Here is a 57,671-nt window from a genome sequence, read left to right as displayed (position 1 = left end):
TGGCGCTCACCGGCGCCGAGCACGTCGAGACGGTCGAATTCGTGCACAACGAATTGGTCGATGACGGCGGCCAATTGGTGGCGCGGGCGACCGAGCGCACCGACAGTGTCGAGGCCTCGCTGGTGCTGCGGTCCATCGGCTACAAGGGCGAACCGATCAAGGACCTGCCCTTCGACGAGCGGCGCGCGGTGGTGCCCAACGAGCACGGACGAGTGCTCGGCGACGACGGCATCCCGATCCCGGGCGTGTACGTCAGCGGCTGGATCAAGCGCGGTCCGCGCGGCGTGATCGGCTCCAACCGCATCGACTCCGAGGAGACCGTCGAGCAGCTGATCGCCGACTTCACCACTGGCAAACTCGGTGTGCCGCAGGCCGATCGGGCCGCACTGAAGGCGCTGCTCGGCGAGCGCCAGGCCGACCTGGTCGACCGGCAGGGCTGGAAGGCGATCGATCTGGCGGAGAAGTCGGCGGGCAAGGCTTCCGGCCGCCCTCGGGTCAAGTTCACCAGCCGCGAGGATCTGATCAAGGCCGCACGCGGCTGAGGAAAACAATGCCGGTCGGGTTCGCCACGATCCGACCGGCGTTCTCGTCTTCGCAACAGCGGCGCCGGGGGGAGCCTCAGGCGGGCAACGGAATGATGCGGACCACCGTGGTGGTGGTGCCGCCGACGACGAACCACAGCCGCAGCACCGGATGACCGGACCGGTCACCCGGCTCATAGCGGCTGCGCACCGTCACATGCTGGCGCGCGAGTACCGGCGCCACGTACTCGATCACCGCGCGGTGTGGTGCGGCGACCAGCTTGGGGTACTCGGCGAGGTACTGCTCCACCGCCTGCCAATAACAGGCGTTGTTGACGTGGTTGTACTGGTCGATGTCGGTGGCGCGCACCGGGAACGGCATGTCCGTGTCCGACTCCGCCGGTGTGGTGTCGGTGAGATACGGCCGCCAGCGCAGCCGATGCTCGGTGGTGGTCTGCGCCAGGTAGGCCAGGCCGTCATCGCTGATCCGCGCGGGCATGTTGTTCGACTCGCTGATATTGATCCAGAAGCCCTCGGTCTCGATCAACCCACCGTTCGAGCTGGTCACCCGCACCCGCATGTTCGTCCACCTGGTCGACATGCTCGAGCACCACCGCAGCAGCTGCACCTTGTCCGGCCAGAGAATCGGCCGGATCACATCGATCACGGTGCGTCGGACGATCCAGTTCGGATCGGTCCGGTTGAGGAAGGTCTGCTCCAGCTGTTCACCCGCAATGTCCTGCAGATAGCGGGCGACCGTATCGAATCGCAAGCGGTTGTACGGATCTACATCGCCAGCCCGGATGGGCCACGCCGAAGCAAACCCCATGCCCTCCTGGGGAAGCGGGGCGAGTGGCTGTTCGAGTGACACTGGTGCTCCTCGCGCTGCACGTTGTGCCGCGTTCTCGTGCGTTGCTTGTTCTGAGATGACTTTACGGGTCGTACGTCACACCCTCTCGGCGAGTCGCCCGTACTCCCGCATATGACGTCTCATCAGGCAAAATAGGCGCTATGACGGACTCCGACCTCCCCGGGGAACTCGGCAGACCCGCCGAACGCGCCCTCGCCGCAGCCGGAATTCAGCGTCTCTGCGACCTCACCTCGTGGACCGAACGCGAGGTGGCCGCGTTGCACGGTGTCGGGCCGACCGCCATCACCAAGCTCCGCGCCGCCCTCGCCGCGCACAATCTGACCTTCGGCCGACCAGATGGCGCGACAGGTCAGTAGCCCTGATACGCCCCACCGCTATTGACGGCTGCCACACCGGGAACATTGGACAGCGAGCCGTACCGGTCGATCGCGTATCGCGTACCGGCGATGATGTTGTCGACCGGGTCGTAGATATCGTCGTGGCCGGGCGCTTTGTATGCGTTGAACGTGCTGTCGATCGTCTGCATCAACCCCTTCGAGGGGTGACCGGCCGCCGCATTGCTGTCCCAGTTGTTGACGATCTGCGGATTGCCGCCGGACTCGTGCTCGATCATCATCGCGAGCGCGCGCTCATCGATCTGATCGGGGCTGTAGCCCATCGCGATCAGTTTCTCTTTGGCCTTCTTGATCCATTCGGCGACATCGCCGGATGGCATCGGCCCGGTCGGGGAGCCGGAACTGGTCGGGTAGCCGGAACTCGGGCTGCCGGTGGACGGCGTTCCCGAGGACGAATGGGAGTTGCCGCTGCTGTTGTGATTGCCGCCGGTCGCATAGTTGGGCTTGTTCGAGGCGACGGGCGTCGCGGTATTGGTCGCGGCCGGTGTGGTCGGCGTCGGCGCGGGTGCGGTGCCGGATTTCGGTTCGCCGAGGGCGTCGTAGGCGGCCTGGAGATTCCCCACAGCCTGGGCGACCTGCGTTTTCGCCTGTTCCGCAACGCTTTCCGCCTGCTGCAGTGCGTTGGTGATATCGACCTGCCAGGTTGCCGCATCCCGCAGAATTCGCAAGGACTCGTCCACCCGCTGCTGGCCGTTCATCAGTGCGCAGACCTTGGCGATCCGGTCGTCGGCCGTGACGGTTCCATTGGGCTCGACCTTGAAACCGGGTATGGGTTCCACACCGTCGGTGGTGGCACTCGGCGTGGTGGCGAGGTCACGCAGCTGCAGCACCTTGGTCTTGGCGTTCTTCAGGTTGTCCACCTGCGAGGTGAACGCGGTATGCAGGCCCTGCAGCGCGGTGCTGACGGTGCCTGCGCGTGTCTGTTCGATATCCATCCGCGCATTCGCCGCGGTGGCGGCGGCGCCGGACCAGGTCAGCGCACGGGTCTTGTCGGAGCCGTCCTTGACCGCGGCGTCGAGCTTGGTCGCCATTCCATCGGCGTGATTGCCCGCGGTGGTCAGCTGGTCGGGCTCCCACTTCTCTACATCAGGAATGGTCAGCGTCATGACACCTGCAGTCCGATCGTGCGGAGTTTCGCAGCGAAGTCGTCTTCGGTCAGCTCGTACGCGCCCGCCGCATTGTGCATATCGCCCGCGACGGTCGTGAGACGTTCACCGATTCGCTGCAGGCAACGGTTGACCACATCGGTTGTCTGCTGCACAGTGCCGCCGAATTCGGTGCCCGGCAGTGCATTGCTCGCGACGCCGAAGCCCGCCCCCTCGTTGAACTTCTGAATGGCGCCCGCTTCGGTGCTGAGGTTCGTCGCGAACGATTTCAGCGTTTCCGGATTGACCTGCATAGGAATCCCCCTTCCCGCCCGACCATAAGTCGCGGCCAGCATAGCAAAATGCGTTCGTCCGGACAGATGCACCGAAGCGGGCATCGGGTGCTGCGCATTATGTTGGTCACAGCGTCGCCGGCGAGTTCCGCGTCGGCGAGTGGACAGAGAGGTCGGCACATGCGCGCAGCCCAGGTCAGCAAGTTGGAGGGGCCCGAAGCGATCGAGATCGTGGATATCCCGGAGCCCGCGGGATATCCGGGAGGCGTGGTCATCGATGTGCACGCGGCCGGGGTGGCTTTCCCCGATGTCCTGATGACCCGTGGGCTGTACCAGATGAAGCCGGAGTTGCCGTTCGTCGTCGGTGGCGAGGTGGCGGGCATCGTTCGTGAGGCGCCGCAGGACGCGCACGTCAAGGCCGGCGATCGGGTGGTGGCGCTGACGTTGCTCGGCAATGCCATGGCCCAAGTCGCTGTCGCGCCCACGCAGATGGTGTTCCGCCTGCCCGACAATGTGTCGCTGGAGGCTGGGGCCGGCATCCTGTTCAACGACCTGACCGTGCATTTCTGCCTGCGTAACCGCGGCAGGCTCGCCGAAGGCGAGACCGTGCTCGTGCACGGTGCCGCGGGTGGCATCGGCACCTCGACGCTGCGCATGGCGGTCGCGCTCGGCGCGGGCCGGGTGATCGCGGTGGTCAGCACCGAGGAGAAGGCAGCGGTGGCCCGCGCCAACGGCGCCACCGATGTGGTGCTGACCGAGGGCTGGCTCGCCGCGGTCAAGGAACTGACCGGCGGCCGCGGTGTGGACATCGTGCTCGACCCGGTGGGCGGTGACCGTTTCACCGACAGCATCCGATCGCTGGCCTCGGCAGGCCGTCTGCTGGTTGTCGGCTTCACGGCCGGGGAAATCCCGACGGTCAAGGTGAATCGGCTGCTGCTCAAGAACGTCGAGGTGACCGGCGCGGCCTGGGGTGAATGGGTGATGACGCATCCCGGTTACCTCACCGAGCAGTGGGCCGAGGTCGAGCCGCTGCTCGCCTCCGGCAAGATCGCGCCGCCGGACCCGGTGCGCTACCCGCTCGAGCAGGCCGCCGCGGCGGTCGCGTCACTGGACAACCGCACCGCCACCGGCAAAGTCGTCGTCACGCTGCGCTGAGACTGTCGGTGCGGCGACGTACTCTGAGCGAATCATGAAGCCGGCGCACCCGCCGCTCGACCCCCACTCCTAGAGGAATCGCGGCACGATGCTGTCCAATCGGGTATTGAACCGGACCCTGCTCGCCCGCCAGCATCTGCTGGAGCGCTCGTCGCTGAGCGTGCCCGAGATGTGCGATCATCTCGTCGGGCTGCAGGCCCAGGACTCGACGCCGCCGTTCGTCGGATTGTGGAGCCGCACAGCAGATTTCGATCCGGCGACGGTGTCGGCAGGGCTCGAGGATCGCGCGCTGGTTCGCATCACGTTGATGCGCGGCACGATTCACCTGGTCACGCCGCCGGATGCCTTGCGTATCGCACCGCACGTGCAGCCCGAGCTCGAAAAGATCCCGTTCCGTAAGGGGTTCAACTACGGCGCGATGGTCGGACTCGATCCCGAGGAAGTCCGCGCGCGTGGCGAGCGGTTGCTCGGGGACGAGCCGATGTCGGCGGCGGATATGCGCGCACATGCGGCCGAGCTGTGGCCCGATCGGGACGCGGGCGCCGTCGTGCAGACCTGGCTCTATCAGCTGCCGGTGCTGCAGACTCCGCCGCGTGGGAAGTGGAAGGACAACAGCAGACCGGTCTGGTCCCGGGTCGAGCCGTGGCTCGGCGCGCCACTGGATCCGACATATCCGTTGGCGGAGTTGGTTTTCCGGTACCTGCGTGCTTTCGGTCCCGCCAGCACCATGGACATGCAGACCTGGTCGAAGCTGACCGGCATGAAGAAAGCGGTCGAGCAGCTGGGCGACAGGTTGCGCACCTACACCGACGAGCGCGGCCGCACCCTCTACGACGTCGCCGACGGTGTCCTGGCCGACGCCGAGCTGCCCGCCCCGGTGCGCCTGCTCGGGTGGTACGACAATGCGATTCTCTCGCACCAGGATCGGAGCCGGATCGCGCCCGACCGCCAGCCGGTGCCATTGCGCGCGTTTGCCGCCGCGGTTTCGCCCGTGCTGCTCGACGGCTACCTTTCCGGGTTCTACAAGATCTTCCCGGAGAAGGGTGTCGCCCGCCTGCGCATCACCCCGACCAGGAAGTGGTCGGCGGCGGAGAGTCGGGCTGTCGAGGCCGAATCGCATGCGCTGCTCGCGTTCCTGGAGGCCGACAAACAGCCGCGCGTCGAAATCCTCGAGGTAGCTGCCGACCTGCGCCCCTGATCGGCACTGTCCCGGAGGCGCGCGACTCGGCAGGCCGTGCGCGGTCGGCTATCGCCCGTGGGCGTCGCGGTAGGCGGGGGCCTTGGTGGTTCCGGTGGGGGTCAGGGTGCGCAGCAGCGGCAGTGTGCGGCGCTGGATCACCGTCGACAACACGATGACGCTGTGTGAGCGCACCACCGCGCTGGTCCGATCGATGCTCAGCAACACCGATTGCAGGCCGGCGTGCGAGTCGGCGCCGATCCGGCACAGCACATCGCCGGATCCGGTGGTCGCATAGGCCTCGAGCACGCCGGGAATCGCGTCGAGCTCGGCGGCGACGGTGTCGAGCGCACCCTGCGCGATCTCCAGCGTGACGAAGGCCTGGACATCGAAACCCGCAGCGGTGACGTCGATTTGCGGGTCGTAGGAGGCGATGACCCCGGATTCCTCCATGCGGCCGATCCTGGATTGGACGGTGGCCCGTGCAACCTTGGTGCGGCGCGACAGTTCGAGGACTCCCGCCTTCTGGTACTCGTGCATCGCGGCCAGGATGGCGAGATCGAGTTCGTCGAGTTTTGCCGGCGTGTGCGACATGTCGGCCTCCGTTCGTGGCGCGGGCTGTGCTCGGTGATGCTATTCAAATTGTCCAGCATCTTGTGGGTCTTGCTAGCCGAATTCGCCAGAGTGTCTATCGGAATCCACCGCTATTGCCTACCGGCATAGGTGGCGATTTCCTTGGATCATGACGATCGAGAACCTGCCGAATTCCCGGCCGACGGCCCTACCCACCGACGGTGAGCTGCGCAGGCTCGTCGGACTGGTCGAGCACGACGACAGCGTCGATCCGTTCCCCGTCATCGGTTGGGACGCCCTGGTCTGGGTGGTCGGCAACGCGACGCAGACCGCGCACTTCCTGGAGTCCGCCTTCGGTATGCGGCTGGAGGCCTACGCGGGACCGGAGACCGGCAATCGTGACCACAAGGCGTTCGTGCTGCGCAGCGGCGGCGCACGGTTCGTGATCACCGGTGCGGTCGATCCGGACAGCCCGCTGGTCGGCCATCACGACCGGCACGGCGACGGCATCACCGATATCGCACTCGAGGTTCCGGACGTGGACCGCTGCATCGACTGGGCGCGTACCCACGGCGCGACGATTCTGGTCGAACCGCACGACGAGACAGACGAATTCGGCACGGTCCGCTCGGCGGCCATCGCCACCTACGGCGAGACACGGCATACGCTGGTCGACCGTTCCAAGTATTACGGGCCTTATCTGCCCGGCTATATCACCCGCCGCTCCATCTATCGACCGCGCGCGGGCACACCGGTCCGGCTGTTCCAGGCGATCGACCATGTCGTCGGCAACGTCGAGCTCGGCATGATGGACGAGTGGGTCGAGTTCTACCGCCGCGTCATGGGTTTCACGAATATGGCCGAATTCGTCGGTGACGACATCGCGACCGAGTACTCCGCGTTGATGAGCAAGGTCGTCGCCAACGGCAATCACCGGGTGAAGTTCCCGCTGAACGAGCCCGCGGTGGGCAAGAAGCGTTCGCAGATCGACGAATATCTCGAGTTCTACCGCGGGCCCGGCGTGCAGCACATCGCCCTGGCCACCAGCGACATCCTCACCTGCGTCGACACGCTGCGCCGTGAGGGCGTCGAATTCCTGGAAACGCCGGACACCTACTATTCCGACCCCGAATTGCGCGCCCGCATCGGCCACGTCCGGGTGCCGGTCGACCAGTTGCAGCGGCGCGGCATCCTGGTCGACCGGGACGAAGACGGCTACCTGCTGCAGATCTTCTGCAAGCCGCTCACCGATCGCCCGACCGTCTTCTTCGAACTGATCGAGCGACACGGTTCGCTCGGCTTCGGCAAGGGCAACTTCAAGGCCCTGTTCCAGGCGATCGAACGCGAACAGGAAGCCAGAGGCAACCTCTGACGTGCCGCCGAGTCAGGACGCCAAGAGGTCGTAGACCTCTTGGCCATTGATCACGATCGGCTGGCAACGAGCATGCGGATTCCCATTGTTGTGATACCAATTCGCGTGATCGAGGCAGTCGCTCAGCCAGTAGTAGCGGCCGAGGAAGTTGCCTCCCGCGGCGGCTGTTCCCGCGAGGCCGCCCCACAGCCCCGCAATGATCAAGACAGCAACGGCCAATTTCTTCAGCATTGGTTTCCCCTCCCAATTGCTCACGTAGTGAAGCGTTTTCATCATAGCGAGCGCGGTCGCGCCGCGGAACCCACCGCGGCCCCGCAGTCGTATCCGGCTGTGTCGGGTGCCGATGGGTAGAGTTCACGGCATGCGGATTCCGTCGGCAATCGTCATCGGTGCGACCTTGGCGTTGGCGCTGTCGGCATGCGGTTCGGGCGGCGACTCCGATTCGTCGAATACGCCGCTGCGTCCGCCGCCGAAGGTCGCCACTCTGGGTCCGTTCGCCGGTGAGTGCGGTCATGTCACCGACGACGAGGTCCGCGAAATCGCGGGTTTGGCGCAGCTCTCGCGGGTGTTCAAGAACTCGGTCGGCTGCAATTGGCAATCCGCGGGGCAGGGTTCGCCCAGCGTCACCTTCGCCGCGTATCGGGGCAGCCCCATCGATCGGGAACGGGCGTGGGTGACCACCCAGGGGCGTGGCGTGGAGAAGGTCGAAGTCGGTGGCCGCGTCGGATTTCAGGCGCTGGAGACCAATAGCGCGGTGTGTGATCTCGCCGTGCAGCTCGACGACGATTTCTTCGAGTGGTCGATGTCGTTCGGTCTCTTCGCGGCGACCGGCAATCCATGCGACCGGATGCACAAGCTCGCCGAGTTGACCGTGCAGCGGCTGCAGTGAGGGAGTTCGCCATGAATCTTCGTGCCCGTTCGACGACTCGCGGCCTGATCGCCGCGCTGGCCGTGCTCGGCATCGCCGTTTCGGTCGCCGGCTGCGGGCGCACGGTGCCGGGGTCCGCGCATCCCGCGGGGTCGGGCACCGGATCGTCGGTCAACACGAACTTCGACAAGCTGTTACGCGAGTGCGATGTCGTCTCGATGGACCAGATCGGCAAGGCGGTGGGCGAGGGCGCCTACGCCCAGCCGTCCTTCTACGGTGCGGTGTGCATGTGGGACGTGGACAATGCGCCCGGCGGCACCGCCATGGTGACCCTGAACTGGTACGAGGTCGGCTCGCTGAACAACGAAAAGACCAACAACGACAAACTCGGCTACCTCACCAACAACATCACCGTGCAGGGCCAGCGGGCGCTGCAGACGCACCGCCCCAACGATCCCGACTCCTGCGGGGTCAGCGCCAGCGCGGCCGACAACGGCGTGATCGGCTGGTGGATCAATTACCGTCCCGGCTCCGGACATCCCGATCCGTGCGTCGGTGCGCAGAAACTCGTCGAATTGACCCTGAATCTCGCGAGGTAGGTACGCTGGAATCGAACTGCCGGTCGTGGTGGTTACCCACCCCACTTTGACCCTGTGTCGCGACCACGAGTATCGTGGATCGCTGTGCCCGGAAGCATGCGGGCAAGTTCGTGCGTGGACGTAAGCCAGCGAAAGCGGCTGACCTTCCTGGCGTGCCCAGAAAACCGGTCTTGCTTCGCGCGCGACACGCCCGACCTCGGGACGCGAGAAACGCGGCTGGGCGTGCGGGTGAAAGCTCGATGACAGCGGCGTGAACGACGGGCCCGGAGGCGGTAGCTTGCGTGACCACGGAGGGCGCCGAGAACGCCGCCAACTGAACACCGACATGAAGTTCCAGACACCGCGTTAACTAATTAAGGAAAGCCGGTCTATGCCAACCATCAACCAGCTGGTCCGCAAGGGTCGTCGCGACAAGGTCTCCAAGACCAAGACCGCGGCCCTCAAGGGGAGCCCGCAGCGCCGTGGCGTGTGCACTCGCGTGTACACCACGACCCCGAAGAAGCCGAACTCCGCGCTGCGTAAGGTCGCGCGTGTTCGCCTGACCAGCGCGGTCGAGGTCACGGCTTACATCCCGGGCGAGGGCCACAACCTGCAGGAGCACTCGATGGTGCTCGTGCGTGGCGGTCGTGTGAAGGACCTTCCCGGTGTCCGCTACAAGATCATCCGTGGCTCGCTCGACACCCAGGGTGTGAAGAACCGCAAGCAGGCCCGCAGCCGTTACGGCGCCAAGAAGGAGAAGAGCTGATATGCCACGCAAGGGCCCCGCACCCAAGCGTCCGCTGATCAACGACCCGGTCTACGGGTCGCCGCTGGTCACTCAGCTGGTCAACAAGATCCTGCTGGACGGCAAGAAGTCCACCGCCGAGCGCATCGTCTACGGCGCTCTGGAGCAGGCGCGCGAGAAGACCGGCACCGATCCGGTCGTCACCCTCAAGCGCGCGCTGGACAACGTCAAGCCCGCACTCGAGGTGAAGCCCCGTCGTGTCGGTGGCGCCACCTACCAGGTGCCGGTCGAGGTTCGTCCCGGCCGCTCCAACACCCTGGCGCTGCGCTGGCTGGTCAACTACTCGCGGGCTCGCCGTGAGAAGACCATGGTCGAGCGTCTTGCCAACGAGCTGCTCGATGCCAGCAACGGCCTCGGCGCTTCGGTGAAGCGTCGCGAGGACACCCACAAGATGGCCGAGTCCAACCGGGCCTTCGCGCACTACCGCTGGTGACGTCTGCCCGGCCCGTCGTTATTGGGTCGGGAGGCACAGCCGGATGCGGTACTTACCCACCGCTTCCGGCGTTGACATAGTGACGACCACAGGGTCGTCCCCGAAAATCCCAACTAGCTACGAGCGGGGAAGATTTCCGTGGCACAGGACGTGCTCACCGACCTGAACAAGGTCCGCAACATCGGCATCATGGCCCACATTGATGCGGGCAAGACGACCACAACTGAACGCATCCTCTTCTACACCGGCATCACCTACAAGATCGGTGAAGTCCACGATGGCGCGGCCACCATGGACTGGATGGAGCAGGAGCAGGAGCGTGGTATCACCATCACCTCCGCGGCTACCACGTGCTTCTGGAACGACAACCAGATCAACATCATCGACACCCCTGGGCACGTCGACTTCACCGTCGAGGTGGAGCGGTCGCTGCGCGTGCTCGACGGTGCTGTCGCGGTGTTCGACGGCAAGGAAGGTGTCGAGCCGCAGTCCGAGCAGGTGTGGCGTCAGGCCGATAAGTACGACGTGCCGCGTATCTGCTTCGTCAACAAGATGGACAAGCTCGGTGCGGACTTCTACTTCACTGTGCAGACCATCAAGGATCGTCTCGGTGCCAAGCCGTTGGTGATCCAGCTGCCGATCGGCGCTGAGGACACCTTCGAGGGCATTGTCGACCTGGTCGAGATGAACGCCAAGGTCTGGAAGGGCGAGACCAAGCTCGGCGAGGAGTACCAGGTCGTCGAGATCCCGGCCGACCTCGCGGACCAGGCGGAGATCTACCGCCAGGAACTGCTGGAGACTGTCGCGGAGTCGGACGAGGCGCTGCTGGAGAAGCACTTCAGCGGCGATGAGCTCACGATCGATGAGATCAAGGGCGCCATCCGCAAGATGACGGTCAACTCCGAGCTCTACCCGGTGCTGTGTGGTTCGGCGTTCAAGAACAAGGGCGTTCAGCCCATGCTCGACGCCGTGATCGACTACTTGCCGACCCCGCTGGACGATGGTGGCACCGATGGCCACGTCCCGGGCAAGGAAGAGGAGATCATCCACCGCGACGCGAACAGCAGTGAGCCGTTCTCGGCGCTGGCGTTCAAGATCGCCGTGCACCCGTTCTTCGGCAAGCTGACCTACGTGCGCGTGTACTCGGGCAAGGTCGACTCCGGCGCCCAGGTCATCAACTCGACCAAGGGCAAGAAGGAGCGTCTGGGCAAGCTGTTCCAGATGCACTCCAACAAGGAGAACCCGGTCGGCGAGGCCGTGGCAGGCCACATCTACGCGGTCATCGGCCTGAAGGACACCACCACCGGTGACACCCTGTGCGATCCGCAGAACCAGATCGTGCTCGAGTCCATGACCTTCCCGGACCCGGTCATCCAGGTCTCCATCGAGCCGAAGACCAAGTCCGACCAGGAGAAGCTGGGCACCGCGATCCAGCGTCTCTCGGAAGAGGACCCGACCTTCTCGGTCAAGCTCGACCAGGAGACCGGCCAGACCGTCATCGGCGGCATGGGCGAGCTCCACCTCGACATCCTCGTCGACCGTATGCGTCGCGAGTTCAAGGTCGAGGCGAACGTCGGCAAGCCGCAGGTGGCCTACCGCGAGACCATCACCAAGAAGGTCGAGAAGCTCGAGTTCACCCACAAGAAGCAGACGGGTGGCTCCGGCCAGTTCGCGAAGGTCATCATCGCCCTCGAGCCGTTCGTCGGCGAGGACGGCGCGACCTACGAGTTCGAGAACAAGGTCTCCGGTGGTCGCGTTCCGCGCGAGTACATCCCTTCGGTGGACGCCGGTGCGCAGGATGCCATGCAGTACGGTGTGCTCGCGGGCTACCCGCTGGTGAACCTGAAGGTCATCCTGCTCGACGGCGCATACCACGACGTCGACTCCTCGGAAATGGCGTTCAAGATCGCCGGCTCCCAGGCACTGAAGGAAGCGGCTCGTAAGGCCGGTCCGGTGATCCTCGAGCCGCTCATGGCGGTCGAGGTCATCACGCCCGAGGACTACATGGGTGATGTGATCGGCGACCTGAACTCCCGCCGTGGCCAGATTCAGGCCATGGAGGAACGCAGTGGTGCCCGTGTCGTCAAGGCGCTGGTTCCGCTCTCGGAGATGTTCGGTTATATCGGTGATCTGCGGTCGAAGACCCAGGGCCGGGCGAACTACTCCATGGTGTTCGATTCGTATGCGGAGGTTCCGGCCAACGTGTCGAAGGAGATCATCGCCAAGGCGACCGGCGAGTAATCCGACGGGGCAGGCCGCACGGCCTGCCCCATCAGCCGGGAGTCAGTACGACCCCCCAGTAATAACCGCACTGCTGCAACTGCACGCACCAACAAGTCCAGGAGGACACCACAGTGGCGAAGGCGAAGTTCGAGCGGACGAAGCCGCACGTCAACATCGGCACCATCGGTCACGTCGACCACGGCAAGACCACGCTGACTGCAGCGATCACCAAGGTGCTGGCTGACAAGTACCCGGATCTGAACGCCGCGTTCGCGTTCGATCAGATCGACAAGGCGCCGGAGGAGAAGGCTCGTGGTATCACGATCAACATCTCCCACGTCGAGTACCAGACGGACAAGCGCCACTACGCGCACGTCGACGCCCCGGGTCACGCTGACTACATCAAGAACATGATCACCGGTGCGGCGCAGATGGACGGCGCCATCCTGGTGGTCGCCGCCACCGACGGCCCGATGCCGCAGACCCGCGAGCACGTGCTGCTCGCTCGTCAGGTCGGTGTTCCTTACATCCTGGTCGCGCTGAACAAGTCCGACATGGTCGACGACGAGGAAATCCTCGAGCTCGTCGAGATGGAGGTCCGCGAACTGCTGGCCGCCCAGGAGTTCGACGAGGAAGCGCCGGTCGTGCGTGTTTCCGGTCTGAAGGCGCTCGAGGGCGACCCGAAGTGGACCGAGTCGATCGTCGAGCTGATGAACGCGGTCGACGAGTCGATCCCGACTCCCGTCCGTGAGACCGACAAGCCGTTCCTGATGCCGGTCGAGGATGTCTTCACGATCACCGGTCGTGGCACCGTCGTCACCGGTCGTATCGAGCGCGGCATCATCAACGTGAACGAGGAAGTCGAGATCGTCGGCATCCGCGAGAAGGTCACCAAGACCACCATCACGGGCATCGAGATGTTCCGCAAGCTGCTCGACAACGGCCAGGCGGGCGACAACGTCGGTCTGCTGGTTCGTGGCATCAAGCGTGAAGATGTCGAGCGTGGCCAGGTCGTCGTGAAGCCGGGCACCACCACCCCGCACACCGAGTTCGAGGGCCAGGCCTACATCCTGTCCAAGGACGAGGGTGGCCGCCACACGCCGTTCTTCAACAACTACCGTCCCCAGTTCTACTTCCGTACGACTGACGTGACGGGCGTTGTGACCCTGCCCGAGGGCACCGAGATGGTCATGCCCGGTGACAACACCGAGATGTCCGTCAAGCTGATCCAGCCGGTCGCCATGGACGAGGGTCTGCGCTTCGCGATCCGCGAGGGTGGCCGCACCGTCGGCGCCGGTCGCGTCACGAAGATCGTCAAGTGATTCTCTGACTCACTGACCAGACGGCGTCGCCCCGAAAGGGGCGGCGCCGTCTGCGTTTTCGTGGATGCGTGCCGGTCAGGCGTTATCGCGAGCCTGGGCCAGCCGGTGCTCGAGTTCGGCGATCCGCTGTCGGTAGGTGTCCAATTCGCTGAGCCTGCCCGCCATCTCGTCGGTCAGTTGCGCGATCCGGCCGAGGTACCGGTGCGCGGGCCGGTCGATCCAATACGCGCCAGCCCGGCCCTGCTCGACGGCGAGCTGAATGTCCGAGGCGGCGATCCCCGCGGCCGCGGCATCCGTCATCGTGGCATCCAGGGCGGACTCCAGCTGCCGCACGCGCAGCTGGTCGGTCTGATTATGACCTCGGACCGCGGCGAAGGCCGCCACGCGCGCGAGTTCGGCCGCCAGATCCTGGATCTCCCTGAGGTATCCGGCGTTCTGCGCGTCCTGGACGGCGAGCAACTCGTAATCGTGATTGATCGGCGCGGCGCGGATCCGGTCGGGAATGAGCGCGGTGCGCAGCTGCATGTCGTTGCCGAACACCGGAACTCGGTCGGGCGAAGGCGGATTGCGCCGCAGCCGCTGTGTCGGCATGGTGTATTCGGCGCCTTCGGCGAAGGTGTTCGTCATCGTGAGTCGACCTCACATTCCGTGGCCGCGTGGGTCACTGCCGCGGCCGGACCATGGGCCGCATCCTTGCTTGGCGAATATCGTGGCTCCTCCGGTCCGTGATTGTCGCCCAGCGCTATCCCCAGCGCCGAGAAGATCATCTCGACCATCGGTTATCCGGCGAGATATTCGATGGACGCGGGCGGGGGCGGGCGGTACATATGAGGCATGTTTCCCTCGGGTCCGCGTTCGTGGTAGTTGTCGGCAGAGCCCCTTCGGCGTGCCGCCCGCGCCGCGTGGACGATGCTCGCGCCGTTGCCGGAACGCACCAACTAGGCGAGCGTCTTTCTGACGAAACTAGTTGAGGGAGTGGGGATTACCGTGACACGCGGTGTGCTCGGCGATCTGAGTATGGTTCGGAATATCGGCATCATGGCCCATATCGATGCCGGAAAGACTACGACCACCGAACGGATCCTTTTCTATACCGGCGTCACCTACAAACTGGGCGAGGTGCACGACGGCGCTTCGACGATGGATCGGATGGTGCAGGAGCAGGAGCACGGAATAACGATCGCCTCGGCGGCTACCACGTGCTTCTGGAACGACAACCAGATCAACATCATCGACACCCCTGGGCACGTCGACTTCACCGTCGAGGTGGAGCGGTCGCTGCGCGTGCTCGACGGTGCTGTCGCGGTGTTCGACGGCAAGGAAGGTGTCGAGCCGCAGTCCGAGCAGGTGTGGCGTCAGGCCGATAAGTACGACGTGCCGCGTATCTGCTTCGTCAACAAGATGGACAAGCTCGGTGCGGACTTCTACTTCACTGTGCAGACCATCAAGGATCGTCTCGGTGCCAAGCCGTTGGTGATCCAGCTGCCGATCGGCGCTGAGGACACCTTCGAGGGCATTGTCGACCTGGTCGAGATGAACGCCAAGATGTGGCGTGGTGATACGGAACTCGGTGAGCGGTACGAGGTCGTCCAGATTCCGGCCGAGCTTCGCGAGCGTGCCGAGCGCTATCGCGCCGAGCTGGTGGAGGCTGTTGCCGAGTCGGATGAGGCGCTGCTGGAGAAGTATCTCGGTGGTGTGGAATTGTCCGTCGTGGAGATCAAGGGGGCGATCCGTCACCTGACGGTGAATTCCCTTGCCTACCCGGTGCTGTGCGGTTCGGCGTTCAAGAACAAGGGCGTGCAGCCGATGCTCGACGCAGTGCTCGACTACCTGCCGACACCGCTCGACGGCGGCGGCATCGACGGTCACGCGCCGGGCAACGAGGGACAGATCATCCACCGCGCTGCCGATGCGGACGCGCCGTTCGCGGCGCTGGTGTTCAAGATTGCCGCGCACCCGTTCTTCGGCGAGCTCACCTACATCCGGGTGTACTCGGGCCGGGTCGAGGCGGGCGCGGTGGTGATCAATCCAGGCAAGGGACGGAAGGAACGGTTGGGCAGGCTTTTCCAGATGCACTCGAACAAGGAGACACCGGTCGACGTGGCCGCTGCGGGACACATTTACGCCGTGATCGGGCTGAAGGACGTCACTACCGGTGACACCCTGTGCGATCCGGACCACCAGCTCGTGCTGGAGTCGATGACGTTCCCCGATCCGGTCATCCAGGTTTCGATCGAGCCGAAAAGCACCTCGGATCAGGAGCAGCTCGGTGTCGCGATCCAGAAGCTGGCCAGGGAAGACCCCACCTTCTCGGTGACGCTGGATAAGGAGACCGGCCAGACCGTCATCGGCGGCATGGGCGAGCTCCACCTCGACATCCTCGTCGACCGCATGAAGCGGGAGTTCAACGTCGAGGCGAACATCGGCAAGCCGCAGGTGGCCTATCGCGAGACGATCACCACCGCGGTGGCTCGTCTCGAACACACCCACCGCAAGCAATCCGGTGGCAAGGGTCAGTTCGCGAAGGTCGTCGTCGCGGTGGCGCCGTTCGCCGGCGTGGGCGGCGCGATCTACGAGTTCGAGAGTCGGGTGACCGGTGGTCGAGTGCCGAAGGAATTCATTCCGTCGGTCGATGTCGGTGCGCAGGATGCCATGCAGTCGGGGGTGCTCGCGGGCTATCCGTTGGTGAACATGCGGGTGGTGCTGCTCGATGGTGCCGTACACGAGAAGGATTCCTCCGACTTCGCCTTCCGGACGGCGGCTGCTCAGGCGGTGCGAGAGGCGGTCGGTAAGGCTCGCCCGGTGCTCCTCGAACCCGTCATGGCCGTCGAGGTCGTGACACCGGAGGACTACATGGGTGATGTGATCGGCGACCTGAACTCCCGCCGTGGCCAGATTCAGGCCATGGAGGAACGCAGTGGTGCCCGTGTCGTCAAGGCGCTGGTTCCGCTCTCGGGGATGTTCGGTTATATCGGTGATCTGCGGTCGAAGACCCAGGGCCGGGCGAACTACTCCATGGTGTTCGATTCGTATGCGGAGGTTCCGGCCAACGTGTCGAAGGAGATCATCGCCAAGGCGACCAGCGAGTAGTACGCGGATGGCGCCGTCTCGATTGGGGGCGGCGCCGTTTCGCCGGCCATGTCATTGACGACATCACCTCGGAGGTCATGGACTTCATCGGTAATCCGACGCACTGTCGTAGTGAGAGATCGCAACGATTCGGAGGATGCATGGCCAAGAACGCGCAGCTGGACGTCACCGAGGGCACGCTCGAGCACAAGCTGCCCTATCTGGCGCTCGGCTCCGGGCGGCCGCTGGTGTTTCTGCGGTGGTTCACCCTCGACCACGCCAACCCGCGCGGGTGGATGCGTGACTCGGAGATCACCACGCTCGCGCCGCTGGCGAGGCGCTACCGGGTCTACGCGGTGAACCGTGCGCCGGACATGCCCGCAGGCACGACCATGGCCGATATCGCTGCCCAGCACGCGGCGGCGCTGCGTGCCGAATTCGGTGGTCCGGTAGACGTGCTCGGGGTTTCCTCGGGAGGTTCGCTCGCGCTGCAACTGGCGGCGGACCATCCCGCGGCGGTGCGCAGGTTGGTGATCGCCTCCTCGGGCTACCGATTGGAGGACCATGCGCGCGAATCCCAGCTGCGCTACGCGGTAGCGGCGGCCGAGGGACACCGCGCGTTGCACCACATGGCTCCCATCTTCGCCTCCTCGCCGATCCTCGGACGTCTCGCCGCGGCGGCAATGTGGTTGGCCGACCCGTTGGCGCGCCCGAAGAATCCCGCGGACACCCTTGCCTTCGCGCTGGCAGAAGACGTCTTCGACCTCTCCGGCCGCCTCGGCGACATCACGGCCCCGACCCTGGTGATCGGCGGCGAGCGCGACAGCGCCTACAGCACGGCAACATTCCGCCACACCGCCGATGGCATCCCGAATTCCCGCTTGATCATCTACCCCGGCGCCGACCACCTGGGTGCGATCAAGCACCCACGCTTCGCCCCCGATATCACCGACTTTCTCGAAGCGGCCTGAGCGGCGGTCCTGCGGGCCGCGCCGCGCCGGCGCCGTTCAGCAATTCGTCGGCGCGGGCTCGCCGCGGAAGCGGGCCTCCAGCCAGGCGAGCGCCGCGGGGATGCCCAGGACAGCGGCTGTGAGGTGTTCGGGGGAGGCGGTGAGTTCGGTCTGTAACCGAACGCCCGCCCGGCAATAGCGGCGGTTGATATTGTCGGTCGCCTCGATCGGAATGAGCGGGTCCGTCGGCGAATGCCATTCGAATATCGGCATTTTCGGCACGCCGTCGAACAGTTCCAGACTGTTTTCCTCGACGACGCTTCGCGCGTTTCGATTTTCGGTGAGTGACATGTTGCTTGCGAAATCGCGCGCGCTGCGCCACGCTCCGGCGGCCAGAATTTCATTGGTGCAGCTGTTGGCAATGCGGTCGCGGGCTGCCATCCCCTGGGAATTGAGGTAGTCGCTGATCGGGAATCGGTCCGGGTATTCGCGTTCCAGCCCGATGGCCGCCGCCATCAACAGCCCGAAGGCCGGATGTGGTTCGAACCTGATGCCTTCCAGCATTTTCACCATGTTCGTCGGCACACCGCCGGCTGCGGCGCCCGCGATGTCGAGCTCGGGTGCATAGCGCGGTGCGAGTGCGGCGGCCCACGCGGTGGCCATGCCACCGCCGGAATAACCTGCCATCGCGATCGGGCTGTGCTGCACACCGAGCTCGGGAACCTGACGCACCGCGCGGATTCCATCGAGAGTGATCTGGCCGCCGAGCCGGGCCGCACCGTAGGCGAAGGTCGGACCGAGGTGATCGGGCAGGGCGACGCTCCAGCCATGCAGCAGCGCCGCGTTCAGCGCCACCGCTTCCTTGATCTGCAGATTGAAATCGTCGGAGTAGAGCTCCCTGGAGACTGCGCACTTGGTTCCGAGCGCGTTGATGATGTGCTGGTAGGACAGCAGCGGCCCGTCGGGAGGACGGCCGTGCGGTGTCAGCACGGTGGTTGTCGCCGCGATGGGCAGTCCGCGTGAGTTCGTCGAGCGGAATTTGATCAGGGTCACGTCGGTATCCGGGAAGATCAGCAGCGGCGGCAGCGGCCGGGTCGCGATCACCTGACCCGGCCGTTTTGCCGCGATATCGGCCGGCGCGGCATAGAAAGGATCGGGATCCACGACCGGGTAAATCGGTGTTGCCGGCGCGGTGCCGGTACCGATCAACATCGTCGCTAGAACCCCGGCCAACAGCCCGGTTGTCAGTGTGCCTCGCGTGGTTATACCAATGTGCACATAATTACAACTATCACGGCCCAGCTGCACAATTGCGAAGGCGCGGCATTTCAGAATTTTGTCAGCCGAGCTGCGTCATGCCCGCGGCGACGACCTGAGCCACATTCAACAACTCGTCTGTTGTCGGCAGCGGCAGGCCGTCGAGCGCATGTAGGCGGTCGGTGCTCGCGATCGCGAACATGGCCGAAACCCAGGCGGCCGCGCAGGCGCGCAGGGTGCCTTGCTGAACCGGCGTCGGCGTGCTCGCCTGGAGGACTCGGGCGGTGATATCGAGCATTTGGTCACGCAGGTGGCGCAATTGGCGCCGCACGTCCGGGTGGGTGTCGGCTTCGCGCCACATGATGACGCGCAGCACCGAGGAATGGTTGTCGCGCAGATTGAGCGCCGCATCGAGATTGACCAAGCTGGCGGCCGGATCGCCGGGCGTGACCACCGTGCCGATGTCGTCGATCGGATGGTTGGGCACCCGTTCGGCCATCAGCGCGGAAAGAATCGAATCCTTGGTCGGGAAGTAATAGAAGACCAGGCCCTTGGGGACGCCTGCCGCGCCGGCGATGGCCGCGGTCGCAGTCGCATCGAATCCTTGTGCCGCGAAAAGCTTTTCGGCGGCATCCAGGATGAGCTGCCGGGCGTCGCCGTCCACCTTGGCGCTACGGCGACGCCCGGCTCGATGCGGTTTGGGCATCTGCATCAGTGGTGCGGAACCATGTCGTGCAGACGCGCCGACATTGCCGGCAGCGCCGCGATCGCGACCGCTACCGTCACTACCCCGACTACCCATGCGGTCCAGGATGCGCCGCGGTACTCGGTGAAGTCCATTGCCCACGGGGAAATGAACAGCAATGCGCCGAACAGGCCCATCGCGTAGTCGGTGGCCTGCATGGCGGGCCGGTAGATCTGCGCGAGTCCGGTGAGAGCAATGAGAACGCCCAAGACGATCAGTGACCACTGGCCGTTGTCGTTCGTCTCTACCCAGAGGGGTGACAGCGCGGCAAAGACTCCCAGCACGATGGCCAGGTAGTCCTGTGTGCGACTTTCGGTGAACATGAAGTGCCTCCTCGGGCTATGGAATGTTCTCCTGCCTCCGATTCAACTCTGATTGACCGCCCGATCAATATCGATTCAGACACGATTGGGCACCAATAGGCGGTGGTCTCGGCCCGGTCGTCACAGTGACGGCCCTCACTGTGAGCTGTGACCAAGCGGAAGTTAGGGTGAGCTGCGTGTCACCTTCAGTTACGCATGCCCACTCGACCCGGCGACTGTCCGGCTGCACCGAAGGAGAGGCTGCATGAACGGGCCGATCGTGATCGTCGGCGCTGGGCTGGCCGGCCTGCGCACCGCCGAGGAACTGCGCCGCGCAGGATACGAGGGTGACCTCATCCTCGTCGGCGAGGAGTCGCGGCTGCCCTACGACCGCCCGCCGCTGTCCAAGCAGTTCGTGCGCGGCGAGACCGACGACACCACACTCCGACCGGAGGAATTCTTTGCCGAAAAGCAGATCGATCTGCGCCTGAACACCGCGGCGGTCGGCGTCGACACCGCGGCGCGGCAGGTGGCTCTTGCCGACGGCAGCACGCTGGACTACGCCCAGCTGATCATCGCGACCGGCCTGCAGCCGCGCCGGCTGCCGGGCCTGCCCGACCTGAAGGGTGTGCACGTGCTGCGCGGGCACGCCGACGCCGCCGCGCTGCGGGCCGAATTATCCAGTGCGAGTAAGGCGCTGGTGGTCGGTGCGGGGTTCATCGGATGTGAACTCGCGGCCAGCTTCCGTGCGGGCGGGGTGCAGGTGGTGCTGATCGAACCCCAGCCGACGCCGCTGGCCTCGGTGCTCGGCGAGCAGGTCGGTGCGCTGGTCGCCAGGATGCATCGCGCCGAGGGCGTGGATCTGCGCTGCGGCACCGGACTGGACACCTTCCTCGCCGACGACGCCGACCGGGTGCGCGGTGCGCGGCTGTCGGACGGCAGTGAGGTGTACGCCGACCTGGTGGTCATCGGGGTCGGCTCGCGCCCGGTGACCGAATGGCTCGCCGATTCCGGCATCGCGCTCGCCGAGCCGACCGCGGGCGGTGGCGTCCTCGCCGACGAGGTGGGCCGTACGTCCGTCGCGGGTGTGTGGGCGGTCGGCGACGTCGCCGCGTGGCTGCACGAGACCGGTCAGCGCAAGCGGGTCGAGCACTGGACCAACGCGGGCGAGCAGGCAAAACTACTGGCCTGCGCGCTGCTGGGCGCACAGCCGCCGACCGCGGCACGGGTGCCGTACTTCTGGAGCGACCAGTACAACGTGAAAATCCAGGCCCTCGGCACCCCGAACGCGACCGACGAGGTCCACATCGTCTCCGACGACGGCCGCAAGTTCCTTGCCTACTACGCCCAGGACGGCAACCTCACCGGCGTGGTCGGCGCGGGCATGACCGCACAGGTGATGAAAGTCCGCGCGAAAATCGCCGCGGGCGCCCCGGTGGCGGAGCTGCTCGGCACGGCTCGATAGGCGGCTGCCTCGCCTGCGCTCGGCCCGGCGCGGCGATCGTCGGACGGTGTCCGGCTACGTTCTCCAGGCGGCCTACTAAGGTTGGACCACGTGATCGTCGCGCTCATCGATTCCGGCCTCGGGTTGCTGACCACAGCTGCGTGGCTGCGCAAGCTTCGACCGGATGTGGACCTGCTGCTGCAACTGGATCCGGATGGTGCGCCGTGGGGGCCGAAGCCGGAGGAGTGGACGATCGATCGGGTGGTCGGCGCCGCGCGCACCTCGGTCGAGCTCGGTGCGGAGGTGATCGTGCTGCCGTGCAATACCGCAAGCGTCACCGCGCTGGATCATGTGCGCGCCGAGGTCGGTCCCGAGGTGCCGGTGATCGGCACCGTGCCCGCGATCAAGCCCGCGGCTGCCGTCTGCTCGTCGGTGGCGGTGTGGGCCACCGCAGCGACGACGGCCAGCCGCTACCAGGCGGACCTGATCGCCCGGTTCGGCGGCGCGGCCGACGTAGTCGGCGTCGCCTGCCACGGCTTGGCCGATGCCATCGACGCGGGCGATCTCGCCGGAGCCAAGGAGTCGATCGCGCGGGCCGCCGAGCAGACCCCCGCCGACGTCCAGGGCGTGGTCCTCGGCTGCACGCACTACCCGCTGGTGATCGATGCCATCCTCGCCGCGCTGCCCGATGGTGTTCGCCTCTTCGACAGCGCGCAAGCCGTTGCCACGCAGACGATTCGGCGCATGGACGCGCTCGGCAGGCCCAGCACCGGAAACGGCGCGGTCCGGGTGCTCAACAGCGGTCGTCCCGGTGATCTGCCGGCCAGCGCCGCCGCCTTCGAGTCGGGCCGAATCCTCGGCGCGCAGAGCTGATTTCCGCAGATCTCCGCCACCGCGCCTTTCGACTGGGCAAGTCGAGCGGCTGATATGGAAGGTTCGCTGATGACGGCAGTTACCGAGACCGCTGCACAGCTGCGGGCGGCGCTGGCGGAGGTCGCCGACCCCGCCGATGCGTTCCAGCTACAGCGGTTCTTCAAAACCGGCCCCGGTGAGTACGGCGCGGGCGACGTCTTCATCGGCGTCCGGGTGCCGGTGACCCGCTCGATCGCGAAACGCTTTGCGACACTGCCGCTCACCGAAATCGACGCCCTGCTCGACAGCCCCGTGCACGAGCACCGGCTCGCGGCGCTGGTCATCCTCAATGGCAGGTTCGCCGCGGCATCCAAGCCGCGCACCTTCGACGACAAAGCCCGCGCGGCCATGGTCGAGCTGTATCTCGCCGCCGTGCGCCGCGGCCGCGTGAACAACTGGGACCTCGTCGACGTGTCGGCGGAGAACATCATTGGCCCGTGGCTGCTGGACAAGCCACGCGACCTGCTTTTCGAGCTGGCCGATGCCGAGTCGCTGTGGGAGCGTCGAGTCGCCCTGCTTTCGAGTTTCGCATTCATCAAAGCGGGCGATGCCACCACGACTTTCGAACTATCCGAGCGATTGTTCGCCGACCGCCGCGACCTCATCCAGAAGGCGCTCGGCTGGATGCTCCGCGAGGTCGGCAAGCGCATCGATGAGCAGCTGCTGACCGACTTCCTGGACAAGCACGCGCCCGAGATGGGCCGCACCGCACTGAGTTACGCCACCGAACGCCTCGCCCCCGCGCAACGCGTCGCCTACCGCGCAGCACGCTGAAACAAAAGAAGCCGCAACCCACACCCACCACGCAGCGAGTTTTACGAGCGACTGCTCGCAGCCAGCACCTACGCAACCGATACAGCGCGCCACAGTCGCGAGCTTCCCACCAAAGCACGCACCACGGAGCGAGTTTTACGAGCGACTGCTCGCAGCTAGCACCTACGCAACCGATACAGCGCGCCACAGTCGCGAGCTTCCCACCAAAGCACGCACCACGGAGCGAGTTTTACGAGCGACTGCTCGCAGCTAGCACCTACGCAACCGATACAGCGCGCCACAGTCGCGAGCTTCCCACCAAAGCACGCACCACGGAGCGAGTTTTACGAGCGACCGTTCGCAGCTAGCACCTACGCAACCGATACAGCGCGCCACAGTCGCGAGCTTCCCACCAAAGCACGCACCACGGAGCGAGTTTTACGAGCGACCGTTCGCAGCTAGCACCTACGCAACCGATACAGCGCGCCACAGTCGCGAGCTTCCCACCAAAGCACGCACCACGGAGCGAGTTTTACGAGCGACCGTTCGCAGCTAGCACCTACGCAACCGATACAGCGCGCCACAGTCGCGAGCTTCCCACCAAAGCACGCACCACGGAGCGAGTTTTACGAGCGACCGTTCGCAGCTAGCACCTACGCAACCGATACAGCGCGCCACAGTCGCGAGCTTCCCACCAAAGCACGCACCACGGAGCGAGTTTTACGAGCGACCGTTCGCGGCCGGCTCGCGTCCGAGTGGCCGAAGCGCATGCGACGAAGTCGCGAGTCTCGGCCGCTCGGACGCGAGCCTTGGGGGCCGCGAACACGCAGCGCCGCAGGCGCTGCAAAACAAACACAGCCGCGAACACGCAGCGCCGCAGGCGCTGCAAATCAGACTCAGAACTGGATCTTCAGGTGGTCGGTGACCGGCCTGGCCTGGCAGCCGAGGATGTAGCCGTTGGCGATGTCCTCGGGGTCGAGGATTTCGGCGTTCTCCATCTCGACCTTGCCCTCCAGCACCGTGCAGGCGCAGGAACCACATTCGCCTTCCTGGCAGGAGTAGGGCACGTCGAGTCCCTTGGCCAGCATGATGTCGACCAGGGTCTGCTTGCGCGGCCAGGACAGCTCGTGCACTTCGCCGTCGAGTTCGACCTCGACGGTGGCGGCAGCAGCGGCCTCCTCATCACTGACCTCGACCGGTGCCTGGTCGGCGAACGGGTCTCCGGCAAGGGAATTGAACGCCTCGGCGTGGGTGCGCGAGCGCGGCACATCGAGCTGTGCGAGCGCGTCGTGCACACGGTCCATGAACGGTTTCGGCCCGCACATGAAGGCGTTGTAGGTGGCGTAGGGCGACACCAGGGTGGCCAGCGCGTCCGGCGTGGGCAGGCCCTGCAGGTACTCCAGCCAGTGGATCACGGTGAGCCGTTGCGCATGCTTGTCGGCCAGCTCCCGCAATTCGGCCGCGAAGATCACCGATTCGTGGTCGCGGTTGGCGTATATCAGAACGACCTTGCCGTTGCCCCTGGCCAGCGCCGATTTCAGGATGGACATCACCGGGGTGATGCCGCTGCCCGCGCCGAAGAGCAGCAGGTCCTCGTCGAGGTCCTTGGGTGTGAAAACGCCCGAGGGTGGCAGCACCTCGATGTGGTCGCCCGCTTTGACGTTGTCGCACACCCAGTTCGATCCGTAGCCGCCGACGGTGCGTTTGATGGTGACTTTCGGTAGATCGTCGGTGTAGGGCGAGCTGGCAAGGGAATAGCAGCGCGCCACCGAGCCGGTCAGGTCGCTCGGAATGCGCAGTGTCAGGAATTGGCCGGGCTGGTAGCTGAAGCGCTCACGCGATTCCTCGGGCACGTCGAAGACCAGCGAGCAGGTGTCGACGGTCTCGGTGATGACAGCGGCTACCCGCAGCACGACCGAGCGCGAGCCGTGTGGAACTTCAACGGTGGTCATGGCGTCCTCTCGAACGTGGCGCAGCCGGCGGGTACCGACAAAACTAGAACGTGTTTCAGTTTCATCGTACGTCGGTATTCGGCTGCCGGACAAGCTGGGCCTCCAGACCGGCTACCAACACCTCCATGCCGAAGTCGTACGCGTACTTCCCACGCAGGTCTGCCATGTACTTGGTGGCGCGCTCCACGACGTCGGGCAGCGCCACATCCGACAGCGGTGAGCGATCCCGCGGATTCACCCGGCTGCGGCCGAACAGGTAGGTGTGGATCGTCGCGTAGGCGGCGAGCACATTGCGGTCGGTGAAGCCCGCTTCGAACAGGATCTCCATCAGTGCGGCGATCAGATCGAGCTGTTTGCCGAGCATCTGCTCGATCAGTACATCGCCGAGGCCGGGATGCTTGCGCAGCTTCTCGTCGATCTGGTCGATGAGGTCGCGCAGCCGCTGCTGCCACGGCCCGGATTCGGGCGGTGGCTTGCGAACTCCGGTCAATGCCGCGGTGGCGACCAGGTCGAGCAGTTCCCGTTTATCGGCCACGTAGTAGTACGGCGCCATCGGTGAAACTCCGAGTTCGCGGGAAAGTCGCCGCATGGACAATTTCTCGACGCCGTCTTCCCGAACCACTCGCAGCGCGGCCTCGACGATCTCGGACTCCGACAGAGTATTGCCGCCCCCGCTCGCCTGCATTCGTCCGACTCCCATGCCACCTCTACCACCGCGGGCATCGATCGCCCGTCACGTCCTGTTCAGCTGCTTGCCACCGAAAGTCTAGAGCGCCCGCCGCCGAACCGGTCGGTGTGCGTGCGACTCGGCCCGCAGGTCGGACGGCCCGGGGTGACGCGTCCACTGAGTGGGACGCTGCACGCCGACCTCGATCGATCGAGTGGAACCTGTTCCATTTTGTCAGTGCATGACGTTATCGTGTGAGCGCGGCTACATCGGGTGGCCGTGGACACCGATCGTCATCTCGGAGGTAGCCATGCCGGAATACGGATCGCTCGGAAAGACCGACGCCGACAGCACCGGGCCGATCAGCACGGTCGATGTGCGTTCGGCCGAGGAAGCGCCGCTGGTGGAGGAAACCCTCATCGAAGAGGTCTCCATCGACGGTATGTGCGGCGTCTACTGAACGGCGGAGCGACCATGCTCGATCTCGATACTCGTTGGGAGCTGCACCCGAGGGTGGCGCTGCGGCCGGAGTCGTTCGGCGCGCTGCTCTACCACTTCGGCACGCGCAAGCTCTCGTTCCTGAAGAACCCGCAGATCCTCGAGATCGTGCGGTCGCTGCCCTCGCACGCCTCGGTGCGTACCGCGCTGCGGGCGGCCGGCCTGTCGGACGATGTCGCGGGCCCGTATGTGCGTGCACTGGAACAGCTGGCCGACTCGAGCATGATCACCCCAGCGGCACCGGGCAGTGCCCCGGAGGCATTGCGGCACAGCGAATTCGCCGCACCCGCCGCCCGACCGGACGCGGGGGCGGCTCCGGCATCGGCCGGTGCGGTGCGCCTGATCGACCGCTTCGAAACCGGTCTCGCGGCACCGATCTGCCTCACCTGGGAGCTCACCTACGCTTGCAATCTGTCCTGCGTGCACTGCCTGTCCTCCTCGGGCAGGCGCGATCCGCGCGAGCTGAGCACCGAGCAGTGCAAGGCGCTGATCGACGAGTTCGAACGCATGCAGATCTTCTACGTGAATATCGGCGGCGGCGAACCCACTGTGCGCCCGGACTTCTGGGAGCTGGTCGACTACGCGACCGCGCATCATGTCGGAGTGAAGTTCTCCACCAACGGAGTTCGTATCACGCCGGAGGTCGCCGCGCGCCTTGCCGCCAGTGACTATGTGGACGTTCAGATTTCGTTGGACGGCGCCGATGCCGAGGTCAACGACGCCGTGCGCGGGCCCGGCTCCTACGACATGGCGATCCGGGCATTGGACAACCTGGCCGCGGCCGGGTTCTCCGACGCAAAGCTGTCGGTGGTCGCGACCCGCCACAACATTGCCCAGCTCGACGAGTTCAAGGCGATCGCCGACAAGTACGGCGCCACACTGCGTTTGACCCGACTGCGGCCTTCGGGGCGCGGCGCGGACGTCTGGGACGAACTGCACCCGCTGCCCGAACAACAACGGGTGCTCTACGACTGGCTGGTGCGCAACGGTGACGGTGTACTCACCGGCGACTCGTTCTTCCACCTGTCCGCGTTCGGCGAGGCACTGCCGGGGCTGAACATGTGCGGTGCGGGCCGGGTTGTCTGCCTCGTCGATCCGCTCGGCGATGTGTACGCCTGCCCGTTCGCCATCCACGAACGGTTCATGGCCGGAAATGTAGTGGTGGACGGCGGTTTTCGTGCCGTCTGGCAGGAATCGGAGCTCTTCGCGGAGCTGCGCGAGCCCAGCGGTGGCGGCGCCTGCTCCGGGTGCGCCCACTACGACTCCTGCCGCGGCGGCTGCATGGCGGCGAAGTTCTTCACCGGCCTGCCCGCCGACGGACCGGACCCGGAGTGTGTGCAGGGCTACGGCGAGGCGGCACTGGCCGACACGGGGCGGATGATCCCGCGCTCGTCGGTCGACCACTCGCGGCGGGCGGCGCCGCGCAAGTCGGGTCCGCGGAAGTCGGGTCCGATTCCGCTCACGTTGTCGGTGTCCCGGCCCGTCGTCACACCCGAACGACGCCCGTCGCGCGCCTGCGACGAGAGTCCGCTGACATGATGCCGGGTCGGTAGCCAGTGATGTGCTGCCATATCGCTCGAAGGTCGCCGTCGATCGGACGGCCGGAGGATTGCCCTGCAGTTGCCGAGCGTCCGAGTTCGGTAGCCAGCGACCACTCGGCAACGCTCGGTGTCGGGAGTTGCCGGTCCGTTCGGGCCAATTCGCACGGAATTCTGTCCTTTTTTCCGGGTGGATGATGCTCGTGCACGAATCTCCGCCTAGCATGCCAAGAATGCGCAATGATCGCCTGCCCGACGGGTTCGGGGTACGGATCGATCCACGGGTACGCGCATACTCCGGGGGACGCATACTGATCGGCGGTTCGCCCGCTCGGTTGCTGCGGCTTGCCCCGGAGGCCGCCGAGATGATCGGCGACGGGTACCTGGAGGTCACCGACCCCAAGTCTGCTGTTGTTGCCAGACGGCTGCTCGATTCCGGTGTCGGCAATCCGCGTCCCCGGCTGCTGCCCTCGCCGGAAGACGTCACCGTGATCGTTCCGCTGTACAACAACGCCGACGGTCTGGTCCGACTGCTCGCGGCGCTGCGCGGGCACAACGTGATCGTCGTCGACGACGGTTCCGATCAACCGGTGCGCATCCCGAGCAATCGGGGCACCCGGTGCCGGGTGACCGTGCTGCGCCACGATCGCAAGCAGGGGCCCGCCGCGGCGCGCAATGCCGGATTGCGGGCCGCGACAACCGACTTCGTCGCCTTCCTCGACTCCGATGTCGTCCCGCGCAGCGGCTGGCTCGAGGTGATGCTCGGGCACTTCAGCGACCCGGAGGTCGCGCTCGTCGCGCCGCGTATCGTCGCGCTCGATCCGGAGTCGAACGCGCTGGCCCGCTATGAGCACACCCGTTCCTCGCTCGACCTCGGCAGGCGCGAGTCGGCGGTGCAGTCGCGCGGCCTGGTGTCCTATGTGCCGAGCGCGGCACTGCTGGTCCGGCGCCGGGCCCTGCTCGCCCAGGGCGGCTTCGACGAGACGATGCAGGTGGCCGAGGACGTCGACCTGTGCTGGCGGCTGGAGCAGGCGGGCTGGCGGCTGCGCTACGAGCCCGCGGCGCACGTGGCGCACGACCATCGGATCTCCTTCCGCGACTGGTTCGGCCGAAAGCTGTTCTACGGCACCGGGGCCGCACCGCTCGGCGACCGGCATGCCGGCATGGTGTCGCCGCTGTCGGTGCCGTCCTGGACGGTGGTTGCCGCCCTGCTGTTCGCGACGCTGTCGAAGTGGGGCCTGTTCGGTGGACTGATCACCCTCGTCACTGCGCTGATCCGACTACGAAGGGTCTTCGCGGAGCTGGACAACCCGACCAGGATCGCGGCCATCTACCTCTCGCGCGGATTCTTCGCGGGCCTTTGGCGTTTGGCATCGGCGATGTGCAGGCACTATTGGCCGGTCACCATGCTGGCCATGCTGGCGTCGCGGCGCATCCGGCGCATCGCGGTGACCATGGCCGTTGCCGACGGCCTCGCGGACTGGTTCACCCACCGCGATTCGGGCGGGCTCGATCCGTTCCGCTACGTGGCCTACAAGCGGATGGACGACATCGCCTACGGCAGCGGGCTGTGGCTCGGCGCGTTTCGCGCGCGCAGCCTCGAGTCACTCAAACCCACCACGCCGTCCAGCTGATTCGGACCGCTGATGCTGTGATGTTGATGTAGATGGCAGACACTCTGATCGTCGGTGGCGGCACGGCGGGCTGTGTACTCGCGGCCCGGCTGAGCGAAAACCCGGACCACACCGTGCGCCTGCTCGAGGCGGGCCCGGTGTGGGCGACGGCGGCAGAGATGCCCACCGACCTGCTCGACGCCACCCGGCTGCCGGTCGGCCAAGGGTCGCCATGGCTGTGGACCTACCCGGTCACCCTCGCGACGGACGATACGGGCAACGAGATCGCGGGAAATATTGTGCGCGGCAGGGTGATCGGTGGCTCCGGTGCGATCAACGGCAGCTACTTCGTGCGCGCCACGGCGGCCGACTTCGCCGCGTGGAGCAGCGAGATCACCTCGACCACCTGGTCCTTCGACGCGCTGCTGCCGTTCTATCGGCGACTCGAGCACGACCACGATTTCGGTGACCGCCCATGGCACGGCCGGACCGGACCCGTGCCGGTGCGCCGGATAGCCACACCCGTACCACTGAGTGCCGAGTTCGCCGCGGCCTGCGCCGCGGCCGGCGTTCCCGAGATCGCCGATCTGAACGCCCCGCCCGGCACCGGCCCCGCCGACGGCATCGGCCGCGTGCCGTGCAGTATCGAGAACGGCAGGCGGGTCAGCACCGGATGGGCGTATCTGCTGCCCGCATCGGCGCGGCCCAATCTGACCGTCGTCGGTGGAATACAGGTCACCCGCATCGAATTCCGGGGCACTCGCGCCATCGGCGTGGAATTCCTGCGCGACGGTGTGGTCGGCACGATGTCGGCCGATCGGATCGTGCTGTGCGCGGGGGCGATCGAATCGGCGGCCCTGTTACTGCGTTCCGGCATCGGCGGCGTCGAGCAGCTTCGAACACTGGATATTCCGGTGCGCCATCCCGCACCGGTCGGAATCGGATTCAGTGACCATCCCGAGATCGGTATCGAATACCGGCTCGATCCACCGCTTCGAACGCCGGAGACGGTGCCGCTGGAATATGTGCTGAGTCTGGACGATATCGAAATCCGGCCCTACACCGTCGCGTTCACACCGGGGGTGCAGCGGCTCGGGGTGGCTTTGATGCGACCACATGCCGAAGGCGTCATGCGACTGCGTTCGCCCGATCCTGTCGTGTCGCCACATATCGACCACCGTTATCTGTCGGCGGCACACGATCGGAACCGTTTGCGGGAAGCTGTCGGCACTGCCACCGAATTGTTGCGCCGGATATCGGCGGCGCGGGTATCGAACCCGATCCCGGAATCATCCGGCGCTGCGGCCGATAGGTGGCTGTGGGCGAATCTGGCTACCTCGCAACATCTGTCCGGTACGTGTCGGATGGGGCGTGCGGATGACGAACGTGCGGTGGTGGACGAGCTGTGCAGAGTGCACGGAGTGACCGGATTGTCGGTGGTTGATCTTTCGATTGTCCCGGTGCCGTTGAGTCGCGGTCCGCAAGCTACGACGGTGCTGATCGCCGAGCGCGCCGCCGATTACCTCTCTCGGTGATGTGAAAGATGAGTAGGTCACATTTGTACGAGGAATGAACTGGGTGTGACCTGGCGGACAAAAAATGCATCCGCCCTTCCACCGGAATACGCGCCGGTACAGTTTGGGGCGGAAAGAAAGGCAAATGGTCAGCAATCTTGCAGGTGGGCGGCCCCCACGGCATGGCGTCGAACCCGGCACTCGACTCGGCGCCCTTGAAGCCTATGCCGCACAAGCGCACGGATATCTTAGCGCGGGTGGCGAGCAGCTTTCGCAGCTTGCCGGTCTGCTGCGTCCGGTCGTGCTCGAATCATGGCTGCGCAGTGTGCGCGGCGGCGTCGATCCCATGGATGTGCTCGACGGTCGGGGTCTGCGCGGCGCGGATTTACAGCGCTACCGCGATGCACATCCGATCGCCGCATTGATGCCGCTGATCGACAAGCTTCTCGTACAGGACACGGCCAGAACGGGTTTGATTGTCGCGGTCTCCGATCAATTCGGTCGCGTGCTCTCGATTCACGGCAATGCCGACCACGTCACCGCGGCGGCCGAGATCGGTGTGCGGGCCGGCGACGATCTGAGTGAGCGGCGCATCGGCACCAATGCGGTCGGTCTTGTGGTGCGCACCGGAAGGGCCGCATGGATTCACGGCCCCGAGCATTTCCTGCATCGCATGCATCAGATCACCGGCGCGGCGGCGCCCGTGCACGATCCCGACGGCAGGCTGGTCGGGGTGCTGATGATCGCCGGTGGCGTCCGTGCCGCAAAGCCGGAGATTCTGGCGTTGGTCAAGGCGGCGTCGACCGCCGCGGAAATGGATCTGCTGCTCAGCGCGATGCGAGCGGGACAGCACGGTGCGGTGCATCGGCCCGGCAGTCAGGAGGCGGCCGATGCCGCCGCGGCGGGCCGGTTGGGTCTCGACGTGCTCGGGCTCGGGCAGCCGTTGCTGACTGTCGCGGGCGATCGAGTTCCGTTGTCGCAGCGGCACGCCGAGATTCTGCTGCTGCTCGCCGAGCACCCGGAAGGGCTGGGCGCCGACCATCTCGCGCTGCTGCTCGACGATACCGATCTGGACAACGGCACCATCCGCGCCGCCATGTCGCGACTGCGTTCGGTGGTCGGTCCGACCGTATTCGGTTCGCGCCCATACCGCTTGCGCGTGCATGTCGCAACCGATGTGGAGGCATTGCGCGCCGCACTCGACTCCGGTGATGTCGATGCTGCATTACGGCTTTATGCGGGCCCGGTGCTGCCGCGCTCGACCGCTCCGGGGATTGTCGACCTTCGCGACGAGCTCCGGGTCCGGCTGCGCGCCGCGGTACTGAGTTCCGGTGACGCCGCTGTCCTGCGTCGGTGGACGGCGGCCGCCGAGGGGCGCGACGATGCCGCGGCGTGGGCCGTCTACCGCTCGGCGGTCGATCGAGATTCGCCGCTGTACGCGCAGATCGAAGCCAAGATTCGGGTCCTCGACCGGCGCTTGGGCGCCGATGCAACGCGGATGCAACGTTCCGGCTCATAGTCTGCACATCTGAAAGTGTGGTAACTCACATGCGCGGCCCAACTGTGGTCGCGAACACAGCTCTGTCCAGGGTTTTCTGCCCGCTCAACCCCGCTGGACGATCGTCCAGAAGTTTTTAGGGGAAAGCATTCCTTTTTATTAACGAACCGCCTAATGTTCGCAATGCATGGATCACATCCATGTGATGTAGCTGACACGGCCGCGGTGCCCGCCCGCATCGCGGCGGCGGAGTTGGAGGAACGATCAAGAGCTAGGCGCAACCGTGGCGATCTGCGTTCGCCACGGCGGTGACGCGAAGTCGCCGAATCTCGGTTCCCGCAAATCTGTTCGGACCCCGCGCGAGCGATGCTGCCGCGTCCCGCGCTTTCGTCGAATCGCCCCAAAGGCTGGCATTCATGCCATGCGCCGGAGCTCGAAGGCTCTGGTGCAGAGGCTTATTCGTGCTGCCCAAAAGCATTCGGCCAGCTGTTGTTTCGCAAAACGAGGAGGCTCTGGTGCACGGTACGGAGTTGGGTGAGTTCGGTGCACGGCCGGATCAGACCGCCCATACCGGGGCGGTGCCACCCGCGCCGACGCCGTTTCCGCTCGCGCCCGCGCAGCTGGGGGTGTGGTACGCGCAGCTGATCGATCCCGATGTGCCGATCAATATCGCGCAGTACGTGGATGTGCACGGTGAACTGGATATTGCGATCCTGCAAGAGGAATCGATCGAGGCGGCCTACGAATGCCAATCGATCCTGGTGCGGCTCGGCGAATCCGACGGCGTGCCCTATCAGTGCGTCGACCCGGAACTTTCCAAAGACATCAAAGTGATCGATCTGCGTACACACGCCGATCCGATTGCCGCCGCACAGGAATGGATGCGGACGGATATGAGCGCACCGGTCGATCTGATCGCCGATCGCCTCGCCGAATGCGCTGTATTGCGGGTCGCCGACCAGCGGTACTTCTGGTATCTGCGGGCCCACCATCTCGTCTTCGACGGATACGGCGCACTGACCAGCACCAACCGTGTCGCCGAGCGCTACACCGCGCGGGTGCTCGGCACCGAGCTCGCCGCGGCGACGCCCGGCAAGCTGGCCGCGCTGGTCGAAGGCGAGCTCGCCTACCGCGACAGCACGCGATACGCCACCGACCGGGCGCACTGGGCGCAGCGGGTCGCCGGACTCGACAGCGCGACCAGCCTCGACGGCCGCACCGCGCCACGGGCCGCGATGAATCTGATTGCGGGCCGTGCGCTGCCGGAGCGCCTGGTCGAACAAATGAATGTCCTTGCCTCGACCCAGGATTCGACCTTCGCGGTGGTCTTGCTCGCGGCCTTCGCCTGCTACCTCGGACGGCTCACCGATCGGGACGAAGTGGTGCTCAGCCTGCCGGTGACCGCGCGCACTACGGCGATGATGCGGCGTTCGGCAGGGATGCTGTCGAATATCGTGCCGCTGCGGCTGCCGGTCGGTGGCGCACGGTCCGGCGCCCCGGTCACCTGGGGTGCGCTATTGCGGGCGACCAGGGTCGAGGTGGCAGGCGCACTGCGTCATCAGCGATACCGGCACGAAGACATCCGCCGCGACGCCGAACACGATGGGCAGCCTGCGCGACGTGCGCTGTTCGGTCCGCTGGCCAACATCATGCTGTTCGGCAACGACCTGACCCTCGGCGACACCGTGGCCAGATATCACGTGCTCTCGACCGGGCCGGTGGAAGACCTCAGCTTCAACGTCTACTACGGCGAGCGCGACAGCGTGCACGTGGATTTCGAGGCGAATCCGAATCTGTACGGCGTCGACGAAATCGCCCGCCACCACGCGCGATTCCTGCAATACCTGGAGCGGCTGCTGGCCACCGATCTCGACGCACCGGTGGACGCGGTGCGGGTCGCGACCGAGTTGGAGCTCGAGGTCAGCACCAGGATCTGGAATGCGACCGGCTACGACGTCGATGCGGTACTGCCCGGTCGGTCGGCAGACCGGGCTCCTGTCGCGACGCTTGTCTCTCTGTTCGAGGCGCAGGTCGCCCGCACGCCGGATGCGGTAGCGGTGCGATACGCCGACGGGTCCGGGCCGGCCATGACCTACCGCGAGGTGGCGGCCCGCAGCAACCGGCTGGCACGGCAGCTGATCGGGCTCGGGGTCGGGCCCGAGACCGCGGTCGCGCTGAACCTCCGGCGCTCACCTGAGCTGCTCGTCGCGATCTACGCGGTGCTCGCGGCCGGTGCGGCTTACGTTCCGCTCGACCCCGACCATCCCGCCGAGCGCACCGCGCACATCCTGGCCACCGCCCACCCGGCCTGCGTGCTGACCACCGAACGCGATGGTGCGCCTGCTGTTTCCGGACTTCCTGTCGTGTATGTCGACCGGTCGGATCCCCGCTGTTCCGATGGGCCGGTCTGGGATCGGGAACGCACCGCGGCATTGCGGCCCGGTCATCCCGCGTACGTGATCTTCACGTCGGGTTCGACCGGGCTGCCGAAGGGCGTGGCGGTCACCCATGAGGCGATCGTCAACCGGTTGGTGTGGATGCAGTCGATGTACCGGCTCGGCGTCGACGACGTAGTGTTGCAGAAGACTCCCGCCACTTTCGATGTGTCGGTGTGGGAGTTCTTCTGGCCGCTGCAGGTCGGTGCGACCCTGGTGCTCGCGCAGCACGACGGGCACCGCGATCCGGCCTATTTGCGCGCTGTCATCGCCGAATACGGCGTGACGGCAGCACATTTCGTGCCCTCGATGCTGGAAGCGTTTCTGGCGCATCACGAATTCACGACGCGGACCACACTGCGGATGGTGTTCGCCTCCGGCGAGGCGCTGCCCGCAGCACTGGCCCAGCGGCTGCGCGTGTTGACGGGCGCGCGGCTGCACAACCTGTACGGCCCGACCGAGGCTGCCGTCGACGTGACCTTCCATGAAGTGACCGACGCCGATACCCTCTCGGTGCCGATCGGTGGGCCGGTGTTCAACACCCGGCTCTATGTACTCGATTCGCGGCTACGGCCGGTACCGGTCGGGGCGCCGGGTGAGCTGTATCTGTCGGGGGTACAGCTCGCCCGGGGTTACCTCGACCGGCCGGGATTGTCGGCGGGCAGGTTCGTTGCCGATCCGTTCGGCGGGCCGGACGGCCCCTCCGCACCGGGTGATCGGATGTACCGCACCGGTGATCTGGTGCGCTGGACCACCGCCGGTGAGCTCGAATATCTCGGCCGCACCGACTTTCAGGTCAAGCTGCGCGGGTTGCGCATCGAGCTCGGCGAAATCGAATCGGTGCTCGGCACGGTCAATTCGGTGGTGCGTGCCGTGGTCGTGGTGCGTGATGATGCCGGGGTCGGCGAGCAGTTGGTCGCCTATGCCGTGGAGTCCGAGCCGGGATCGGTGCTGCCGCGGCAGTTGCGTGCTGCGGCGATCAGGGCGCTGCCCGGATACATGGTGCCCGCGGCCTTCGTGGTGCTGGACGAGCTGCCGGTCAATGCCTCCGGCAAGCTGGATCGTGCGGCATTGCCCGCGCCGGAGCGGACCACCACGGAGTATGCCGCCGCGGTGACGCCGGTGGAGCAGACCATCGCGCGGGTGTTCGGCGAGGTGCTCGGTTGCGAGCGCGTCGGCCGCAATGACGACTTCTTCGCACTCGGCGGAAACAGCTTGGTGGCCACGCAGGTGGCGGCCCGGCTCGCCGCCGATTTGGGCTGCCGGCTCGGAGTTCGCGAATTGTTCACCGCCACCACGGTGTCCGAACTCGCCGAACTGATCGAGCGGGCGGGAGGAACCGGCGGCGTACCCGCTGTTGCGCTGCTGCGGGCGCGGCCGCGGCCGCAGCTGGTTCCGCTTTCTCCCGCACAGCAGCGGATCTGGTTCCTGAACCGGTTCGACAGTTCCGGCGCGGGGTACAACATGCCGTTCGTGGTGCGACTACGCGGCGCGGTCGATCTCGCCGCGCTGCGGTCGGCGCTCGATGACGTCCTCGCCAGGCACGAGGTGCTGCGCACTATTTTCCCCGCGGTGCTCGCGGAAGCGGCCGAAGGTGTTGCGGCGCAGCAGCTTGTCCTTCCGAGGTCCGAGGCCCTCGGCGTTGCCGAACCGATCGGCGCACGCGAGCTCGATGCGGAACTGCTCCGCTTCGCTGCTCGGGGTTTCGATCTGGAACACGAGATTCCTTTTCGTGCCCGCGTTTTTACAGTGGACGACGGCAGTCACGCGGTTGTTCTGGTACTGCATCACATCGCCGCCGACGGCCTTTCGCTGCGGGTGCTGGCGCGCGATGTGATGACCGCCTACGGTGCGCGACGCGTCGGTGCCGAACCGGGCTGGTCGCCGCTGAGCGTGCAGTACGCGGACTACAGCCTCTGGCAGCGTGCGCGGGGTTTGCCTGCCGGGCACCTGGAATTCTGGACCGCAACCCTTGCCGGGGCGCCCGACCAACTCGAGCTGCCGACCGACCGGCCGCGGCCACCGGTGTCCTCCGGTGCGGGCGCGGTGTTCGGTTTCGTGCTGCCGCAGGACCTCCATGCCGATATCACCGATCTGGCTCGCGCCGACGGTGTCTCGACCTTCATGGTTGTGCACGGTGCGCTGGCTGTGCTGCTGTCGCGGTTGTCGGGCACTGCCGACATCGTGATCGGCACCCCGGTCGCCGGTCGCGGCGAGCGCGCACTCGACGATCTCATCGGGATGTTCGTGAACACCCTGGTGTTGCGCACCGAGGTCGACGCCGCGGCCTCGTTCGCCACCCTGCTCGCCCGGGTTCGCGAGGTCGACCTCGCCGCCTTCGGTCATGCCGAGCTGCCATTCGAGCAGCTAGTCGAGGCCATCAACCCGACACGCTCGCAGGCGCGCCACCCGCTGTTCCAAGTCATGCTCGCCTTCGACAACGCACAGGAAATCACCCTCGAATTACCCGACATGTCGGTTGCCACCAGTACTCTGGACACTGGAGTGACCAAGTTCGATCTCCAGCTCACGGTCACCGAAAGCTTCGTCGGTGCCGGACTCGAGGAAGGTTCGGCACCGACGGGGGTCCGTGCGGAATTCACGTACGCGACCGATCTTTTCGACGAAGCCACCATCGCGGACTATGCGCGGTGGCTGGTGCGGCTACTGCGGGCGATCACGGCCGATGCCGATCTACCGGTCGGTGACCTGCCTTTACTCGACGCCGCAGGGCAGCGGCGGGCGATCGAGCGGGGTCGGGCCTCGCGCGCGACCCCTGCCACGGGCACCGTGCTCTCCGCGTTCGAGGAGCAGGTGCGCCGGACTCCCGATGCGGTGGCGTTGCTGGACGGCGATCGGACGTTCACCTACGCGGAATTGTCGTCCCGGGTCAATCGTCTCGCGCGGGTGCTGATCGATGCGGGCGTCGAACCCGAATCGCTGGTGGTGCTCGGGATGCGCCGCTCGGCCGAGCTGGTGGTCGGCGCATACGCGGTGCTGACCGCAGGCGGCGCGTATGTGCCCATCGACCCCGACCAGCCTGCCGCCCGGATCGCACACATCATCGCCTCGGCACAGTCTGTGTGCGTATTGACCACCTCCGCCGACGGTTGGCAGGGCGGATCCGATGTCCCGGTCATCGCGCTCGATGCGCTCGATGGCGCGCGATACTCGGACGCACCGGTCGGCGACGCGGAGCGCGCGCGACCGTTGCGTGCGCTGAATACCGCCTACGTCATCTTCACCTCCGGCTCCACTGGGCGGCCGAAAGGCGTTGCCGTCCAGCATGCCTCGATGGTCAATCAGATCGAGTGGATCGCCGACGAATACGGCATCGGCCGCGACGACGTCGTGCTGTTCAAGACGCCCGCGACCTTCGATGTGTCGGTGTGGGAGCTGTTCGCGCCGCTGGCCAGGGGCGCTCGGGTAGTGGTGGCCGAGCATGACGGGCATCGCGACAGCGGCTATCTCGCAGCCCTTATCGCGGCGCACTCGGTGACCATGACCTCGTTCGTGCCGTCGATGCTGACGGTGTTCGCCGATGCGGCTCCCGGTGCGGCGATCGCGTCGTTGCGCACCGTCTTCGTCGCGGGTGAGGCGATGACCGGCGAAGCCGCGGCGGACTTCGCCGCGGCGAGCTCGGCCCAACTGCACAATCTGTACGGGCCGACGGAATTCACGGTGCACGCCACGCACGCACCGGTCGCCGCGGCGAGCTCCGGTCGGGTGCCGATCGGGCGTCCGGTGCGCGCGAGTCAGGTGCTCGTGCTCGATGCGCGGCTGCGTCCGGTGCCGGAAACAGTGGTCGGCGAGCTGTACCTGTCCGGCGTCCAGGTCGCACGCGGGTACCACGGGCGGGCAGAGTTGAGTGCCGAACGGTTCGTCGCCAACCCGTATGGTCCGCAGGGATCGCGGATGTACCGGACCGGTGATCTGGTGCGGCGCACCCGCGGCGGTGCGCTGGAATACCTGGGGCGCAGCGACTTCCAGGTGAAGCTGCGCGGACAACGGATCGAGTTGGGCGAGATCGAGGCGGCGCTGGTCGCCGCGTCGGACGTGCGGGCGGCTGCGGTGCGGATATTCGCCCATCCCGCCGGGGACATGCTCGTCGCCTATGTTGTCACCGCCATACCCGAGCCCGGGCTCGCCGCGGTGCTCAGGCAGCGGCTGCGGGCGGCGCTGCCCTCGTACATGGTGCCTGCGGCGTACGTCCGGCTCGAGGCGATGCCGCTGACCAGTTCGGGCAAGCTGGATCGCACGGCACTGCCGGACCCGGTACCGGCCGCCACGGTATTTCGTGCGCCGGCCACCATTGCCGAGCAGGCGGTGGCCGAGGCATTCGGCACGGTGCTCGGCCTCGATCGGGTCGGCCTCGACGACGATTTCTTTGCGCTGGGCGGAAATTCGCTGGTGGCCACACAGATCGCGGCGCGCATCGGGGCCGCCGTCGGCACCGATGTTCCGGTGCGAATGCTGTTCGAACATCCGACGGTCGGCGCGTTCGCTGCGAATCTGCCCGCTGCCAGCGGGGCCGCGAACCGTCGGCCGCTCGTCGCCCGACCGCGTCCGGACCTGGTGCCGTTGTCGTATGCGCAGCAGCGGATGTGGTTTCTCAACCAGTTCGACGCGAACTCGGTCGCGAACAATCTGACCGCGGCCGTTCGGCTCACCGGTGTCCTCGATCGGGCCGCGCTGTCCGCCGCGATCGGCGATGTGCTCGCCAGACACGAGACGCTGCGCACCAGCTACCCGGCGGTGGACGGCATTGCGCGCCAGCACGTGCTGCCGATCGACGAGACACCGACCCGACTGATCGCCGAGCCGGTCGAGGACGCGGACCTCCAGGATCGGATCCGTGCCATCGCGGCATTGCCTTTCGCCGTGGACAAGGCCGCGCCCGTGCGGCTGACCTTGCTGGAGACGGGTGCGCGAAACGACACCGCTGAGGGCGCAGAGCAGGTGCTCGTCGTCTCGATACACCACATCGCCGCGGACGGCTGGTCCATCGCGCCGCTCACCCGCGACATCATGCTCGCCTACGCCGCACGATGTGCGGGCACCGCGCCCGCCTGGACGCCACTGCCGGTGCAGTACGCCGACTTCACGCTCTGGCAGCGGGAAACACTCGGCGCGGAAGCCGATCCCGACTCGCTGATCGCCGAGCAGATCCGCTACTGGTCCACCGAACTCGCCGGCCTGCCCGACACTTCGACCCTGCCGGCGGACCGGCCGCGTCCCGCTGTCGCCTCGGGCCGCGGGGACCGGCACACGTTCACCATCGACGCCGCGCTGCACCGCCGACTGCGCGAGCTTGCCGACGAGTCGCACGCATCGCTGTTCATGGTCGTGCACGCCGCCTTCGCCACCCTGCTTGCCAAACTTGCCGGGCAGCAGGATGTCTCGATCGGCACGCCGATCGCCGGTCGCGGCGATCAGGCGCTCGACGAGTTGGTCGGCATGTTCGTCAACACCCTGGTGCTGCGCACCGACGTGCGTCCGGAGCTGTCGTTCGCCGACCTGATCGCCGCTGTGCGCGACAGCGATCTGCGCGCCTTCGCCAACGCCGAGGTCCCCTTCGAGCGGCTGGTGGAGGTGCTGAATCCGGAGCGCACCACGGCACGGCATCCGCTGTTCCAGGTGATGCTCGATTTCCAGAACACCGCGCAGACCTCGTTGGCGCTGGCCGGTCTGGAGGTGTCCGCGCTCGACATCGAATCGCGGACCGCGAAATTCGATCTGCAGTTGACCCTCACCGAGTCCACCGACAGCACCGGCGCACCCGCGGGCATCGCGGCGGTCCTCGAGTACGCCACCGATCTGTTCGACGCGAACACCGTCGCCACGTTCGCTGCCCGGCTGGGCCGAGTGCTCGACGCCGTCGGCACCGACCCACAGCTTCGGGTCGGTGACATCGAACTGCTGTCCGGCCCGGAGCGCGTCCTGGTGCTGGACTCCTGGAACGCGACCGCACGCGACATGGACGCCACCGCAACGCTGGTGTCGCTGTTCGAGGCTCAGGTGGCACGCACCCCGGAAGCAATCGCCCTCTCGTTCGACGGTGCCTCGCTGTCGTATGCGGAGTTCGCGAGCCGAGTGAATCGGCTGGCCCGCCTGCTGGTGTCCATCGGTGTCCGCCCCGGCACGGCCGTGGCCTTGGGCATGGCCCGCTCGACGGAACTCGTCGTCGCGATGTACGCCGTGCTCGCGGCGGGCGGTGCGTACGTCCCGGTGGATCCGGACCATCCGGCCGAGCGGATCGAGCACGTGCTGCACACGGTGCGTCCGGTGTGCGTGCTGAGTCGCTCGGGCGACGGACTGGATCTGACCGCCGGGGACCGGCCGCGGGCGTGGGCGGTGCTCGATGTCGACCTCTTCGACGACACCGACTATTCCGATGCGCCGCTGACCGACGCCGATCGGCTCGGTGCACTCACACCGGACAACGACGCGTACGTGATCTTCACGTCGGGTTCGACCGGGCGGCCGAAGGGGGTCGCGGTCTCGCACGCCGCGATCGCGAACCGGCTGGTGTGGATGCAGGACGCGTACGGGCTGAGCCGCGCGGACGCCGTATTGCAGAAGACGCCCGCCACCTTCGACGTGTCGGTGTGGGAGTTCTTCTGGCCCTTGCAGATCGGTGCACGGCTGGTGGTCGCCGAGCCGGACGGACACCGGGATCCCCGCTATCTCGCGCAGGTCATCCGGCACGAGCGCGTGACCGTTGCGCATTTCGTGCCCTCGATGCTGATCGCCTTCGTCGCCGATGCGGCAGCGGCGCAGTGTGATTCGCTGCGCCTGGTGTTCTGCTCGGGTGAGGCACTGCCGCCCAGGCCCGCACATCGACTGCGCGAACTGACCGGCGCCCGACTGCACAATCTCTACGGTCCGACCGAGGCGGCCGTCGACGTCACCGCCCACGAGGTGACCGACGCCGATATCGACACCGTGCCGATCGGTGTGCCGGTGGCCAACACCCAGGTGTACGTGCTGGATGGCCGACTGCGTCCGGTGCCACCCGGTGTGCCGGGCGAGCTGTATCTGGCCGGAGCGCAGCTGGCGCGCGGATATGTGGCGCGGCCCGAGCTGACGAGCGATCGGTTCGTGGCCAATCCGTTCGACCCGTCCGGGGCGCGGATGTACCGGACCGGTGATCTGGTGGCCTGGACCAGGGGTGGCGCACTTCGCTACCTCGGCCGCACCGACTTCCAGGTGAAAGTGCGTGGTGTGCGGATCGAGCCGGGGGAGATCGAATCCGTGCTCATCGGTATGGATTCGATCGCGCAGGCCGTCGTCGTGGTGCACGCGGGCACGCAATTGGTCGGGTACCTCGTCGCGGAGCACGGTGCGACGATCGGCCTCGACGCTGTGCGGTCCGCGCTGGGCAGGCGGCTACCGGGCTACCTGGTGCCGTCGGCCTTCGTGGTGCTCGACGAGTTCCCGCTCAACGCCTCCGGCAAGCTGGAACGAAAGGCATTGCCCGCACCCGTGTTCGAGGCCACGGCTTTTCGCGCGCCCGCGACTGCGGTGCAAGAGATTGTCGCGCGCGTCTTCGGTGCGGTGCTCGGCGTCGAGCGGGTCGGGCTCGATGACGACTTCTTCGCGCTCGGTGGAAACTCCCTGAACGCCACTCAGGTCCTCGCCCGGCTCGGTGCAGCGTTGGATGCCGAGCTTCCGGTGCGGATGCTGTTCGAGGCGTCGACGGTCGCAGCGCTGGCCGCGCGGGCCGAAGCGCACGAGGGGGCGGGCGGCCGTACCGAGTTGGCGGTGCGTCCGCGTCCGGAGCGGGTTCCGCTGTCGCCTGCCCAACAACGGATGTGGTTCCGCAACAGGTTCCTGTCGAATGCCGAGACCGGTCCCGGTACCGCCGTCGACAACATTCCGGTCGCGCTTCGCCTCACCGGAGAGCTGGATGTCGCCGCGCTGACCACCGCGCTGGCCGATGTCATCGACCGCCACGAAACGTTGCGCACGGTCTATCCGGACGGACCCGACGGTGCCGAACAAGTGGTCCTTCCGAGGGGATCGGCCGTTTCCGTGCTGCGGTCGGACCCGGTCACCGAATCCGAACTCGCGCAACAGCTCGCCGCTTTCGCCGCGACGACATTCGACGTGACGAGCGACATGCCGTTGCGTGCCGCGCTGTTCACGATCGACGGGCCGAACTCCGTCGACCATGTCCTGGCGCTGGTGCTGCACCACATCTCGGCCGACGGGTTCTCGCTCGGGCCGCTGGCCGGTGATCTGATGACCGCCTACGCCGCACGCAGCGCGGGCACAGCGCCCGCGTGGGCCGCACTGCCCGTCCAATACGCCGACTACACACTGTGGCATGCCGAAAACCTCGGTGCCGCCGAGGATCCCGCGTCACGGACCCATCGTCAGCTCGCGTACTGGCGACAGACCCTCACCGGCCTGCCCGAGCAGCTCGAACTGCCCACCGACCGCCCGCGCCCCATCGTGTCGTCCTATCGCGGCGACACCCACCGGCTGCGCATCGATTCCGACCTGCACAGCGAACTGAGCGAGCTGGCGCGTAAACGGGACGTCACCTTGTTCGCCACCATGCACGCGGCGCTCGCGGTGCTGCTCGCCCGGTTGTCGAGCGCCGAGGACATCGCGATCGGCACACCAGTTGCCGGTCGCGGCGCGGCCGCGCTGGACGGCCTCGTCGGCATGTTCGTCAACACGCTGGTGCTGCGCACCCGCATCGACACCAGGGCGCGCTTCGAGACCGTGCTCGACACGGTGCGCGCTCAGGACATCGAGGCACTCTCGCATGCGGACATTCCCTTCGAACGGCTGGTGGAGCTGGTCGCCCCCACGCGGGCGCAGAACCGCCATCCGCTGTTCCAGGTGGCCATGACCTTCCAGAACTTCGCGCTGCCGCAGCTGGAAATGGACGGTCTGCTGGTGCGTCCGGTCGAGTTCGACGCGGTCGCCGCCAAGTTCGATCTGCAGTTCACGGTGCTCGAGTCGAACGACGCGGGTGGCCGCGCGGACGGCATGGAAATCGAAATAACCTACGCCACAGACCTTTTCGATGCTGCGACGATCGAGGTAATGGCTCGGCGCTACACGCAGGTGCTGGCTGCGATCGCCGCGGACGCGACGGTGGTCGTCGGTGACATCCAACTGCTCAGCGCGGAGGAGCAGCATCGGGCGCTGTACGAGTGGGCGGGCACGCCGGGGCAGCGGACTGCCGTGACCGGCACCCTGGCTGATCGGTTCGCCCTGGCCGCGGCGATCGACCCGGCCGCCGTCGCGGTACGGGCAGGCGATCGGTCGCTGACCTATGCCGCACTCGACGGCCGATCCAACCGGCTCGCCCGGCGGCTCATCGCCGCGGGCGTCGGGCCGGAAGCACTGGTCGCGGTGGCGCTCCCGCGTTCGGTGGACCTGATCGTCGCGCTGCTGGCGGTGGTGAAGGCCGGTGGTGGCTATCTGCCGATCGATCCCAACTATCCGGCCGACCGGATCGAGTACGTCCTCGACGATGCTCGGCCGATCTGTGCGATCACCAGTGCGGCAACCGGATTGGCGCGCGGCTGGTTCGGTGGTCCGGTCATCGAGATCGATGCCGCCGATCTGGAATCCTTCGACGGTGCGCCGGTGACCGACGGCGATCGCCGCCAACCGTTGGACCCGGCGCATACCGCCTACGTCATCTACACCTCCGGCTCCACCGGTCGGCCCAAGGGCGTCGTCACCCCGCACCGCAATGTGCTGCGGCTGCTGGACAACACGACGGGCCGGTTCGAGTTCGGGCCGTCGGATGTCTGGACGCTGTTCCACTCCTATGCCTTCGATTTCTCGGTATGGGAGCTGTGGGGCGCGCTGCTCTACGGCGGCAGGCTGGTTGTCGTCGATTACTACACCTCGCGGGCGCCGCAGCAATTCCTGGAACTGCTCGCCGCGGAAGGTGTCACGGTTCTCAACCAGACGCCCTCGGCCTTCTATCAGTTGATCGCGGCCGACAACGCTGACCAGGCACGGCACGAGTTGCCTTTGCGTTATGTGATTTTCGGGGGCGAGGCACTGGAACCACAGCGCCTGAACGGGTGGTTCGAGCGGCGTCCGAACGGGCCACAACTGGTGAATATGTACGGCATCACCGAGACAACGGTGCATGTCTCCCATCGCTCGATCGAGGCAGGCACCGGATCGGCGAGTGTGATCGGCAGCGCGATACCCGGGTTGGCCGTGCGGGTGCTCGATGCTCGGCTGCGCCCGGTGCCGGTCGGGGTGCCCGGCGAAATCTATGTCTCGGGCGGGCAATTGGCGCGCGCATACCTCGGCCGCCCCGCGCTGACCGCGAGTCGGTTCGTGGCCGACCCGTATGCCGGTGGCGGCGCGCTGGCCTATCGGTCCGGCGACCTCGCCCGGTGGACGGCGGACGGCGATCTGGAGTATCTGGGCCGGGTCGACCAGCAGGTGAACCTGCGCGGGTTCCGTATCGAGCTCGGCGAGATCGAGGCCGCGCTGCTGGACGAGGCCGCGCTGACGGTCAGCGAGGTCGCGGTCGTGGTGCGCGCCGACCTCGTCGACGAGCCGCGCATCGTGGCCTACGTGGTCGGCGCGGGATTGTCCGACACCGCGGCGTTGCGGCAGGCGCTCGCGCGCAGGCTGCCCGAGCACATGGTGCCCGCCGCGATCGTGATGGTCGATCGCATTCCGTTGACGGTGAACGGGAAGCTCGACCGCGCCGCGCTGCCCGCGCCGGTCTTCGAGGCGAAGACCTATCGCAAGCCCGCGACGTTCGCGGAGGAGATCGTCGCCGGGGTCTTCGCGGAGGTGCTCGGCTACGGCGCGGGTACGGCCGAGCCGCGTCTGGTCGGCGCCGACGACGACTTTTTCGACCTCGGCGGCAGCTCCCTGCTCGCCGCCAAGGCGGTCGCCAGGATCGGGGCCGCACTCGGCCGCACCGTGACGGTCCGTGCGCTGTTCGAGGCGTCGCGGGTGGCCGACTTCGCGGCCATGGTGACCACCGGTGACGGGGCGGCCGCCCGGCCCGCGCTGGTGGCGGGCGCGCGTCCCGATCGGCTCCCGCTCTCGCCCGCCCAGCAGCGGATGTGGTTCCTCAACCGCTTCGACCGATCGTCGATCGCCTACAACATCCCGCTCGCCCTTCGACTCTCCGGCGTCCTCGACGTCGCGGCGCTCCAGTCCGCCGTCGGCGATGTCATCGGCAGGCACGAATCGCTGCGGACCCGCTACCCCGAGCTCGACGGTGCACCGACGCAGCTGATCATGCCTGCCGCCCAGGCGATTCCGTCGTTGTATCCGATCGAGGTGACCGAAACCGAGCTACCGGACCGGATCAGGGAACTGGCCGCGACCACCTTCGATGTCACCGTGGACGTCCCGATTCGGATGCGACTGTTCGCGATCGGTCCGGACTACGTGCTCGCCGCCGTTGTGCACCACATTGCCGCGGACGGGTCGTCGATCGCGCCGTTCATTCGGGACCTGATGGTCGCCTATACCGCACGCTGCGCAGGCAACGCGCCCGGCTGGGCGCCGCAGGCCGTGCAGTACGCGGACTACGCGCTGTGGCAGCGCGAATTGCTCGGCGCGGAGGACGATTCCGCCGCGCTGTCCGCGCAACAGATCGCCTACTGGACCGAGACTCTGACCGGACTGCCCGATCAGCTCACCCTGCCTGCCGACCACCCGCGGCCCGCTCGCCAGAGCCTGCGCGGCGGCAAAGTCGGGATCGGCATCGACGCGCAACTGCACGCGGCACTCGTCGCACTCGGCAGGCGCGCCGGCGCGACCTTGTTCATGGTGGTGCACGCCGCCTTCGCCGCACTGCTCGCGCGGTTGTCGGGGACCTCGGACATTGCCGTCGGCACCCCGATCGCCGGCCGTGGCGCGGCCGAACTCGACGACGTCATCGGCATGTTCGTCAATACGCTGGTGCTGCGGACCCAGGTCGATGGCGGCGCGACCTTCGAACAACTGCTCGGCCGCGCGCGGGCGGCGGACATCGCGGCCTTCTCACACGCCGATGTGCCGTTCGAGCGACTGGTCGAGGTGCTGAACCCGCAGCGCTCGACCGCACGGCACCCGCTGTTCCAGGTCGGTTACTCCTTCCAGAACCACGATCGAGGCACGCTCCGTTTGCCGGGCCTCGAGGTGCGGGAAGTCGAATTCGACAGCAATGTCGCGCAATTCGATCTACACCTGTTCGCGGTGGACAATTACGCCGCCGACGGCGCGCCCGACGGCATCGACCTGGCCATCGGCTACGCGACGGACCTGTTCGAGACCACGAGCGCACAGCGATTCGCGGCCGCACTGCACCGGGTGCTCGAATCGGTGGCCACCCGGCCGGACACCCTCGTCGGCGACCTCGACCTGCTCGGCGAGGTCGATCGGGCACAGCTGCTCGACGAGTGGAATCGCACCGCGCACCACGTCGAGCCGGTCACGCTCGCGGATCTGTTCGACGCCCAGGCGGCGGCAACGCCGCATGCGGTGGCGCTGATCGATGCGGCAGTTGCACCCGAAACCACGCTCACCTACGCAGAATTCGACGCTCGGGTGAACCGGCTCGCGCGCAGGCTGATCGCCGAAGGGGTGGGTCCCGAGTCGACCGTCGTGCTGGCGATGCGCCGGTCGGTGGACCTGATCGTCGCCATGTACGCGGTGGTGCGGGCGGGCGGAGCCTACGTTCCCATCGATCCGGACCAGCCGGCCGACCGGATCGCCCACATCATCGACATCGCGGCGCCCGCCTGCATTCTCACCACCTCTGCCGACGGCATGCCGATCGAAACCCGACCGGCGGCACTGGAAGTCGACAGGATCGAGCTGGCGGGCTTCGCGACGACACCGATCCGGGACACCGACCGGATCCGCCCATTGCGACAGGCGCACCCGGCCTACGTGATCTTCACGTCCGGATCGACGGGCCTGCCCAAGGGTGTCACCGTCGCGCACTCGGCGATCGTCAACCAGTTGGCGTGGCTGCGTGACAGTTTCGCACTCGGCCCACAAGACTGCGTGCTGCTGAAGACCCCGGCGACCTTCGACCTCTCGGTCTGGGAGTTCTGGTCTCCACTGGTGACCGGCGGTCGCCTCGTAGTGACCACGGCGGGCACCGAGCGCGATCCCGACCGAGTGCGTGCGCTGATCGAGCGACACGGCGTCACGGTGCTGCACGCGGTGCCGTCACTCGTGGGCATGCTGCTCGCCGCCGCGCCGGATGCACCGATGCCGCTCTCGCTGCGCCAGGTGCTCGCCATCGGTGAGGCATTGCCGCCTGCCACTGCGGTCGAGTTCCGGCGGCGCGCGGCGCGCACCAGACTGTTCAACCTGTACGGCCCCACCGAGGCCGCGGTGTCGATCACGGCATTCGAAGTGCGGGCAGACCCGTCGCAGGTGGTGCCGATCGGTGCGCCTGCGTGGAACAGCCGGGTCTACGTTCTCGATGCCAGGCTCCAGCCGGTGCCCGTCGGCGTACCGGGCGAGCTGTATTTGGCCGGTGCGCAATTGGCCCGCGGCTATCACCGCAGACCCGCATCGACCGCGGATCGCTTCGTCGCCGATCCTTTCGCGGCCGCAGCCGAGCCGATGTATCGCACCGGCGACATAGTTCGCCGGCGTCCGGACGGCGCCCTGGAGTATCTCGAGCGATCGGATTTCCAGGTCAAGATCGGCGGCTTCCGCATCGAGCTCGGTGACGTGGAGTCCGCGCTGCGGCGACTGTCCGTGGTGCGTGCGGCAGTGGCGGTGGCGCGCGATGACGAGCGGGCAGGCACTCGGCTCATCGCCTACGTCGCGGTGCCGGAATCGGATTCGGCCGCCCGCGCGGACCTGGCCGTCGAACTACGCGCGGCGGTGGCCGTCGAGCTGCCCGCATATATGGTGCCGGCCGCGATCGTCGTGCTGGAGTCGTTGCCCCTCAACGCGAATGGCAAGGTCGATCGAGCGCAATTGCCCGAGCCGGTGTTCACCGAAGTTGCCTACCGAGCACCGAGCACCGAGCACGAGCAGCTCGTGGCCACCGCCTTTGCCGACGTGATCGGCGCGGCGACAGCAGGTCTGGACGATCACTTCTTCGCCATGGGTGGCAACTCGCTGATGGCGACCCGGCTGGCCGCGCAGCTCGGCGCTGCCCTCGGTGTCCGGGTGCTGGTCTCCTCGGTATTCGAGTCGCCCACGGTGGCCGCTCTCGCGGCGCACATCGCCGAGTTGGACGGCACCGAAGGGCGGCCCGCGCTCAGCCGTCGTTGCGACCCCGCGCCCGCTGCGCTCTCGCTCGCACAGCAGCGGATGTGGGTGGTGAACCGGCTGGCTCCGGACTCCTCCGCCTACCACATCCCCGCCGCCCTGCGGCTGACCGGCGTGCTGGACCTCGACGCGCTCACTGCCGCGGTCCTGGATGTGCTGAGCAGGCACGAAGCCCTGCGCACCAGGTATCCCGACACCGAGCACGGCCCGGTGCAGGAGGTCCTCGACAGCAGCGCGGTCAGCATCGATCTGACTCCGATTCCGGTGCGGGTTTCGGACCTCGCTGCGCAACTCGACGAGTTCGTCGTCACCGGTTTCGATGTCACCACCGCACCACCGGTCCGGATCGCGCTGTTCGAAACCGGCAGGGACGAGCACGTTCTCGTGGTGGTCGCGCACCACATCAGTGCCGACGGCTACTCGGTCGCACCGATGACGCGCGATCTGGTGCGCGCCTATCTCAGCCGAGCGACCGGGCAGCGACCGGACTGGGCCCCACTCGATATCCAGTACTCCGATTACAGCGAGTGGCAGCGCGAAATCCTGGGTTCCGATCGCGATCCGGCGAGCCTGCTGTCTCGGCAGCTCGCGTACTGGAGCACGGAATTGGCTGGACTACCCGAGGTTCTCGCACTGCCGACCGATCGACCGAGGCCGGCGCGTCGGGAAATGCGCGGCGCTACCGTTGATTTCGCGGTCGATGCCGAGCTGACCCGCCGATTGAACGGCGTTGCCCGTGAGCACGGCACTACGTTGTTCACGCTGATCCACAGCGCATTCGCGGTGCTGCTCGCCAAACTGTCCGGCACCGGTGACATTGCCATCGGCGCTCCGGTCGCAGGTCGCGGCGAACGCGAGCTCGACGACCTGATCGGCATGTTCGTCAACACGGTGGTGCTGCGCACCGAGATCGACCCGCGCACCGGCTTCGCCGATCTGCTCCGGCAGGCCAGGGACCGGGATGTGGCGGCGCTCTCGCACGCCGATGTGCCGTTCGAGCGCGTGGTCGACGCGCTGGAGTGCACCCGCTCGAGCACCTACACCCCGCTGTTCCAGGTCCTGTTCACCTTCCAGAACATGCCCGCAGGCCGGGTGGCGCTGCCCGGGCTCGCGGTCGAGGCGCTCGATCTGGAACTGGCCGAGGCGAAGTTCGATCTCCAGCTCACCGGCATCGAAAAGTTCGATGCCGCAGGCGAACCGGCCGGACTGCAGCTGAGGTTCGGTTACGCGACGGACATTTTCGATGCCGCCACGGTCCAGCTGTTCGCCGATCGGCTGCTGCGGGTGTTCTCGACTGTCGTGGCAGCGCCGTCGATCGCAATCCGGGCCATCGACATCCGCACCGGCGCGGAACAGCTGCGGCGCGCACCCAGCAGGGCCATCGAGCCGGTGACAGTGGCCGAGCTGCCCGTACTCATCGCGGCCGCGGCGGACATCGCGCCCGACATCGTCGCCTTCGAACACGGCGCGCACACGGTGACCTACGGCCAGCTCGCCGCCAAGATCGCGGCGGTCGCCAAGGCGATGGGCGCGGCGGCCAAACCCGAAGCGCTGATCAATGTCTCCCTCGCCGGGCTGGTGCCCGGCGTCTTGGCCGCGCTCGGCGGTAGTGGTCTCGCCGCAGTGCTGCGGACGCTGCTCACCGACGCGCAGGCCGTCGTCTCCAACTCTGGGTTGGAAATCGATTCGGAAGGAAATAGCTGATGTCCCACGCAGAATCGGTCGCATCCAGCGAGCTCGGCAACCCTGGTGCCGCGCATCCTCATGCGGCGCTGCGCCGCGCCTACGGAATCGATGACCTACCAGGATTGATCGGGACGGTCGCCGAGCTGGATCCGGATCGAATCGCGTTGCGGCACGCCGACACCGTGATCAGCTACGGTGCGCTGGCCACCGAACTCGGGGCGCTCGACGAGGCCATGGGTGGCGCGCTCGGACCGGACGCGCTGGTGCCGGTGGTGGTGTCGGGTCAGTTGCCGGAACTGATGGATTCGGCCGACGGTGCGCTCGGCGCGATTCTCGAGCAGCTGCTCGATGACGCACTCGACGCGGCGGTGGGGGTGCTGCCGACGAACTTCGCGCCGACCGAGACGCTGATCAGCGAGTTCGAGGCCCAGGTTCGGCGGACACCCGATGCGGTCGCGCTGGAGTACGCGGGCGCGACTCTCACCTACGCCGAGTTCGGCGCCAGGGTCGATGCACTGGCCTACCACCTGGTCGAGCGGGGCGTCGGCCCGGACGCGCTGGTCGGACTCGCGGTGCAACGATCGTTCGAACTGCTGATCGGCATGTACGCGATCCTCAAGGCCGGCGGCGCCTATGTGCCGATCGACCCGGAACACCCCGTCGAGCGCATTGCCTATGTGCTGGAGGTCGCCGCACCGGTGCTGGTGCTCACCACCACCCGCGACGAGCCGGAGCTGTCCGCGGGTGTCGACGTGCTGCGGATCGATCGGTTCGACGCGGTCGCGCCGGAATCGTTCGACGCCTGGCCCCGGCCGCTGGGCGACAATATCGCCTACGTCATTTTCACCTCGGGCTCGACCGGTCGGCCCAAGGGCGTTGCGGTTTCGCACCGGTCGATCGTCGCCAATCTGCGGTGGCGCGAGCGGCTGCACCGGCTCAACTCGACCGATGTCGTGCTGCAGAAGACACCGTTCACCTTCGATGTCTCGGTGTGGGAGTTCTTCTGGCCGTTGCAGGTCGGTGCGCGTCTGGTGATCGCCGAGCCCGATGGTCATCGCGATCCGGCCTATCTGGTTCGCACGATCGCCGAATGCGGTATCACCGTGGCGCATTTCGTGCCGTCGATGCTCGCGGTGTTCGTCACCGCGGTGGATCCGGCGGACGCGGCGGCAGTGGAAACGCTGCGGCTGGTGATCGCTTCGGGTGAGGCGTTGCCCGCGGCGACCGGCGCCGCCTTCCGTGCGATCAGCGGCGCGTGCCTGTACAACGCCTACGGTCCGACCGAGGCCGCGGTGGATATCACCTCGCACGAGGTGACTGCCGTGGATGTCACGACCGTGCCGATCGGCGCACCCGCCGACGACTCCGAACTGCTTGTGCTGGACGATAATTTGCGGCCGGTGCCAAGCGGAGTCGTCGGGGAGCTGTACCTGGCCGGTGTGCAATTGGCCCGCGGCTATGTGGCGCGCCCGGCACTGACCGCCGACCGGTTCGTGGCCAATCCCGAAGGTCCGCCCGGCGAGCGCATGTACCGCACCGGTGACCTGGCCCGCTGGCTGCCCGCTGTCGACGGCGGCCCGGCCGAGCTCGAGTACCTGGGCCGCACCGATTTCCAGGTGAAGTTGCGTGGCCTGCGCATCGAGTTGGGCGAGGTGGAGGCGGCGCTGCTGCGCAACCAACAGGTCGCGCAGGCCGTGGTGGTGCTGCATCAGCATGCGGGCGGCGACCATCTGGTCGGCTACGTCGTTGCGAACGGCGCTGCCGTGCTCGATGCCGCCGCGGTGCTGGAGGCCACGCGAGCGCAGCTGCCGGAGTACATGGTGCCCTCGCTGGTCATGGTGCTCGACGAGATGCCGGTGAACGCCAATGGCAAGCTGGATCGTCGCGCGCTGCCGGAGCCGGTATTCGGTTCCGGCGCTCTGGCATACCGGGAGCCGGCCACCGCGGCCGAGCGGGCTGTTGCGGCGATCTTCGGTGAGCTGCTCGAGGCGGACCGGGTCGGAGCCGACGACGATTTCTTCGCCCTCGGCGGCAATTCGCTCATGGCGACGCGGGCCATTGCCCGGGTCGCGGCCGCGCTCGGTGTCTGCGTCGACGTCCGTGACTTCTTCGACCGTCCGACCGTGGCGGCGCTCGCCACTTTGTCCGCCGCTGGCGCACCGGCACGTCCCGCTCTGCTGGCCGGGCCGCGGCCGGAGCGCATTCCGCTGTCGCCCGCGCAGCGGCGGATGTGGTTCCTCAACCGCTTGGGCAGCGACACCGAGTCCGCGTACGTCTTCGACACCGCGGCGGTGGACAACATTCCGGTCGCCTTGCGGTTGCGCGGTGCACTCGATGTCCAGGCGTTGTCGGTGGCTATCACCGATATCGTCGCGCGGCACGAGATCCTGCGCACCGTCTACCCGCAGACCGACGCCGGACCGGTACAGCAGGTGCGTTCGGTGCATGCCGTGTTCGATCTGTCGCTCTCGGAGGTGCCTGCGGCGGACCTCGCGGGCGCGGTCATGGCGATCGCCGGTCAGGGATTCGATGTGACCGAGGAGATCCCGGTCCGGGTGCGGTTGCTGCGCAGCGGCGCACAGGACCACACGCTGGTACTCGTGGTGCACCACATCGCCGCCGACGGTGTCTCGATGGGACCGTTGATGCGTGACCTGATCACCGCATATTCCGCCCGCAGCAGCGGACGCCGGCCGGACTGGGCTCCGCTGACGGTGCAGTACGCGGACTACGCGCTGTGGCAGCAGCAGGTGCTCGGGGATGAAGCGGACCCCGAATCCACGGCCGCACGCCAGCTCGACTTCTGGGCTGCCGAACTAGCCGAGCTACCAGGCCAACTGGATCTACCCGCCGATCGTCCCCGCCCCGCGACCGCCTCCTACCGCGGCGCGACGCACGAGTTCGCCATCGATGCCGCACTGCGGGCCGAGCTCGACGCGATCGCCGCACGGTGCCGGGCCACGCCGTTCATGGTGCTGCACGCCGCGCTGGCCGCGCTGCTCGCCAGGCTCTCCGGCACCTCTGACATAGCGGTCGGAACCCCGGTCGCCGGTCGCGGTGACCGCGCACTCGACGACCTCGTCGGCATGTTCGTCAACACTCTGGTGCTGCGCACCGAGGTGCGCGGTGCGGCGTCCTTCGCCGACCTCGTCACCCACGCCCGTGATCGCGACCTGCGTGCCTTCGCGCACAGCGACATCCCCTTCGAGCGCCTGGTCGAGGTGGTCGATCCGGCCCGATCCCAGGCCAGGCACCCGCTGTTCCAGGTCGCGCTGTTCATGCAGAACATCGGTCCGATCGCACTGACCATGCCGGGCCTGGCCGCGGACATCGTGGACTTCGATCCCGGGTTCGCCAAGTTCGATCTCCAGCTGACCATCTCCGACACCGGTGCGGCCGAGGCTGGGTACCGCGCCGAATTCACCTACGCCACCGACCTGTTCGATCCCGCCACCGTCCGCGAGTTCGGTGTGAAGTTCCTGCGGTTGCTGCGTGCTGTCGTCGCGACGCCGGATAGTCCGGTCGGCGATATCGAACTCCTGGACGCTGGCGAACTCGACTATGTCACCGCGAGCTGGAATGCCAGCGGGCACAAGGTGGCCGACCGGTTCCTGCACGAGGGGTTCGACAATCAGGTTCGGCGCACCCCGAATGCGGTTGCGCTGGTGAGTGATACGACGGAGCTGACCTACACCGAGCTCTCCGAGCACGCCAACGGACTGGCCCGGCTGCTGATCGAGACCGGCGTCGGTCCGGAGACGCTGGTGGTGCTAGCGCTGCCACGCTCGATCGAGCTCGTCGTGGCCATGTACGCGGTGCTGCGGGCGGGCGGGGCCTATGTACCGGTGGACCCCGATCATCCTGCCGAACGAATTCGGCACATTCTCGACACCGCACGGCCACACGTCGTGCTGACCACGCGCTCGACCGGCTTCGCGCTGTCCGATGCGGCCGCCATTGCGTTGATCCACCTCGATGAGCTCGAGCTGTCCGGCTACTCGGTCGCCAAGATCGGCGACCCGGAACGGCTCGCTACGCTGCGTCCCGAGCACCCGGCCTACGTCATCTTCACCTCCGGCTCGACCGGCAGGCCGAAAGGCGTGGCCATCGAGCATCGCGCCATCGCGAACCAGCTGGCCTGGATGCACGACGAATACCGCATCCGCACCGGCGATGTGTACCTGCAGAAGACCGCGACCACCTTCGATGTATCGCTGTGGGGCTACTTCCTGCCGCTGCGCGCGGGCGCGACCCTGCTGCTCGCCACCGCGGACGGGCACCGCGATGCGCGCTACATCGCGGAAACTATTGCCCACCACCGGGTTACGCTGACCGACTTCGTGCCGTCCATGCTTTCGGTATTCGCGGCCCACGCCGAGCCCGGTGAACTCGCCTCGCTGCGTGAGGTTTTCGTCATCGGCGAGGCGTTGGCGCCCGAGACCATCGCCGCCTTCCACGCCGTGAGCGCCGCCGCTTTGCACAACCTGTACGGGCCGACCGAGGCCGCCGTATCGATCACCGCCCGCGAGGTGACCACCGACGACGCCCCGCTGGTGCCGATCGGTGAACCGGAGTGGAATTCCCAGGTCTACGTGCTGGATTCGCGACTGCACCCGGTGCCGATCGGGGTGTCCGGTGAGCTGTATCTGGCGGGCGACCAGCTGGCGCGCGGCTATCACGGGCGGGTGGATCTGACCGCCGATCGCTTTGTCGCGAATCCATTCGGCCGCTGCGGTGAGCGGATGTACCGCACCGGCGACCTGGTGCGGTGGAGCCGGGATGGCGAACTCGTCTACCTCGGTCGCGTCGACTTCCAGGTGAAATTCCGCGGTCAGCGCATCGAGCTCGCCGACATCGAGACCGCCTTGCTCGCGGTGCCCGGGGTGAGTCGGGCCGCGGCGCGTTTGATCAGTGCCGACACCGGTGACTACCTCGCTGGGTATCTGGTTCGCACGTCGGGCAGCGAGCTCGACCTCGGCGTGGTGCAGGCGGCGCTGGCACAGGAGCTGCCCGGATACATGGTGCCCACCGCACTCGTCGAGCTGGCGGAGTTCCCGCTCAACACCAGCGGCAAGCTGGACCGCGGTGCGCTACCGCTTCCGGTATTGCAGCCCACCCGTTTTCGAGCGCCGAGCAATGCCACGCAGCGCCTGGTGGCCACGGTGTTCGCCGAAGTGCTTCGGGTCGAGCGGGTGGGGTTGGACGACGACTTCTTCGCACTCGGCGGCAGCTCGCTGGACGCCACCCAGGTCACCGCACGGGCAGGGAAAGCCGTCGGTACCCGGATTCCGGTTCGTGCACTCTTCGAAGCGTCCACCGTGGCGGGCTTCGCGGCTACGGTGAGCGAACTGAGGACAACCGGTGCGCCGCGTCGTCAACTGGTGCCCGAGCAGCGTCCCGAGTTGATTCCGTTGTCGCTGGCGCAGCAGCGGATGTGGTTTCTCAATCGCTTCGACACCACCTCGGCGGTGCACAACATCCCGGTCGCGGTCCGGTTGACCGGCGATCTGGATATTGGCGCGTTGCAGCAGGCCGTCACCGATGTGATCGGCAGGCACGAGGCACTGCGCACGGTGTACCCGGAGCTGGATGGCGTCGCCTACCAGCTGGTGCTGACCCTCGACGAGATGGTTGTCGACCTGACCCCCATTCCGGTGGAGGTCGAATCGCTTGGTGCGCGCATCGCCGCGGAGGTGTCCGGCGGGTTCGATGTGACCAGCGAGGTCCCATTGCGGGCCGAACTGTTCCGGGTCCTCGGCCCCGGCCTCGACGCCGATCCGGAGTACGTCCTGGTGCTCGTCGCGCACCACATCAGCGCGGATGGGTGGTCCATAGGGCCGCTCACGCGAGACGTGATGGCGGCCTACGCGGCGCGTGCCGCACGGGTCGCGCCGGCGTGGCCGCCGCTGCCGGTGCAGTACGCGGACTACAGCATCTGGCAGCGCGAGGCGCTCGGCGCGGAATCCAATCCGGACAGTCTGATCTCGGCACAGGCCGCATACTGGCGCCGCACCCTCGACGGCCTGCCCGCGGAGCTGAATCTGCCCTCGGACCGGCCGCGGCCCTCGGTGCCGTCGTATGCTGGTGGGCGGGTGGCGTTTCCGATCGACGAGGAGTTGCGCCACGGTCTGCAGCAGATCGCCCGCGCGCAGCAGGCGACCCTCTTCATGGTCGTGCACACCGCACTCGCGGTCTTCCTGGCACGCTTGTCGGGCACCGAAGACATCGCGATCGGCACCCCGATCGCCGGCCGCGGCGACACCGAACTCGACGACCTGATCGGCATGTTCGTCAACACCCTCGTGCTGCGCACTCAGGTGCCGGGACAGGCGACGTTCACTGCGTTGCTGGAGCGAACCAGAGACGCCGACCTGCAGGCGTTCGCACACGCCGAGCTGCCGTTCGAGCGGCTGGTCGAGCTGTTGAATCCGGAGCGTTCGATGGCACGGCACCCGCTGTTCCAGGTGGCGTTGACCTCGGAGGACCTGCCGGAGAGCCGGTTCGAGCTGCCCGGGTTGCTCGTCGAGGCCGTCGATATCGAATTCGACGCCGCGAAGTTCGATCTGTCGCTGGCCATCCGCCATGCCGAATCCGGATTGCTGGCCGAGTTCTCCTATGCGCGGGATTTGTTCGACGAAGCCACTGTTCGGGTATTCGCGCAACGGTTCACCCGGCTGCTCACCGAGATCGTCGCCCGGCCCGACGCCGCCGTCGGCGATCTGCCGCTGCTGGCCGAGTCCGAGTACGCCGCGCTGACCCGGGTGCCCGGCGACGAGGTGATGGCGACCGCGCTGCTGCCCGATCTGCTCACCCGAGGCGTGCGATTCGGCAGGAGCCGGATCGCGGTGCGATACCAGGGCAGATCGATCACCTACGGCGAGCTCGACGACTATTCCTCTCGGCTGGCCCGCGTCCTGATCGATCGTGGTGTC

Annotated in this window: 34 protein-coding genes (2 of these 34 cut by a window edge); 23 read left to right on the top strand and 11 right to left on the bottom strand. The window is 66.8% G+C overall.

The annotated features are described in order from the left end of the window. On the top strand, positions 1-542 hold the 3' portion of the coding sequence (locus OHA42_RS00320; RefSeq protein ID WP_406233544.1) for an FAD-dependent oxidoreductase. It extends 1,129 nt beyond the left edge of the window; only the last 542 of its 1,671 coding nucleotides appear in the window; its start codon lies beyond the left edge, outside the window; its stop codon occupies positions 540-542. A 76-nt stretch (positions 543-618) separates the two neighbouring features. Here OHA42_RS00320 and OHA42_RS00315 read toward each other — a convergent pair whose 3' ends face one another. Next, entirely contained in the window at positions 619-1,392 is a 774-nt protein-coding gene (locus tag OHA42_RS00315; RefSeq protein WP_406233543.1) for an acyl-[acyl-carrier-protein] thioesterase, read from the bottom strand. 140 nt (positions 1,393-1,532) lie between these two features. Between OHA42_RS00315 and OHA42_RS00310 the strand changes: the two genes are divergently transcribed. Next, positions 1,533-1,748 (top strand): hypothetical protein, encoded by a 216-nt coding sequence (locus OHA42_RS00310; RefSeq protein WP_406233541.1) that lies wholly within the window; start codon positions 1,533-1,535, stop codon positions 1,746-1,748. Here OHA42_RS00310 and OHA42_RS00305 read toward each other — a convergent pair. After that, complete coding sequence (locus OHA42_RS00305; RefSeq protein ID WP_406233540.1) at positions 1,742-2,893, bottom strand: transglycosylase SLT domain-containing protein; 1,152 nt, start codon at positions 2,891-2,893, stop codon at positions 1,742-1,744. The two genes, OHA42_RS00310 and OHA42_RS00305, sit on opposite strands and share 7 nt — an antisense overlap. After that, positions 2,890-3,186, bottom strand: a complete 297-nt coding sequence (locus OHA42_RS00300; protein WP_406233539.1) for a type VII secretion target — start codon at positions 3,184-3,186, stop codon at positions 2,890-2,892. Before OHA42_RS00300 ends, OHA42_RS00305 begins: the two co-directional genes overlap by 4 nt. Before the next feature lie 159 nt (positions 3,187-3,345). Here OHA42_RS00300 and OHA42_RS00295 point away from each other — a divergent pair, with 159 nt between their 5' ends. Next, complete coding sequence (locus OHA42_RS00295) at positions 3,346-4,320, top strand: NADPH:quinone oxidoreductase family protein (RefSeq protein WP_406233537.1); 975 nt, start codon at positions 3,346-3,348, stop codon at positions 4,318-4,320. Between the two features lie 88 nt (positions 4,321-4,408). Further along, on the top strand, positions 4,409-5,518 hold the full coding sequence (locus tag OHA42_RS00290; RefSeq protein ID WP_406233536.1) for a winged helix DNA-binding domain-containing protein: 1,110 nt from the start codon (positions 4,409-4,411) through the stop codon (positions 5,516-5,518). A 48-nt stretch (positions 5,519-5,566) separates the two neighbouring features. On the opposite strand, the gene OHA42_RS00285 is transcribed toward OHA42_RS00290, so the two are convergent. Then, a complete protein-coding gene (locus tag OHA42_RS00285) occupies positions 5,567-6,091 on the bottom strand; it encodes an Lrp/AsnC family transcriptional regulator (RefSeq protein ID WP_406233534.1) in 525 nt (174 codons plus the stop codon). Positions 6,092-6,239: 148 nt separating this feature from the next. Between OHA42_RS00285 and hppD the strand changes: the two genes are divergently transcribed. Further along, positions 6,240-7,442, top strand: coding sequence for a 4-hydroxyphenylpyruvate dioxygenase (gene hppD, locus OHA42_RS00280; RefSeq protein WP_406233533.1), 1,203 nt, complete (start codon positions 6,240-6,242; stop codon positions 7,440-7,442). Positions 7,443-7,454: 12 nt separating this feature from the next. Here hppD and OHA42_RS00275 read toward each other — a convergent pair whose 3' ends face one another. Further along, a complete protein-coding gene (locus tag OHA42_RS00275; protein WP_406233532.1) occupies positions 7,455-7,673 on the bottom strand; it encodes a hypothetical protein in 219 nt (72 codons plus the stop codon). A 130-nt stretch (positions 7,674-7,803) separates the two neighbouring features. Between OHA42_RS00275 and OHA42_RS00270 the strand changes: the two genes are divergently transcribed. The 6 genes from OHA42_RS00270 to tuf all read left to right on the top strand — a co-directional run bounded on the left by OHA42_RS00270 (position 7,804) and on the right by tuf (position 13,671). Continuing rightward, positions 7,804-8,331 (top strand): DUF3558 domain-containing protein, encoded by a 528-nt coding sequence (locus tag OHA42_RS00270; RefSeq protein ID WP_406233530.1) that lies wholly within the window; start codon positions 7,804-7,806, stop codon positions 8,329-8,331. An 11-nt stretch (positions 8,332-8,342) separates the two neighbouring features. Beyond that, complete coding sequence (locus tag OHA42_RS00265; protein WP_406233529.1) at positions 8,343-8,909, top strand: DUF3558 domain-containing protein; 567 nt, start codon at positions 8,343-8,345, stop codon at positions 8,907-8,909. Between the two features lie 370 nt (positions 8,910-9,279). After that, positions 9,280-9,654 (top strand): 30S ribosomal protein S12, encoded by a 375-nt coding sequence (rpsL, locus tag OHA42_RS00260; protein ID WP_019049359.1) that lies wholly within the window; start codon positions 9,280-9,282, stop codon positions 9,652-9,654. A gap of 1 nt (position 9,655) precedes the next feature. Next, complete coding sequence (gene rpsG, locus OHA42_RS00255) at positions 9,656-10,126, top strand: 30S ribosomal protein S7 (RefSeq protein ID WP_040739280.1); 471 nt, start codon at positions 9,656-9,658, stop codon at positions 10,124-10,126. 138 nt (positions 10,127-10,264) lie between these two features. Further along, entirely contained in the window at positions 10,265-12,367 is a 2,103-nt protein-coding gene (gene fusA / locus OHA42_RS00250) for an elongation factor G (protein ID WP_328406531.1), read from the top strand. Positions 12,368-12,480: 113 nt separating this feature from the next. Then, on the top strand, positions 12,481-13,671 hold the full coding sequence (tuf, locus tag OHA42_RS00245; RefSeq protein ID WP_364905783.1) for an elongation factor Tu: 1,191 nt from the start codon (positions 12,481-12,483) through the stop codon (positions 13,669-13,671). Positions 13,672-13,746: 75 nt separating this feature from the next. On the opposite strand, the gene OHA42_RS00240 is transcribed toward tuf, so the two are convergent. Continuing rightward, entirely contained in the window at positions 13,747-14,298 is a 552-nt protein-coding gene (locus OHA42_RS00240; protein ID WP_406233525.1) for a hypothetical protein, read from the bottom strand. 390 nt (positions 14,299-14,688) lie between these two features. On the opposite strand from OHA42_RS00240, the gene fusA (OHA42_RS00235) reads away from it, so the two are divergent. Further along, positions 14,689-16,761, top strand: coding sequence for an elongation factor G (gene fusA / locus OHA42_RS00235; protein WP_406239902.1), 2,073 nt, complete (start codon positions 14,689-14,691; stop codon positions 16,759-16,761). Between the two features lie 140 nt (positions 16,762-16,901). Next, the gene (locus OHA42_RS00230) at positions 16,902-17,711 is read left to right on the top strand and encodes an alpha/beta fold hydrolase (RefSeq protein ID WP_406233523.1); all 810 of its coding nucleotides are present in this window, start codon (positions 16,902-16,904) and stop codon (positions 17,709-17,711) included. A 36-nt stretch (positions 17,712-17,747) separates the two neighbouring features. Here the strand turns inward: OHA42_RS00230 and OHA42_RS00225 are convergent, their stop codons facing one another. The 3 genes from OHA42_RS00225 to OHA42_RS00215 form a co-directional block, all read right to left on the bottom strand. Then, positions 17,748-18,902, bottom strand: coding sequence for a lipase family protein (locus tag OHA42_RS00225; RefSeq protein WP_406233521.1), 1,155 nt, complete (start codon positions 18,900-18,902; stop codon positions 17,748-17,750). A 127-nt stretch (positions 18,903-19,029) separates the two neighbouring features. Then, on the bottom strand, positions 19,030-19,659 hold the full coding sequence (locus tag OHA42_RS00220) for a TetR/AcrR family transcriptional regulator (RefSeq protein WP_406233519.1): 630 nt from the start codon (positions 19,657-19,659) through the stop codon (positions 19,030-19,032). Then, positions 19,659-20,015 carry an SPW repeat protein gene (locus OHA42_RS00215; RefSeq protein WP_406233517.1) on the bottom strand — a complete coding sequence of 119 codons (357 nt, stop codon included), beginning with the start codon at positions 20,013-20,015 and terminating at the stop codon, positions 19,659-19,661. The genes OHA42_RS00220 and OHA42_RS00215 overlap by 1 nt, the downstream gene beginning before the upstream one ends. Before the next feature lie 244 nt (positions 20,016-20,259). Here OHA42_RS00215 and OHA42_RS00210 point away from each other — a divergent pair, with 244 nt between their 5' ends. From OHA42_RS00210 to OHA42_RS00200, 3 genes are all read left to right on the top strand, one after another. After that, complete coding sequence (locus OHA42_RS00210) at positions 20,260-21,459, top strand: NAD(P)/FAD-dependent oxidoreductase (protein ID WP_406233515.1); 1,200 nt, start codon at positions 20,260-20,262, stop codon at positions 21,457-21,459. 90 nt (positions 21,460-21,549) lie between these two features. Beyond that, entirely contained in the window at positions 21,550-22,311 is a 762-nt protein-coding gene (locus tag OHA42_RS00205; protein ID WP_406233513.1) for a glutamate racemase, read from the top strand. A 69-nt stretch (positions 22,312-22,380) separates the two neighbouring features. Further along, positions 22,381-23,124, top strand: coding sequence for a DNA alkylation repair protein (locus OHA42_RS00200; RefSeq protein ID WP_406233512.1), 744 nt, complete (start codon positions 22,381-22,383; stop codon positions 23,122-23,124). A gap of 875 nt (positions 23,125-23,999) precedes the next feature. Here OHA42_RS00200 and OHA42_RS00195 read toward each other — a convergent pair. Together OHA42_RS00195 and mftR2 are read right to left on the bottom strand one after the other, a co-directional pair. Then, a complete protein-coding gene (locus OHA42_RS00195; protein ID WP_406233510.1) occupies positions 24,000-25,055 on the bottom strand; it encodes a 2Fe-2S iron-sulfur cluster-binding protein in 1,056 nt (351 codons plus the stop codon). Between the two features lie 61 nt (positions 25,056-25,116). Beyond that, positions 25,117-25,755, bottom strand: a complete 639-nt coding sequence (mftR2, locus tag OHA42_RS00190; RefSeq protein ID WP_328406520.1) for a mycofactocin system transcriptional regulator MftR2 — start codon at positions 25,753-25,755, stop codon at positions 25,117-25,119. Between the two features lie 343 nt (positions 25,756-26,098). Here mftR2 and mftA point away from each other — a divergent pair, with 343 nt between their 5' ends. The 7 genes from mftA to OHA42_RS00155 all read left to right on the top strand — a co-directional run. Next, on the top strand, positions 26,099-26,182 hold the full coding sequence (gene mftA / locus OHA42_RS00185) for a mycofactocin precursor MftA (RefSeq protein WP_406239900.1): 84 nt from the start codon (positions 26,099-26,101) through the stop codon (positions 26,180-26,182). A gap of 14 nt (positions 26,183-26,196) precedes the next feature. Further along, entirely contained in the window at positions 26,197-27,759 is a 1,563-nt protein-coding gene (mftC, locus tag OHA42_RS00180) for a mycofactocin radical SAM maturase (protein ID WP_406233509.1), read from the top strand. A gap of 232 nt (positions 27,760-27,991) precedes the next feature. Further along, positions 27,992-29,392: a mycofactocin biosynthesis glycosyltransferase MftF gene (gene mftF / locus OHA42_RS00175; protein ID WP_328406518.1), complete on the top strand. Its 1,401-nt coding sequence runs from the start codon at positions 27,992-27,994 to the stop codon at positions 29,390-29,392. Positions 29,393-29,424: 32 nt separating this feature from the next. Continuing rightward, positions 29,425-30,906, top strand: a complete 1,482-nt coding sequence (mftG, locus tag OHA42_RS00170) for a mycofactocin system GMC family oxidoreductase MftG (RefSeq protein ID WP_406233506.1) — start codon at positions 29,425-29,427, stop codon at positions 30,904-30,906. A gap of 124 nt (positions 30,907-31,030) precedes the next feature. Continuing rightward, positions 31,031-32,404 (top strand): GAF domain-containing protein, encoded by a 1,374-nt coding sequence (locus OHA42_RS00165; protein ID WP_406233505.1) that lies wholly within the window; start codon positions 31,031-31,033, stop codon positions 32,402-32,404. A 494-nt stretch (positions 32,405-32,898) separates the two neighbouring features. Further along, entirely contained in the window at positions 32,899-50,757 is a 17,859-nt protein-coding gene (locus tag OHA42_RS00160; RefSeq protein WP_406233503.1) for a non-ribosomal peptide synthase/polyketide synthase, read from the top strand. Continuing rightward, on the top strand, positions 50,757-57,671 hold the 5' end (the start) of the coding sequence (locus tag OHA42_RS00155; RefSeq protein WP_406233501.1) for a non-ribosomal peptide synthase/polyketide synthase. Its footprint extends 18,342 nt past the window's final position; 6,915 of the gene's 25,257 nt are visible here — the first part of the coding sequence; it begins with the start codon at positions 50,757-50,759; its stop codon lies beyond the right edge, outside the window. Before OHA42_RS00160 ends, OHA42_RS00155 begins: the two co-directional genes overlap by 1 nt.

It is taken from the genome of Nocardia sp. NBC_01009, from assembly GCF_045208035.1.
Lineage (GTDB): Bacteria > Actinomycetota > Actinomycetes > Mycobacteriales > Mycobacteriaceae > Nocardia.
Note: the sequence above shows the minus strand (reverse complement) of the source record. Positions and strands in the feature narration are given on the sequence as shown.

Excerpts from the sequence above, each read along its gene's own strand:
- rpsG (WP_040739280.1), top strand. The coding sequence starts at position 9,656 with ATGCCACGCAAGGGCCCCGCACCCAAGCGTCCGCTGATCAACGACCCG.
- fusA (WP_406239902.1), top strand. The coding sequence starts at position 14,689 with ATGGTTCGGAATATCGGCATCATGGCCCATATCGATGCCGGAAAGACT.
- OHA42_RS00265 (WP_406233529.1), top strand. The coding sequence starts at position 8,343 with ATGAATCTTCGTGCCCGTTCGACGACTCGCGGCCTGATCGCCGCGCTG.
- OHA42_RS00310 (WP_406233541.1), top strand. The coding sequence starts at position 1,533 with ATGACGGACTCCGACCTCCCCGGGGAACTCGGCAGACCCGCCGAACGC.
- OHA42_RS00305 (WP_406233540.1), bottom strand. The coding sequence starts at position 2,893 with ATGACGCTGACCATTCCTGATGTAGAGAAGTGGGAGCCCGACCAGCTG.
- mftG (WP_406233506.1), top strand. The coding sequence starts at position 29,425 with ATGGCAGACACTCTGATCGTCGGTGGCGGCACGGCGGGCTGTGTACTC.
- rpsL (WP_019049359.1), top strand. The coding sequence starts at position 9,280 with ATGCCAACCATCAACCAGCTGGTCCGCAAGGGTCGTCGCGACAAGGTC.
- OHA42_RS00275 (WP_406233532.1), bottom strand. The coding sequence starts at position 7,673 with ATGCTGAAGAAATTGGCCGTTGCTGTCTTGATCATTGCGGGGCTGTGG.
- OHA42_RS00195 (WP_406233510.1), bottom strand. The coding sequence starts at position 25,055 with ATGACCACCGTTGAAGTTCCACACGGCTCGCGCTCGGTCGTGCTGCGG.
- OHA42_RS00230 (WP_406233523.1), top strand. The coding sequence starts at position 16,902 with ATGGCCAAGAACGCGCAGCTGGACGTCACCGAGGGCACGCTCGAGCAC.
- mftC (WP_406233509.1), top strand. The coding sequence starts at position 26,197 with ATGCTCGATCTCGATACTCGTTGGGAGCTGCACCCGAGGGTGGCGCTG.
- OHA42_RS00225 (WP_406233521.1), bottom strand. The coding sequence starts at position 18,902 with ATGTTGATCGGTACCGGCACCGCGCCGGCAACACCGATTTACCCGGTC.
- OHA42_RS00300 (WP_406233539.1), bottom strand. The coding sequence starts at position 3,186 with ATGCAGGTCAATCCGGAAACGCTGAAATCGTTCGCGACGAACCTCAGC.
- OHA42_RS00285 (WP_406233534.1), bottom strand. The coding sequence starts at position 6,091 with ATGTCGCACACGCCGGCAAAACTCGACGAACTCGATCTCGCCATCCTG.
- OHA42_RS00270 (WP_406233530.1), top strand. The coding sequence starts at position 7,804 with ATGCGGATTCCGTCGGCAATCGTCATCGGTGCGACCTTGGCGTTGGCG.
- OHA42_RS00295 (WP_406233537.1), top strand. The coding sequence starts at position 3,346 with ATGCGCGCAGCCCAGGTCAGCAAGTTGGAGGGGCCCGAAGCGATCGAG.
- mftF (WP_328406518.1), top strand. The coding sequence starts at position 27,992 with ATGCGCAATGATCGCCTGCCCGACGGGTTCGGGGTACGGATCGATCCA.
- OHA42_RS00290 (WP_406233536.1), top strand. The coding sequence starts at position 4,409 with ATGCTGTCCAATCGGGTATTGAACCGGACCCTGCTCGCCCGCCAGCAT.
- mftR2 (WP_328406520.1), bottom strand. The coding sequence starts at position 25,755 with ATGGGAGTCGGACGAATGCAGGCGAGCGGGGGCGGCAATACTCTGTCG.
- OHA42_RS00210 (WP_406233515.1), top strand. The coding sequence starts at position 20,260 with ATGAACGGGCCGATCGTGATCGTCGGCGCTGGGCTGGCCGGCCTGCGC.
- OHA42_RS00200 (WP_406233512.1), top strand. The coding sequence starts at position 22,381 with ATGACGGCAGTTACCGAGACCGCTGCACAGCTGCGGGCGGCGCTGGCG.
- OHA42_RS00215 (WP_406233517.1), bottom strand. The coding sequence starts at position 20,015 with ATGTTCACCGAAAGTCGCACACAGGACTACCTGGCCATCGTGCTGGGA.
- OHA42_RS00240 (WP_406233525.1), bottom strand. The coding sequence starts at position 14,298 with ATGACGAACACCTTCGCCGAAGGCGCCGAATACACCATGCCGACACAG.
- hppD (WP_406233533.1), top strand. The coding sequence starts at position 6,240 with ATGACGATCGAGAACCTGCCGAATTCCCGGCCGACGGCCCTACCCACC.
- OHA42_RS00220 (WP_406233519.1), bottom strand. The coding sequence starts at position 19,659 with ATGCAGATGCCCAAACCGCATCGAGCCGGGCGTCGCCGTAGCGCCAAG.
- OHA42_RS00165 (WP_406233505.1), top strand. The coding sequence starts at position 31,031 with ATGGTCAGCAATCTTGCAGGTGGGCGGCCCCCACGGCATGGCGTCGAA.